This window comes from Lentzea sp. (assembly GCF_035525475.1).
Classification (GTDB): Bacteria; Actinomycetota; Actinomycetes; order Mycobacteriales; family Pseudonocardiaceae; genus Lentzea.
In genome coordinates, this window is sequence record NZ_DATLEC010000210.1 from 1 (window position 1) to 43,346 (window position 43,346).

Below are 43,346 nucleotides of genomic sequence, written 5' to 3' on the forward strand. Positions count from 1 at the left end.
GCAAGCATGGGATTGGTTTTGATTCACCAGGGCGGTCTGGTCGTGGGGGACCGGCCTTCCATGGAATTCCTGGAGAGGGTGCTCAGTGGGCTTCGCAGGCTCTAGTCCCCAGGGCGCCGAGGGCGCACGGAAGCCGACGACGTCCGCCAAGATCGTGGTGGCGGGTGGCTTCGGTGTGGGCAAGACGACGTTCGTCGGCTCGGTGTCCGAGATCGTCCCGTTGACCACCGAGGCGGTGATGACCGAGGCCAGCGCGGGGGTGGACGACCTCTCCGCCACGCCGAACAAGGTCACCACGACGGTCGCGATGGACTTCGGCCGCGTGTCGCTCGACAGCGACCTGATCCTGTACCTCTTCGGTACACCGGGTCAGCACCGCTTCTGGTTCATGTGGGACGACCTCGTGCGTGGTGCCATCGGCGCCATCGTGCTGGTCGACACCCGCAGGCTCGCGGACGCGTTCGCCTCGATCGACTTCTTCGACGACCGGCAGCTGCCGTACGTCGTCGGCGTCAACTGCTTCGACGGCCTCCTGCACCACAGGCTGGAGGACGTGCGCGAGGCGTTGACGATCGACGAATCGGTGCCGATCGTGACGTGCGACGCGCGGAACCGTCAGTCCACGAAGCAGACGCTCATCACACTGGTCGAGCACGCCATGCGCCAGTGGATGTCCGTCCGCGCGGGCTGACCTCTCGCCGGGCACAGCTGCAGACGTACGACGAGGCGAGCGCCACCTTCCGGGTGCGGCGCTCGCCTCGTCGTCGCGTTCCGGCCCGGTTGGTCCCGGCGCCGCGGTGATCCGGGCTCCTGTCACAGGGGCCCGACACCGGTACGCCTCGACGACAGGCCCGTCAGGCCTCGTCGTCCACCAACGCGGCGGACGTGACGCGGTGGAGCGGGAACCTCAGCACCTCGCCGTAGCTGTGGTCGTAGCCCTCCAGCACGCCCCCGCCGACCACGTGCGGCTCGATCACGCGCTGCGCCGCCGTGCCGTGGGAGTCGACGAAGCCGACCAGCACCCTGCGCCGCGCCCGTGCGGCCTGCTGCAGCAGCGACAGGGTCGCCGACGGACCGGCGCCGAGATGGCCGGGAACGGCGATCCGTTCACCCCGTGGCGTCGCCGCGGCACGGTCTCCCGCCCGCACCAGCCTGACGAACTCGCCCAGCCGCTCCTCGGCGAGCACGGCCGGTGACGCCGGTTTGCGCGCCGACCGCTGCCTCGGCGTGGTCCTGCGCCCGCCCGGCCGCAGGTCGAGGACCTGGCCGTCGGGACCCTCCGCGGCGGGGGAGAAGCCGGCGGACCGCAGCCCGTCCAGCACGTCCGCCAGCGGCAACGGGCTCACGAGCACCGTCGGCGCGATCCGGCGCAGCTCCAGCCGGGTGGCCTCCGGGTGCGCGAGGACCTCGCTGACCAGCACCTGGTCGTCGCAGCGCAGGAACGAGCCCGCGGCGCCACCGCGCAGCCGGCCGTGGCGCCGGGCGGCGTCGTCGATCAGGTACGTCAACGACTGCGGCACCGGCGTGCGCGAGCGCGTCTTGAAGAGTTCGTGCAGGTCGTCGGCGGTGCGGCCGGAGTCGAGCGCACGACGGACCGTGGCCTCGCCGATCCGGTAGACGGTCGCGCTGCCCGCCGACTCGACGTCCGCGACCAGGGCCATCTCGTCCGCGAGGTCCGGTTCGAGCCTGCCGGGGGCGACGACGGTGAGGTCGGCCTGCACCAGCACGTGGTCGAGCAGTGCCGGCAGCGCCTCGCCGAGGGTCTTGGCGGCGTGGCCGGGGCCCTCGTCGAGCAGCACGCGGCCGGCGCTGGTGATCCCGCCGAGGGCGAGCACGCCCACCGCGGTGCCCTCCTCGACGGTCCAGCGCACCAGCTCGTCGCGTTGCCTGCCACCGCGGCGCGGCGCCCGCCAGCCGAGCAACGCGGCCAGGTCGGCCGGGTTCGTGATCGTGGTGCCCTTGGGGAACGCGGCGAGCGTCTCCAGGACCCAGCGGCGGTCGCGCGGCGCCTGGACGCGGCGGATCTCGTCCGTGAGGGGGGTGAAGAGCCTGTCCTTCTCGTCGCGGCGGCCGACCAGCGCGGGCAGCCTCGGCAGCTCCAGCCAGGCGTGCGCGACCGTCGCCCAGCGGACCTCGGCGGTCGCGGCGAGCCACACGTCGGCCTTGGTCGTCGGCACCCACTCGGGCTCGGCGGCCTCGGTGTTCGCGGCCAGGTCCGCGCCGACGACGAGCTCGATCAGCAGGGCGGCGCGCTGTTCGTCGACGTTCAGGTCCTTGGCGGCCTTGCGCAGCTCGCGCACGCCCAGGCCGCCCGTGCGCAGCACCGGTGGCGGTTCCGCGGACCAGCTCGCGATCAGGTTCTCGACGTGCCGGACGAGCTCCAGGGCCTCGCCGCCGCCCGTGGCGTCGATGCTGCTCTGCTGCAGGACGGTGGTCTTCGGCCTGGGCTCGGTGACCTGGATCGGGCCCAGCGGGCGCGCGCCGCGCAGGTCGAACGCGATCTCCCGCGGCAGCTCGACGGTGCCGGGGTCGCGCCGCAGCAGCAGACCGCGGGCGAGCAGCCGTTGGACGGGCGTCTCGGCCTTCTCCAGCGGCACGACGCGGGAGGCGTCCTTGGTGTCGCCGATCGGCGGTCCGGCGGCGAGCTTGCGCAGGACGCGCTCCTCGCCCTCGGAGAGGCCGCTGAGGTCGTAGGTCTGCCCCGTCCCGCGGCCCAGGCCGCCGGGGAACGAGCCGAACGCCTCGCGCGTGACCGGCGGGACCGACAGCTCGTCGTCGCCCCACGCGAGCGCGAGCGACCTCAGCCTCGCCACGGCCTGCCGGAGCGGCTTGGGCTTCACGTCGGGCCCGAGCAGCCCGGCGAGTGTGGCCAACGCCACGGGCTCGGCGTCCGCACCCTGGACGACCAGGCCTTCGAGCACCGCGAGCGTGAACGTGTCGAGGTCCTCGCAGGCGCGCGCGATCGACGCCCTGGTGCCGACCCGTGTCGCGAGCACGGACATATCGGCAGGTGGGGGCGTTGCCAGGTCAGGACGCGCGCGCAGCAGTGCGACGAGTGCGTCGTCGTCCTGGGCGCGCAGCCAGTCGGCGAGAGTGGTGCCGGACATTCTCACCACGGTATATGGGTCGGCCCTCATCCCATCGTCGCCCGGAGGAGAAAACCAGGTCTGTCACACTTGTCGCGTCATCGGCACCACCGAGGAGGAGAACGTGGCGAAAGGACGCCCTGGACGGGTCGACCCGCACTGGCCGGAGGGCCCCGACGGCGGCCACCCCGTCACTGAACTGACCAGTGACGTGCAGGGTGCGCTCTCCCCGTTCGGCACGGTGACGTTCCCGCTGCCGGTCGAGGACCTCGGCTACACGCACCCGGTGACCGAGATCAACAAGTCCGAGCTGTCCTGATCGGACTGTCAGGGCGGTCTTAAGACTGCCGAGTCGCGTGAGTACCGCAATGGGCCCGGGGATAGGCTCACTTCCCGCTTGAGCAGCACTGCGTGGGAGGAAGACGATGCCGGTCCCCGGCCCTGGTTACTCGATCACCGTTCGTCTGGAGGCGCCGCCGTCAGCGAGCGCCGCGGGTGACCTCACCTCGGCCGTCGGCCGCGCGGGCGGAGTGATCACGGCGTTCGACGTCGTGGAGTCGCACAACGACCGCGTCGTCATCGACCTCACGTGCAACGCGCTCTCCGCGAACCACGCCAAGGACATCACCGACACGCTGGAGACGCTGCCCGGCATCGTCGTCCGCAAGGTGTCGGACCGCACGTTCCTCGTGCACCTCGGCGGCAAGATCGAGATCGCGTCGAAGGTGCCGCTGCGCAACCGAGACGACCTCTCCCGCGCCTACACGCCGGGTGTCGCGCGGGTCTGCGAGGCGATCGCCAAGAACCCGGACGACGCGCGCCGCCTGACGATCAAGCGCAACACCGTCGCGGTCGTCACCGACGGCTCCGCCGTGCTCGGTCTCGGCAACCTCGGCCCCGCCGCCGCCCTGCCCGTGATGGAGGGCAAGGCCGCGCTGTTCAAGAAGTTCGCGGGCGTCGACGCCTGGCCGGTCTGCCTGGACACCCAGGACACCGAGGAGATCATCCGCGCGGTCGAGCTCATCGCCCCCGTGTACGGCGGCATCAACCTCGAGGACATCTCCGCGCCGCGCTGCTTCGAGATCGAGGCCCGCCTGCGCGAGAAGCTCGACATCCCGGTCTTCCACGACGACCAGCACGGCACGGCGATCGTCGTCGTCGCGGCCCTGCGCAACGCTTTGCGCGTCGTGAACAAGGACATCAAGGACTGCCGCATCACGGTCTGCGGCGTCGGCGCGGCCGGTTCCGCGATCATCCGCCTGCTGCAGGCCCAGACGCCGGGCGACATCATCGCCGTCGACGTCGACGGCATCGTGCACCGCGACCGCCCCGGCCTGGACTCGAACCTGAAGTCCATCGCCGCGTCCACGAACAAGGACAACCAGTCCGGCCGCCTGCACGACGCGCTGGTCGGCTCCGACGTGTTCATCGGCGTCTCGGCCCCCAACCTCTTCGGCGCCGACCAGGTCGCCACGATGGCCAAGGACGCCATCGTGTTCGCCCTGGCCAACCCGGACCCGGAGATCGACCCGATGGAGGCCCAGCAGCACGCCGCCGTCGTGGCGACCGGCCGTTCGGACTTCCCGAACCAGATCAACAACGTGCTGGCGTTCCCCGGCGTGTTCCGCGGCCTGCTGGACGCGCACGCCAGGACCATCACCGACGCGATGCTGCTGGCCGCCGCCGCCGCCATCGCCGACGTGGTGGACGGAGACCGCCTGAACGCGTCGTTCATCGTCCCGTCGGTCTTCGACAACACCGTGGCCCCCGCGGTGGCCGAGGCGGTCCGCAAGGCCGCGACCGCGTAGCGCACCACGTGCCCGTGGGCGGGCCTACGATCGCGGTATGACCAAGCAGTTCACCCACCTGGACTCCCAAGGCGCGGCCCGCATGGTCGACGTCTCCGGCAAGGAGCAGACCACCCGCACGGCGGTTGCCACCGGGGTCCTGCACACGACAGCCGAGGTGGTCGCGCTGCTGGGCTCCGACGGCCTGCCCAAGGGCGACGCACTGGCGACGTCCCGCATCGCCGGCATCATGGCGGCGAAGCGCACCTCGGAGCTCGTGCCGCTGTGCCACCCGATCGCCCTGTCGTCGGTGGTGGTGGACCTGGCCCTGGCAGAGGACTCGGTCCTGATCACGGCCACCGTCCGCACCACCGACCGCACGGGCGTCGAGATGGAGGCGCTGACCGCCGTCTCGGTGGCCGGCCTGACCCTGCACGACATGGTGAAGTCGGTCGACCCGGCCGCCTCCCTGGACGCGGTGCGGGTGGAGCGCAAGGAAGGCGGCAAGTCCGGACTGTGGGTGCGCCCGTGAAGGCAGTGGTGATCACGGCTTCCCACCGCGCCTCGGCCGGGGTCTACTCCGATCGCAGCGGTCCGATCATCGTCTCCTGGCTTGGTGAGCGCGGGTTCTCGGTCTCTGATCCGGTCGTCGTGCCGGATGGGGAACCGGTTCGCGAGGCCCTGGTCTCGGCGGTGGCGTCCGGTGCCGATCTGGCTCTGACCACCGGTGGTACCGGTATCAGCCCTACCGACCGCACGCCTGAGATGACTCGGGCGGTGCTGGACTTCGAGATCCCCGGGCTGGCCGACGTCATCAGGATGTCCGGGTGGCCGCGGGTTCCCGGTTCTGTGTTGTCGCGTGGTGTGGCCGGGGTGGCTGGGCGGACGTTGATCGTCAACCTGCCAGGGTCCACCGGTGGGGTCCGGGACGGGCTGGACGTGCTTTCGTCCGTGTTGGAGCATGCGCTCGACCAACTGCGTGGAGGTGACCACAGGTGAGCGTGGTGCTGCGGGCCCTTGTCACCGAGGAGCCGTTGTCGGTGTCTGAGCACGCTGATCTGGTGGCTTCCGACCGGGCCGGGGCTGTTGTCACCTTCTCCGGGGTGGTGCGGGATCACGACGGTGGGCGGTCGGTGCTGGAGTTGGAGTACCACTCGCACCCGTCCGCTTCGGATGTCGTGGCTGAGGTTGTCGCCTCGTTGGCTTCCAAGTACACCGGGGTGCACGGGATTGCTGTCTCGCACCGGGTCGGGCCGTTGAAGATCGGGGATGTGGCGCTGGCCTGCGCGGTGGCTGCTGAGCACCGGGGGGAGGCATTTTCTTTGTGTGCCGACCTGGTGGACGAGGTCAAGGCTCGGTTGCCTGTGTGGAAGCGGCAGGTTTTCTCGGACGGTGCTGACGAGTGGGTCAACTGTCCCTGAGGGTCACCTTGGGCCGTGGTTTGTTGCGGTTCCAGCGTGGTCGTGCAGACCTGGACGACGCTGCGGGGTTCATCCGCTTCGCGTCGATAGCGATCGGGGCTTGACTTCGGGGCCTTTGCGAGGCGCTTCATCGGGCGGACAAGGCCGGACGCTCCGCACCCGCCCGCTCCCGGCAAGGTAGCACCTCGCACCCAAGTCAAGCCCCAATCGCAAAAGCGTTGGAGTACACCGCTTCCCAGCGGTTCACAGGGCTGTCCGGCTCGCTTCGCATCGCGGTTTCGGGTGTGCCTTGGCTTCGCCGTTGGCCTGCGCGGCAGGGTGGCGGCTCGTTTTCCGTTGCTCCTGCGCGTTCCCGTGCGTGTTGCCCGTGCCCGGAATGCAAGCAGGGACCTCACCGCCGGGGGGTGCGGCGAGGTCCCTGGTCGTGCATCAGTCCACTGTTGCGGGACTGCGGTTCGTGCGGCCGGTCCAGATCAGATCTGGATCTTGTGGCCAGGGAAGATCAGGTCGGGGTTCGTGATGAAGCCCTTGTTCTTCTCCACGATGGCCTGGTAGCCGCCCTCGACCTTGTTGGCCTCGGCGATCTTGGACAGCGTGTCGCCGGCCTTGATCTCGTAGTTGCCGTTCGGGTTCGAGGTCGAGCCCGCCACCACTACGACCGGGGCCTGCTGCACCGGCGCGGCGGCCGTGCGCTGCTGCTGCGGCTGCACCTTGCGCTGCGGCTGCTGCTGCTGCGGGGCCGGGGCGGTCTTGCCCTTGTAGGCGCCGAGCTTGGCGCTGCAGGCCGGCCACGCGCCGGGGCCCTGCGACTGGAGCACGCGCTCCGCTACCGCGATCTGCTGCTCACGGGACGCGTTGGCCGGGTTGCCGACGCCGCCGTGGCCGTTCCACGTCTGTTGCGTGAACTGAAGGCCGCCGTAGAAGCCGTTGCCGGTGTTGGCGGCCCAGTTGCCGCTGGCCTCGCACTGCGCGAGTGCGTCCCAGTCCATTCCAGGGGCGGCGCCGGCGGTGCCAACGGCCATGCCCAGAGGGGCGCCGGCGATGATGCCGACAGCCGCGACCTTGGCGATAGTGCGAGCGGCGGAGCCCTGCTTGCCGTGCTTGCCCTGCTTGCCTCGGTTGAAAGCCATGTGCCTCTCGGTCCACCCGCATCTGCGGGCAGGAACTCGGGTTCGGGGCCCGGTACGTCCCTGCGTCCCAGTCCGGCGGTTTCTCTCGCTCGGGGTGTGTTCCGGAGAACCCTCGGACTGGGTTCGATGCGTGGTCCTCCGGTCGTGCTCGTGACTGGTCGGGGCCAGCCGAGAAGCGACCGTACGTAACCGAAAGCGGGCTCGCCAAATGTTTGGCTACGTGACCCGTATCACTGTAACGTTCCGCCAAGTTGGTTGGAGACGGTGAAACCGCAGCTCAAAGGTGTCGTTACCGGTTCGTTTCCATCTTGAGATCGGCCGAGATCTATCACGGAAAGTGAGGCGTGGCTCACGCTTGTTCGGCCGATCGTGGACGTGTCGAACGGCTTCGACCGGCCTTCGCCGGCATGTGCGAAACCCTGGTCGCCGCAGTGGTCGTGTGGCCATGATGTGGAGATGTGAAAATCGACGCGCTGCGGCAGGCGCTGGCCGCCAAGCCCGGTCAGGCCGTGGCGTTCGGCGAGCTGATCGACGCGGTCTGGGGTGACGAGCGGCCCGCGAACCCGAAGCAGGCGTTGCGCAACCTCGTGCAGCGGCTGCGCGCCACCGAGCAGGTCATCACCGAGCCCGGTGGCTACCGGCTCGTCCTGCGCAAGCCGGGGCCGCACCAGCTGCCCGCCGACCTGCCGGACTTCGTCGGCAGGACCGGGGAGATCGCCGCCGCGCTCGGCAGCACCGCGCCGGTGCTCGCCATCACCGGGCCGCCGGGTGTCGGCAAGACCTCGCTCGCCGTCCACGTCGCGCACCGGCTGAGCGAGCGCTTTCCCGACGGGCAGCTGTACGTGAACCTCCACGCGTTCGACAGCGCCACCGCGATGACGCCGCACCAGGCGCTGCACCGGTTCCTGCGCGCGCTCGGGGCCGAGGAGGTCCCGGTCGACCTCGACGCGCAGGTCGAGCTGTTCCGGCGGATGACGGCGGACCGCGCCGTGCTCGTGGTGGTCGACAACGCCACCGGCGACCTGGTCGGGCCGCTGCTGCCGTCGGGGGAGAGGTGCCGGGTGCTCGTCACCAGCCGGACGGACCTGGCAGAGCACGAGCAGATCCGGCTGGCCGTGTTCGCGGACGACGAGGCGCAGGAGCTCCTCGCGCGGATGCGGATCACCGGGTCGCCGGACGACCGCGCGGAGCTGGTGCGGCTCTGCGCGAACCTCCCGCTGGCGCTGAGGATCGCGGCCGCGAACGTGGCGGCCGGGCACATCAGCGACTACCTCGCCGACCTCCGCGGCGACGATCGGCTGGACGCGCTGGAGATCGAGGGCGACGCGGCCGTCAACGCCGCGTTCGACCTGTCGTACAAGGCGCAACCCCTCGAGGCGCAACGGTTGTTCCGATTGCTCGGCCTGATTCCCGGCCAGGACTTCGGTGCCGAGGCCGCCACCGCGCTGCTGGGCGAGTGCGCGGACGAGCCGCTGCGCCTGCTCGTGGCCGCGAACCTGGTGCACGGCAACGGGAACAGGTACAGCCTGCACGACCTGCTCCGCATGTACGCGGTCCACCTGACGCAGGACCCGAGCCCGCGCAGGCGCCTCTTCGACTACTACCTCCTCAACGCCGAGGCGGCCGCCCGCGTGCTCAACCGCGAGTTCTTCCGGATGGACCTGCCGGAGCTGGCGGAGGACCTCCCGAGGCACGACCCGGACTCCGAGGCTGCGGCCGTCGCGTGGCTCGACGCCGAGCGGGCCAACATCGTCGCCGCCGTCCAGCAGGCCGGTGCCGACCCGGTCGCCTGGTTGCTCACCGACATGCTGCGCGGCCACTTCCACTTCCAGGCCCACCACGTCGACTGGTTCGCCGCGGCCAGGGCCGGCCTGGCCGCGGCCCGGCAGGCGGGCGCGCGGGTGCCGACGGCCGTCATGCACGGCAGCCTCGGCCTCGCCCACTGGAGCACCGGCACCCTCGCCGACGCCGTCGAGGAGTTCGGCAAGGCCCTCGACGTCCTGCGGGTCCACCGCGACGACCGGGTGATGACGTCGCTGCTGATCAACAGCGGCATCGTCAACTGGGAGCTGGGCCGCCTGCGCGCCGCCGCGCGGCTGCTCGGCGAGGCGTTGGAGATGTCACCGGACAACCCGGCGGTCCTGTTCAACCTCGGCGGCGTGTACCTGGACCTCGGGCCGCTCTCGATCTCGGTCGCGCACGTCACGAGGGCCTTGGAGATCGCGGAGGAGCAGGACCTGCTGGTCGGCCGCATCCTCGCGCTGAACGCGATCGTGGAGGTGCGCCAGCTCCTCGGCGACTACGACCTGGCCGAGGAGTACCTGGCCAAGGCGGACGACCTGCGCGCCGTCGCCCCGCACGGCCTGGTCCGCCGCATCCCCGGCCTGGACTCGCACGCCGCCCTCTCCTTCGTGCGCGGACGCACCGAGGAGGCCCTGGAGTTCGCCCTCGACGCGCTGCGGCACGCCCAGGAGGCGAACAGCTCCAAGGACGAGTGCGACGGCTACGACACGCTCGGCGAGATCTACCGCGCGCTGGGCGACGTCGACAAGGCCATGAGCGCGCACGACGAGGCGTTGGGCATCAGCCTGAAGAACGGCTACCTGCGCGGTGAGGTCAACGCGCTGGCGGGCCTCGCCGCCGACCACCACGCGGCGGGGGAACCGGGCGAGGCGCTGAGGATCGCCCTGCGCGCCCGCGAACGGGCCAGGGAGGGGGAGATGCGGGTCCGCGGTGTCCGGGTGCTCGCGGTGCTGGCCCGCGTGCAGCGGTCGATGGGCGACCACGCCGCCGCGGACGAGGCCACCCGGTCAGGGCTGAACCTGGCCGCCGAGACGGAGTGCCGCTTCTGGGAGCGGGACCTGCTCGCTCAGCCGCCCGCGAACGGCGGCAGCACGTCCAGCTGAGACCCGGCGGGCACGCGCACCGACGTGTCGCGCACCGCCACGCCGTCGAGCAGGAAGCTCGACGCCGCGAGGACCTTGCCGAGCCGGTCGCCGTGCCGGTCCGCGATGGTGCTGACCACGAGCGCCACGGTCGGCTCCGCGGTGTCGAGGAGCAGGTCCTCCTCGGCCACCCCGGCCGCGGCTCGCGCGCCCGCGAAGTAGCGGACCTGGACCGCGGTCGTCACGGGAGAGACCACTGTCATCCTCCGATCGCGCTCATGGGGCGGTCGGGCTGCGAGAAGCCCGCCTCGTTGATGCCGTGCCCCGCGGCCTTGGCCCACATCGTGGCGCGCCAGGCGTCGGCGATAGCGGCGTCGGGAGAACCGTCGCGCAGCAGCGCGCGCAGGTCGGTCTCGCCCTGGCTGAACAGGCAGTTGCGGATCTGGCCGTCCGAGGTGAGCCGGGTGCGGTCGCAGGCGGCGCAGAACGGCCTGGTCACCGATGCGATCACGCCCACGACGGCCGGACCGCCGTCGACCAGCCAGCGTTCGGCGGGGGCGCCGCCGCGCGGGACCTCGGACGGGGTCAGCGTGAACCCGGACGAGAGCTTCGTGAGGATCTCATCGGCCGTGACCATGTCGGTGCGCGTCCAGCCGTGCTGTGCGTCGAGCGGCATCTGCTCGATGAACCGCAGCTGGTAGCCGTTCTCGACGCAGAACCGCAGCAGCGGGACGGCCTCGTCCTCGTTCATGCCGCGCATCAGCACGGAGTTGACCTTCACCGGCTTCAGCCCGGCCTCGCGGGCGGCGTCGAGGCCGTCCAGCACGTCCGTGATGCGGTCGCGCCTGGTCAGGGTGGCGAACCGGTCGGGGTCGAGGGTGTCGAGCGAGATGTTGATCCGGTCGAGGCCCGCGTCCTTCAACGACCGCGCCCGCCGGGCGAGCCCGATGCCGTTCGAGGTCATCGACATGCGCGGACGGGGTTCCAGCTCGGCCGTCGCGGCGATGACCTGCTCCAGGCCGCGCCGCAGCAGCGGCTCGCCGCCGGTGAACCGGATGTCCGTCACGCCCAGGTCGACCACGGCGATCCGCATCAGCCGGATCAGCTCGGCGTCGGTCAGCAGCTCGTCCTTCCGCAGCCAGTCGAGGCCCTCGGCGGGCATGCAGTAGGTGCACCGGAGGTTGCAGCGGTCGGTGAGCGAGACCCGGAGGTCCTTCGCCACCCTGCCGAACCTGTCGACGAGCAGTGGCGTGTCCGGACGCGCGGACGCGTCGGGAGTGCCACGCACGATGGGTAGTCCCAGGTCCACTGCTGTCACCCTGTCCAGCTTAATGACCAACCCCTTGCAGATGACTCCACGCACGAGGTTTCTCACGTTCCGCCCGTTTGGAGCACCCTCACGAGGAATTGTCTTAGTGGCTAAGATGTTCGACATGAGACCGGAAGTGCTGGAGAGGTTCACCTGGTACATGCGGGAGCAGAGCGCTCAGACCGTCATGTTCCACACGAAGGTCGCCGGGCAGATGGGCCTGTCCGCGACCGACGAGAAGTGCCTCGATCTCGCCATGCGGGCGGAGGGGCCGGTCACCGCCGGCCGGATCGCCGAGCTGTCCGGCCTCTCCACCGGTGCCGTCACGGGCGTCATCGACCGCCTGGAACGTGCCGGTTACGTCCGGCGTGTCCGCGACCCGCACGACCGACGCAAGGTGTTGGTCGAGGTCGCGGTGGGTGACCTCGAGAAGTTCGGGCAGATCTTCGAGGTCGCGCGGCAGAGCATGATCGAGGTGCTCGGGCACTTCGACGACGACGAGCTCGAGGTGATCGAGCGTTATCTCAAGCTCCAGATCGCGACGTTTCGCAAGCGCGTGATCGATACTTAGACCCATGTGGCACTACTTGATGGACATGGACGGCGTCCTCGTGCACGAGGAGCACCTCATCCCCGGCGCCGACGAGTTCGTGGCGGAGCTGCGCGCTTCGGAGACCCCGTTCCTCGTGCTCACGAACAACTCCATCTACACGCCACGCGACCTGCGGGCACGCCTGCAGCGCACCGGCCTGGACATCCCGGAGTCGTCCATCTGGACGTCCGCGCTGGCCACGGCCAAGTTCCTCGACTCGCAGCGCCCGAACGGCTCGGCGTTCGTGATCGGCGAGGCCGGCCTCACGACCGCGCTGCACGAGATCGGCTACGTGCTGACCGACCGCGACCCGGACTACGTGGTGCTCGGCGAGACCCGCACCTACAGCTTCACCGCGATCACCAAGGCCATCCGGCTGGTCGAGGAGGGCGCGAAGTTCATCGCGACCAACCCCGACGCCACCGGCCCGTCGCGTGAGGGCTCGCTGCCCGCCACCGGCGCCGTGGCGGCGTTGATCGAGCGCGCCACCGGCCGTGCGCCCTACTACGTCGGCAAGCCGAACCCGTTGATGATGCGCTCGGCCCTGCGCGCTCTCGGCTCGCACTCCGAGCAGGCGCTGATGATCGGCGACCGCATGGACACCGACGTGCGGTCGGGCCTGGAGGCGGGCCTGTCGACCATCCTCGTGCTGTCCGGGGTCTTCACCGCCGAGACCGCCGAGATGTTCCCGTACCGCCCGACGCGCGTGCTCAAGTCGATCGCCGAGCTCGTCGGTCACTCTGCGGACCCGTTCGGCGACTGGACTGACCACTGACGCGGGAGGCTGCATCACCTATCGTCGCGGAGGTGGACACGGATCGACGCCCGATGCACGTCGTAGGTGACGTGCACGGACATCTCGCTGAGCTGACCAGGGCCCTGCACGTCGCGGAGCTGTGCGACGAGGACGGGCACTGGACGGGCGGTGAGGCGGAGCTGTGGTTCCTCGGCGACTTCGTCGACCGCGGCCCCGACGGCGTCGGTGTGATCGATCTGGTCATGCGGCTCGGCCAGGAGGCGGCCGAGACCGGTGGCTCGGTCAACTCGTTGATCGGCAACCACGAGGTCCTGCTGCTCGGCATGTACCGGTTCGGCGACGAGCAGGTGCCGGACAGCCTCGGGCCGCGGTCGTTCGCGCGCAGCTGGCTGCTCAACGGCGGGCTGCGCAGCGACCAGGACCGGCTGACCGACGCCCACGTCGAGTGGCTGACGACGAGGCCCGTCCTGACGCTGCGCGACGACCACCTGATGATGCACTCCGACACGGTGGCCTACCTCGAATGGGGGTCCTCGATCGAGGAGGTCAACGAGGCCGTCCGCACGGTGCTCAAGGGCGACGACCTCGTCGACTGGTGGGAGTGCTGGCGCAAGATGACGACGCGCTACGCGTTCCGCGGTCCGCAGGGGCCTGAAATCGCGGACGAGCTGCTCGCGACCCTCGGCGGCACCAAGGTCGTGCACGGCCACAGCGTCATCGCCGACCAGCTCGGGGTGCCGCCGGACCAGATCGACGGGCCCCTGGTGTACGCCGACGGCAAGGTGCTGGCGATCGACGCGGGCCTCTACAGCGGCGGTCCGTGCCTGGTCGTCCCCTTGCCATACGCCGGAGCCTGACTACCGTCTGGCGGATGAACGCCAGCTACTCCTCGGGCACCTCCGCCGCCCCGCTGCTGGGCGACACGATCCACGCGAACTTCGCGGCGACCGTCGCGCGCTTCGGCGACCGCGAGGCACTCGTCGACAGGGCCACCGACCGCCGGTGGACCTACGCGGAGCTCGCGGAGGAGGTCGACCGCGTCGCCGCCGGGCTGCACTCGCTCGGCGTGCGCAAGGGCGACCGGGTCGGGATCTGGGCGCCGAACTGCGCCGAGTGGGTGTTCGTGCAGTACGCGACGGCCCGGATCGGCGCGATCCTGGTCAACGTCAACCCGGCGTACCGGGTGCACGAGCTGGAGTACGTGCTGAACCAGGCCGGCATCCACACGCTGGTGTCCGCGCGGTCGTTCAGGACCTCGGACTACGCCGCCATGATCGACGAGGTCCGGCCGCGGTGTGATGCGGTGAAGAACGTCGTCTTCGTCGACGACCCGCAGTGGACCGGCGACGAACTGCCGGACGTCGAGCTGGACCGCGACGACCCGATCAACATCCAGTACACGTCCGGCACCACGGGCTTCCCCAAGGGCGCGACGCTCTCGCACCACAACATCCTCAACCACGGCTACTTCGTCGGCGAGCTGGTCGACTACACCGAGAACGACCGCATCTGCGTGGTGCCGCCGTTCTACCACTGCTTCGGCATGGTCATGGGCAACCTCGCGGCCACCAGCCACGGCGCGTGCGTCGTGATCCCCGCGCCGGCGTTCGACCCGGCGAAATCCCTTGCGGCCGTGCAAGAAGAGACGTGCACGTCGCTCTACGGCGTGCCGACGATGTTCATCGCGATGCTCGACCTGATCGACGGCTACGACCTGTCGTCGTTGCGCACCGGCATCATGGCGGGCTCGCCGTGCCCGGTCGAGGTGATGAAGCAGGTCGTCGACCGCATGGGCATGAGCGAGGTCTCGATCTGCTACGGCATGACCGAAACCTCCCCTGTGTCAACGCAAACGCGCGTCGACGACTCGCTCGACCGTCGCGTCGGGACGGTCGGCCGCGTCGGGCCGCACCTGGAGGTGAAGATCGTCGACCCGGAGACCGGCCTCACGGTCCCGCGCGGCGAGCCGGGGGAGCTGTGCACGCGCGGCTACTCCGTCATGCTCGGCTACTGGGACGAACCGGAGAAGACCGCGGAGGCGGTGGACCCCGCGGGCTGGATGCACACCGGCGACCTCGCGGTGATGGATGACGACGACTACGTGAACATCACCGGCCGCATCAAGGACATGGTCATCCGCGGCGGAGAGAACATCTACCCGCGCGAGATCGAGGAGTTCCTCTACACGCACCCGGACGTGCTCGACGCGCAGGTGGTCGGCGTGCCCGACGCCCGGTACGGCGAGGAGCTCATGGCCTGGGTGCGCATGCGCGAGGGCGCGGCGCCGCTGACCGCGGAGGCCGTCCGCGAGTTCTGCGGCGGGAAGCTCGCCCACTACAAGATCCCGCGGTACGTGCACGTCGTCGAGGAGTTCCCGATGACGGTCACCGGCAAGATCCGCAAGGTGGAGATGCGGGCGAAGTCGGTGGAGCTGCTCGGCCTCGACGACAGCGCCCGGCACGCCTGATGCGGCTCAGGGCAGGTCGACGATCTCCTTGCCCAGCGGCACCAGCGAGACCTTCACCAGCTTGAAGTTCGCGACGCCCAGCGGGATGCCGATGATCGTGACGCAGAGCGCGATGCCCGTGACGATGTGACCGATCGCGAGCCACAGGCCGGCGACGACGATCCAGATGACGTTGCCGAGCAGGGACCCGGTACCCGCGCCCGGCTTCTCGACGACCTCGCGGCCGAACGGCCAGAGCGCGTAGTTGGCGATGCGGAACGACGCGACGCCCCACGGGATCGTGATGACCAGGATGCAGCAGACCAGCCCGGCGACCGCGTAGCCCACGGCCATCCAGAAGCCGGCGAGCACCAGCCAGATCACGTTCAGGAGGAGGCGCATGCCTCCAATCTAAGCTGATCGCATGAAGTGGGGTGTGATCGCTACAGGCGGCATCGCGCAGACCGTGACCGCTGACATGCTGAAGGTCCCGGACGTCGAGGTGCTCGCCGTGTCCTCGCGCGACGTCACGAGGGCGCAAGCGTTTGCCGACAGGTTCGGGATCAAGCGCGCGTACGGCGACTACCGCGAGCTGCTGCGCGACCAGGACGTCGAGATCGTCTACGTCGCCACGCCGCACGCCCAGCACCACGAGGTCACGCTCGCGGCGCTCGACGCCGGCAAGCACGTGCTGTGCGAGAAGCCCATCGGCCTCTCGGTCGCGCAGGCCGAGGAGATGGTCGAGCGGGCCGCCCTCCGCGAGCGGTTCCTGATGGAGGGCATGTGGACGCGGTTCAACCCGTTGATCCGCAAGGTCCACCAGGCCGTCCGCGACGGTGAGATCGGTGAGGTGCGGACCGTTCGCGCGCACTTCGGCTTCCGGCACGCGTTCGACGCAGGCGACCGGCTGTGGGCCAGGGAGGCGGGCGGTGGATCGCTGCTCGACCTCGGCGTCTACCCGATCGCGTTCGCGCACCAGATCCTCGGCCCGCCCACGCACATCGCCGCGCACGGCGGCCTCGCACCGTCCGGAGTGGACACCGATGCCTCGGTCCTGCTCGGGTACGAGAACGGCGCGCAGGCCCTGCTGAGCAGCTCGCTGGTCTCCGACCTCGGGTGTGCGGCCTCGATCTCCGGCACCGAGGGCTCGATCGAGATCCCCGAGTCGATGTACAACCCCACCAGGGTGGTCGTCAACGGCGTCGAGCACACGACCGAGGACATGGGGTACCGGCACCAGATCCACGAGGTCGAGATCCGGGTCGGCCAGGGCGGGTTCGAGCACTCCGACATGCCGTGGTCCGCGACGCTCGACGTCATGCGGATCATGGAGGAGGTCCTGAGCCGGCTCGGCGTCTCCTACGACAGGTAGGCCGGCACCGCGGCCCACGCGACGTACGAGCACCCGAACCAGTGGGTGCTCGTACGTCGCGGACACCTCCACCCCTTGCTGCCACCCTATGGCGACAATCGGGTGATCAGGCCTCCAGTGTGGCCTTCGCGACCCCGACGACGGCGTCCATCGCGCTGTCCAGGTCGCCGCTCGGCATCAGCAGGTGGCTCAGCGCGAGCCGCACCGTCGTCTCCGCCGTCAGCCGCACGTGCCTGCCGGGGAAGTGGGCGCTGAGGTGCTGCTCGACGACCTCGGTCGCGTGGAACAGGATCGGGTGGCCGCGGATCGTGATGAACGGCAGCAGGTCCTCGGCGTCCTGCCCGGTCAGCACGGCCGAGACCAGCCGGTCCTTCTCGGTCTGCTCGAAGGTGAAGCGGAACGCCGACCGCATCGCCGTCCACGGGTCGGGGTCCTCCTTGAGCCGTGTCACGATCCCGGTGAGGTACTCCTCCGTCTTGTGCGCCGCGACGGCCTGGACGAGTCCCTCCTTGTTGCCGAACTCGTTGTAGACGGTCTGCCTGCTCACCCCTGCGCGGCCGGCGACCTCGATCATGCGCAGCCCGTGGAACCCACGAGTGGCCAGGAGGTCGGCGGCCGCCTCCAGCAAGAGCTCAGTGATGTCGCTCACCCACCCAGCTTTACACGATTATGTTTCCTGTAAAGACGTAAAGTCGGGTTCCGTGCCGTTCACCGTTGGCTTCGACCTGGACATGACCCTCATCGACCCCAGACCCGGCATGGCCGCCGTCATGAACGAGGTGGGCCGGCGCACCGGGTACGACCTCGACGGTGAGCACTTCGCGGCGAACCTCGGCCCGCCCCTCGACATGATCTACCGCGACATGGGCGTGTCCGAGGAGGACGTCCCCGACCTGATCGCGCTCTTCCGCTCGCTCTACCCGGACGTCGTGATCCCGGCTACGGTCGCGCTGCCCGGCGCGGCGGCGGCGTTGCGGTGCGTGCGGGAGCTGGGCGGTCAGACGATGGTCGTGACCGGCAAGTACCGCAAGAACGCCGCGCTGCACCTGGAAGCTCTCGCCTGGGAGGTCGACCACCTCTACGGGGAGCTGTGGTCGACGGGCAAGGCCGAGTCGCTCAAGCTGCACGGTGCCGCGGTCTACGTGGGAGACCACGTCGGCGACATGAACGGGGCGGCGGCGGCCGGGGCGCTGGGCGTCGGCGTGGCCACCGGGCCCTGCTCACGGGCGGAGCTGGCCGAGGCGGGTGCCGCCGTCGTGCTGGAGGACCTGCGCGAGTTCCCGGACTGGCTCAGGACCTCTTCTGGCGTGATCGCCTGACCACCGCGATGATCCCGAGCGCCAGCCCGACGGCCGGCAGGTAGGTGGCGGCGACGTTCAGCCACACCGGCAGGTCGCTGTGGCCGGTGGCGAACAGCACGAAGACCGCGGCGATCGCCAGCACGCCCACGGCGAACAGGCCGACGGCCAGCGGCAACAGCCTCGGAGCGGTCATGGCCCCAGGGTAGTGCGGATCGATCGCGCTAACGGAGGTGCCCTCCGCCTGCTCTTCTGGCTACTCTGGTGGGACGCGTCCTGGGTACGCCCCCGGGGCGCGTTCGTTGTGCAAGAGCAAGGGAATGGTGAGCGCGGTGCCGACCGGCAAGGTCAAGTGGTACGACACGGAGAAGGGCTTCGGGTTCGTCACCCAGGACGGTGGCGAGGACGTCTACGTCCGCAAGTCCGCGTTGCCTCCTGGCGTCACCGGGTTGAAGGCCGGCCAGCGCATCGAGTTCGGCATGGCGGAGGGCCGCCGCGGGCCGCAGGCGCTGTCCGTGCGCCTGGTCGACCCCGCGCCGTCCGTCGTCGAGGCCCGCCGCCGTCCCGCGGAGGAGCTGCACGGCCTGGTCGACGACATGATCAAGCTGCTGGAGAACAAGGTGCAGCCCGACCTGCGCCGCGGCCGCTACCCGTCGGACAAGAAGAACATGAAGCTCATCGCCGAGATCGTCAGGGCGGTGGCGCGGGACCTCGATCCGTAAAAGGATCGGCGTCATGTCTGACGCGGATCGGATCGTCGAGTTCGTCTACGAGGTCGGCCAGCTCAAACGCCTGCCCAGAGCGGGGTGGCTCTTCGCCGGGGTGCAGAACCCCGAGACGGTGGCCGCCCACTCGTTCCGGGTGGGCGTCCTGGCGTACGCGATCGCCGTGCAGGAGGGCGCGAACGCCGACCGCGCCGCGACCCTGGGGCTCTTCCACGACGTGCCGGAGGCGCGCATCGGCGACATCCCGTACGTCGGCAAGCTCTACCTCGACGTGCGGATGCCGCCGGAGGACGTCGCCAGGGACCAGGTCCAGCACCTGCCCACACCGCTGGCCGCGCACATCGAGGCGCTGGTCGCCGAGCACGAGTCGGCGAAGACCAGCTACGACTTCACGCCGGAGGCGCGCTGCTCGCGTGACGCGGACAAGCTCGAGCTGCTGCTGCAGGCCAGGGAGTACCAGGCCGCGGGCGTCTCGAAGATGGAGCGCTTCATCCAGACCATGCAGGGCTCGGTGGTCACCGACACCGGCAAGGCGCTGATGGACAGCGCCCTGCGGATCGCACCCAGCGAGTGGTGGGAGGCGTTCGGCCGACGTTAGTCGGTGACCTCGACGGCCCAGTAGCCGCGCAGCAGCGGCTGACCGGTCTCCAGGACCGCCGCGGCGGCCTCGTGGATCTCGATGCCCATCAGCTGGTCGGTCTTGTTCGGCAGGGCGAGGGTGTAGGTGAAGTTCTCGCCCTTGCCCAGCAGGCCGGTGCCGGTGGTCTGCTCCCTGCCCGCGGAGTCGCGGTAGAGGAAGACGGCCTCCCAGATGCCGTCGGCGAGCTGACCGTCCACCGAGATCTGCACGACCTTGCCCGCGGGGACCCTGAGCTGCGCGGGCTGGGACTGCTCGGCGCAGTTGTCGCCGTTGACGTCGCAGTAGACCGCGGGCTCCACCCGGATCGCCTTGCCGTTCGCGTAGAACGTGACCTCGGGGTGGTGGCGGGGCAACGAGCACCCCGTCAGCACGAGAACGCTGGCAGCCATCACGCAAGCAAGTCGACGCACGTCAGGCAGCCTACGGGGTGGCAGGAGCGGGCCTGCGGACGAGTCTCGCCACGACCAGGTGCAGCGACGTGCCGTTGCGGTACATCCACGTCTGCGTGAGGCCGAGCGCGAGCAACGCGGACAGCACGACGAAGCCGATCCAGAACGTCGGGGGCAGCAGCACGCCCAGCGCGCCGCCGAAGACCCACGCGAGCTGCAGGATCGTCTCGGAGCGGCCGAACGCCGACGCGCGCGACTCCTCCGGCAGGTCGTCCTGGATCACCGCGTCCAGGCTGATCTTGGCCAGCGACGACGCCGTGGCGCCGAGCAGGCCGACGACCGCGGCGGTGACCAGGCCCGGCAGCACGGCGGCCACGACCGTCGCGGCGAGCGCCGTGCCGACGCAGGCGAGGACCACCTCGTCGGGCTTGGCGAACTGCTGGCGGGCGCCGATCGCGTTGCCGAGGAAGCTGCCGACGCCGGCCGCGGCCGCGATCACGCCGAGGAGCAGCAGCTGCCGCACCGCGTCGCCCTCGGTCTGCGCGCGGACCACGAAGGCGGCGAACAGCGTCAGGAACCCCGTCAGCATGCGGATGGAACCGTTGCCCCACAACGAGACCACGACGTGCCGCGACACCCGGTGCCTGGCGGGCCTCTCCCTCAGCGTCGCCGGGACCTCGCCCTCGGTCACCTCGACCCAGGACGGGATCTTCATGCAGAACCACGCGTTCGCCAGGCACAGCACCGCCGTGAACCACAGCGCGCCCGGCGAGCCGAACAGGTTCGCGAAGCCCGCGGCGACCGCGCCGAACACCCCGCCCGCCGCCAGCCCGAAGACGGTCATGCGGGCGTTGGTCTTGGACAGCGTGATCTCCGGCGGCAGCACGCGCGGGGTGATCGCGGACTTGAGCACGGTGAAGGACTTGGACAGGACCATGCTGCCCAGCGCCGCCGGGTACAGCAGCCAGTTGTCGAAGTTCAGCGCCATCACGACCGACAGCACGACCCGCAGCACGCACGACGCTGCCAGTGCGAGCCGCCGTCCGCGCTGGACCTTGTCCAGCAGCGGGCCGATCACCGGCGCGACCAGCGCGAACGGCGCGACCGTGATCAGCAGGTAGAGCGCGACCTTGGTCTTGGACTCGGCGGACGCGGCCGAGAAGAACAACGTGTTCGCCAGCGCCACGGCCATCGCGGCGTCGGCGGCGTAGTTCATCATCACCGCGTAGGTGACCGACGTCATACCGGACTTGCCGGCGCCGTCGGCACGGGCCGCGCGCCGGAACGCCGCGACCGCCTGCTGCGAGAGCTGCTTGCTGCGGAACCACGCGACGCGCGTGACCGTGAGCTTGCGCGGCGGCTTCGGCGTCGGAGTCGTCTGCTGGTCTTGGTTGGGCAGTGGACGGGTCTGCTGCGGCCGGCGGGGCGGAGGCTGGAACCCCTGTTCGGACGTGGTCTCGCGGCGCTCCCGCGGCCGGTACTCGTCGTCCTGCCACGGGTAGCGCTTCGGAGCCGGTTCGTCACTCCACCCGCGGTCGCCCGTCACACGTCAATCCTGCCCCATCCCGTTGAACCTCACTCGGAAGATGGTCGGCCAGTTCTTGCCTGTGACCAGGAACTCGTCGGTTCCGGGGATGTGCGCGATGCCGTTGAGCACGTCCACGTCGCCGGAGGGCTTGAGCGAGGCGAGGTCGTAGGTGTTCGTCACCTTGCCGGTGGACGGGTCGATGCGGACGATCTGGTCGGTCTTCCACACGTTCGACCAGATCTTGCCGCCGACGCACTCCAGCTCGTTGAGCTCGGTCAGAGGCTGGCCGCCGCGCGTGACCTGCACGCTTCCGGTCTCCTGGAACGTCCTGGGGTCGCGGAAGGTGAGCTTCGCGGTGCCGTCGCTCATGACGAGCCGCCCGCCGTCGTCGCAGATGCCCCAGCCCTCGCCCTCGTAGCTCACGCGGCGGAGCTCGTTCAGCGTCCTGCGGTCCCGTTCGATCGCGACGCCGTTGCGCCAGGTGATCTGCCAGATGGTGTCGCCGACGACCGTGATGCCCTCGCCGAAGAAGTCGGGGGGCAGGTCGACCTGCTTCTGCACGCTCCCGCTCGACGGATCGAGCGCCCGCATCGTCGACTGACCCTCCAGGCCGGTCCCCTCGTAGAGGACGCCGTCGACGAGTTCCAACCCCTGGGTGAACGCACTTGCATCGTGCGGGATCTTTTGCAGGACTTCTACCTGCGGTTTTGTTTCCTGCTGCGTTGAGCAGGCGGCCATGACCGCGACGAGGACCAGCCAGGAGGGTGAGCGCACCCGACCGAGGGTGGCACGAGTTTTCGTCCCGGCGAAGACCTGCGGCACAATTCAACCGTGACCGCGACAGAGATGCTCCTCGACGCCGTTGATCTCGCCCGCGCCGCCGCCGAGGAAGAGGCAGGTGTGGAACGCGTCGGCGCTCACGTCGGCGTGCACGGTGAGGACGAGTACTCCGTCACGCACCTGTTCGAGGCCGAGCACGCGGGCTACCGCGGCTGGAACTGGGCCGTGACCGTCGCCCACGCGGGCGAGGGCACCCCGGTGTCGGTCAGCGAGGTCGTGCTGCTGCCGGGCCAGGACGCGCTCGTCGCGCCCGAGTGGGTGCCGTGGAGCGAACGCGTCCGTGCCGGCGACCTCGGTGTCGGCGACCTCATGCCACCCCGGGAGGACGACCCGCGCCTGGTCGAGGCCTACGTGCAGTCCGACGACCCCGCGATCGAGGAGGTGGCGCTGGAGATCGGCTTCGGCCGCACCCGCGTCCTGTCCCGCGAGGGCCGCCTCGACGCCGCGGACCGCTGGGCGAACTCCGACTTCGGCCCCCACTCCGACATGGCCCGCAGCGCCCCCGCGCACTGCGGCACGTGCGGCTTCTACACCCGCGTCACCGGTGCGTTCGGCGCGGCGTTCGGCGTGTGCGCGAACGAGATCGCGCCCGCCGACGGCCACGTCGTGCACGTCGAGTACGGCTGCGGCGCGCACTCGCAGGTCGAGGTCGACATCAGCCCGATGGTGCCCGTCGCCGACCTGGTCTACGACGACGCGCAGCTGGACGTCTCGGAGTGACCGACCCGTTCGGGACCGAGGCCCTGCGCACCTCGGTCCTCTCAGCCTGGCGCGGTTCGCCCACCCGCTTCCGCGAGGACGCGAACGCCGAGGAGGACCTGCGCCTCGGCGGCTACCGCGACCGGCTGCTCGTCGAGCTCGCCCAGAACGCGGCGGACGCGGCCGGAGCCGAGCCCGGTGTGCTGCGGATCAGCCTCGTCGACGGTGAGCTGCGCGCGGCCAACACGGGCGCTCCGCTGACGCAGGCCGGTGTCGCCGCGCTGGCGTCGCTGCGGGCCTCCGCCAAGGAGTCCGGTGTCGGCCAGTTCGGCGTCGGTTTCGCGGCCGTGCTGGCCGTGACCGACGAACCGCGGGTCGTCTCCACGTCGGGTGGCGTGCAGTTCTCCGCCGCCCGGACCCGTGCCGAGGTGCCGGAGCTGGCCTCCGAGCGCGGTGGTGACGTGCCGGTGCTGCGGCTGGTGTGGCCGTGTGCCGAAGAGGTGCCCGAGGGCTTCACGACCGAGGTCCGGCTACCGCTGAAGGTCGACCTCTCGCTGGACGACCTCGCCGCCGAGGTCCCCGACCTGCTGCTGGCGCTGCCGGGTCTGCGCCGCGTCGAGGTGGGCTCCCAGTCGTGGGAGCGCTTCGTCACCGCGGACGGCGTGGTCACCGTCGGCTCGTCGCGCTGGCTGGTCGAGCGCGAGGTCGGCGAGCTGCCCGCCGAGCTGGTCCAGGGCGTCGAGCAACGTCCTCAGTGGACCGTCTCGTGGGCGTACCCGCTGGACGCGCCCCTGGGTGAGGACGTGCTGCACGCGCCGACCCCGACCGACGAGCGGCTGTCGCTGCCCGCGCGGTTGATCGCCACCCTGCCGGTCGAGCCGTCTCGCCGCCGGATCCTGCCGGGGGCCGCCGCGTGGGCGGTGCTGGACGCCGCCGCCGCGCTGTACCCCGCCCTGGTCTCGCGGGTTCCCGCCGTGGAGCGGACGGCCCTGGTGCCGTTGCCCGGCTTCCCGCTGTCCGAAGTGGACGACCGCCTGCGGACCGCGGTGCTGCGGTCGTTGCGCGCGGCCGAGTGGCTGCCGCTGGCCTCCGGCGAGTGGATCGCTCCTTCCCGGGCCCGTGTGCTGGACGTCGGGTCCGAGGAGCTCGTCGACCTGGTCGAGGACGCCCTGCCCGGCCTGCTGGACGCCGAGCTGTCCGCGCCGGTGCACGCGAAGGCGTTGGCGGCGCTGGAGGTTCCGCGCGTGTCGACCGCCGAGGTCGTTGCCGCACTGGCCGAGGTCTCCGGTGATCCCGGCTGGTGGCGTGAGGTGTACGCCGCCTTCGAGCCGCTCGCCGAGGTGGATCCGGACGTTCGTGAAGCCTTGCAGTCGTTGCCCGTGCCGTTGGCCGACGGTCGGACCGTCACCGGGCCTCGTACGACTTTGATCGCCGATGAGCCGTTGCCCGGGTTGCGGGTCGTGCATCCGGATGCCGTGCATCCGTTGCTGGTTCGGCTCGGGGCTGTCGAGGCCGGGGCTTCCGAGCTGCTGGCTGATCCGCAGCTGCGCGAGAACGTGGCGCGGTCTGTGGAGGATGCCGAGGCCGGGCTCGATGGTGAGGATCTGATCGAGACCGTTCTTCGGCTGGTTGATCGGGCTGGGGTGCGTTCTGGGGAAGAGCCTTGGCTTGGGGCCCTGGCTCTGCCTGATGCTTCCGGGGAGTGGCATCGGGCCGATGAGCTGTTGATGCCCGACTCGCCGTTGGTCGGTGTCGTCGAGGCTGACGCTTTTCCGCTGTTGTCCAAGGAGGTTGTCGAGTCCTACCCGCGTGCCGCTCTGGTGGCTGTCGGGGTGGTGGACGGGTTCTCGTTGGTGGTCGACGACGAGCCTGCTGGTCCTGATCACGACCTTGCCGATGAGTCCGCCTGGTGGGGTTCTGGGCTTGACGAGCCTTCTCGTGTGGTCGCTGTCCGGGATCTGGATCTGGTGGCTGACTGGCCGGCTGCTTTGCGGTTGCTCGCTTCTGATCCTGTCACCTGGCGGGCTGTTGTCGAGCCTGACGGGTACACCGGGTGGTGGATCGCCCGGCATGCTTCGCTGGCTGGGAAGGCTCCTCGGGAGTACCGGTTGGCTGAGGCTTCGCTGCTCGACGGGTTGTTCGACGTCGTTCCGGATTCGGGGCTGCCTGAGCATGTTCTCCGGGCTGCCGGGGTTCGGTCTCGGTTGGAGATCCTGGACGATGATGACGCCGAGTTCGTTCTTGAACGGCTGGGGGATCCGGATCGGGTCATCGCTGATGCTGTGGTCTTGCGGGCTTACTCGGCTTTGCCCGAGGGGGACTTCGCTCCGCCGGAGCGGGTTCGGGTTTTGAGCGGGTCGGTTGTCGAGGCCGATGACGTTGTTGTGCTCGACCACCCGTGGCTGCTCGGCGTCGTGCCTGCTTCTCGGGTTCTGCTCGCCGACGGCTCTGAGGAACTGGCCGACCTGCTGGACCTGGCGCTGGCGTCGGAGGAGTTCGACGGGTCGCCTGATCATGTTGGTGAGGTTGTGCAGTGGCAGGACCTGGCGGCCGTGCGGATGGCGTGCGAACTGCTCGAGGTGCCGCTGCCCGGCGGCGTCGTCGTGGTGCACGAGTCGCTGGTCGTCGATGGGCAGCGGGTTGAGTGGTGGATGGCTGATGGGGTGCCTCATGCCTCTGACACGCCTGAGGGGCTTGCGCGGGCGTTGGCTTGGGTGACGGAGCGGTGGGAGGACCGGCACACGTTCGCCGCGCTGATCACCGAACCGACGGCGGCGACCCTGCTGGGCTGACAGCTCGGCCGCGCCCTGACGACTCAGGCCGCCACGTCCACCGTTTCCCCGGGCTCCGCGACGGCCTGCCGGCGTGTCTTGCGCAACCGTGGCCTCGCGATGTCCCCACGTCGCGTCAGGATGATCCACGCTGTCAGCGTCACCACCGTCGACACCGCTCCGCCGATGATGATCGGTGCTCGGCCGTTGATTTCTCCCAGCCAGCCCATCAGTGGGCCGCCCACCGGGTTGCCGCCCAGGAAGACCAGCATGTAGATGCCCATCACCCTGCCGCGCATCTCTGGTTCCACGGCCAGTTGGATGGTGGTGTTCGCTGTGGTCGTGAAGGTCATCATCGCTATGCCCACCGGGATCATCATCAGGCCGGTGAGGATCATCGTGGGCATCGTGCCGGAGATGATTTCCAGGATGCCGAAGATGATTCCTGAGCCGATGAACACGCTCATTCTCGGTGTTTTTCGCTTTGCTGCCCAGGCTGCTCCGGCCAAGGTGCCCACGGCGATGAGCGTGGACAGCAGGCCGTAGGCGTCTGCGTCGCCTCCGAAGACGTTGCGGGCCATGATTGCCAGGGTCATGTAGAAGTTCATGCCGAAGGTGGCGATGAAGAAGACCAGGAGCATGACCGTCAGCAGGTCCGGGCGGCTGCGGACGTAGCGGAGGCCCGAGAGCAGCTGGCCCTTTTCGCGGGGAAGGGGGTCGGAGCGTTGCAGCTGGGTCGTTCGCATCAGCCAGATGCCGCCCACCACGCCCACGAAGCTGATGGCGTTCGCCAGGAAGACCCAGCCCGTGCCTATGGCGACGATCGTGACGCCTGCTATCGCCGGGCCGATGATGCGGGCCAGGTTGAACATCATCGAGTTGACGGCCACGGCGTTGGTCAGCTGGTCGCGGCCGACCATTTCCACTACGAAGGACTGGCGGACTGGGGTTTCCACTGCCGAGAAGGCGCCTAACAGCAGGCACAGCAGGTAGACGTGCCAGAGTTCCACTACGCCTGTCACGTCCAGCAGGCCCAGTGCCAGGGCGCAGACGCCCAGTGCGGATTCCAGCCAGAGCAGCAGTTTGCGCTTGTCCATGCGGTCCGCCAGGACGCCGCCCCACATCGAGAGCAGCAGGACCGGGAGGAACTGCAGTGACGCGGCTATGCCCAGGGCCATGGGGGAGCCGTTCGACAGCTCCAGGACCAGCCAGTCCTGGGCCACGCGCTGCATCCACACGCCTACCAGCGAGATGATCTGGCCTGAGGCGTAGAGGCGATAGTTGTATATGCCTAACGAACCGAACATTCCGGTACGACGAGGTGGCGAAGTGTCTGCTCCACTACCCGCGTAACCCGACACGTCCTTACTGCCCCGCCATCCTGTCGATGATTTCCGCTGCGCGCGAGAGCAGTTCCCGGTCGTCGTGGGTCAGTTCCGCGAGTCGCTTGTCCAGCCACGCTTCGCGGGCCGTGATCTCGTCCTGCAGGTACGACGAGCCTTCATCGGTCAGCTCGACGATGGCTTGACGGCCGTCGGTGGGGTGCGGGCTGCGCGTGGCGAAGCCGAACTCCTCCAGGGCTGCTATCACCCTTGTCATCGACGGCGGCTGCACGCCTTCCTTCGACGCCAGCTCTCCTGGCGTCAGCGGTCCGCACTTGTGCAGTGTGGACAGCGCGGACACCTGCGTGAGCGACACCGCCGAGTTGGTGCGCTGTGCCCGCAGGCGACGGTTGAGACGGACGACGGCGAGCCTCAGCCTGCTCGCCAGTCCGTGCTGATCGTGCGCCACGTAGTTAGCATACCTCACGAAATAGTTTCCTGCCGAAAGGTCAGGTCAGCAGGGCCTGGATCGGGGCCAGCGCGAAGTAGACGACGAAAGCGGCCGCCACGATCCACATCAGGGGGTGGACGGCCCGCGCCTTGCCGGTCAGGGCCTTCAACAGGACGTAGCTGACGAAGCCCGCGCCGATGCCGTTCGCGATCGAGTAGGTGAACGGCATGACGACGATCGTGAGGAACGCGGGCAGCGCGATGGTGAAGTCGGTGAAGTCGATGTCGCGGATCTGCATCATCATCAACGCGCCGACGATCACCAGCGCCGGTGCGGCCGCCTCGATCGGCACGACCTCGTAGAGCGGAGTGAAGAACATCGCCAGGAGGAAGAGGATGCCGGTCACGACGTTGGCCAGGCCCGTGCGCGCGCCCTCCGCGATGCCGGAGGCCGACTCGATGTAGACGGTGTTCGACGAGCTCGACGCGGCGCCGCCGGCCACGGCTCCCAGGCCGTCGACGAACAGGGCCTTGCTGACGTTCGGCAGCTGGCCGTCCTCGTCGATGAGGTCCGCCTCCTTGCCGAGGCCGGTCATGGTGCCGACGGTGTCGAAGAAGTCGGTCAGGACCAGCGTGAAGACGATCAACGCCGCGGTCAGGGCCGGGAGCCGCGTCCAGGCGCCGAACGACACGTCGCCGAGCAGCGACAGGTCCGGCACGCCGAAGACCTGGTCGGGCAGCGCGGGGTAGCCGAGGTTCCAGCCCTTGGCGTTGACGCCCGCGGACGGGCCTGCCTTGACGATCGCCTCGAGGACGATGGCGAAGATCGCCGTCGCGACGATGCCGATGAGGATCGCGCCCTTGACCTTCCGAGCGAACAGCACGCCCGTGACCACGAGTCCGACGACGAACACCAGCGTCGGCCAGCTCGCGATCGACCCGTTGATGCCGAGCCCGACCGGGACGGTGGTGTTCGCGGCGTCCGGCAGGCGGCGGACGAACCCGGCGTCGACCAGGCCGATGAAGGTGATGAAGAGGCCGATGCCGACCGCGATCGCGGCCTTGAGCTCGTTCGGCACGGCGTTGAAGACCGCGGTCCGCACGCCCGTGACGACCAGCAGGAGCACGACAAGGCCGTTGACCAGGACGAGGCCCATCGCCTCCGGCCACGAGACCTTGGCGGCGACCGAGACCGCGACGAACGAGTTGATGCCCAGGCCCGTGGCCAGCGCGAACGGGTAGTTCGCGATCAGTCCGAAGAGGATCGTCATCACGCCGGCGACCAGCGCCGTCACGGCGGCGACCTGGCCGACGGGGAGGATGTCGCCCAGCACGTCGGGGTGCGCGCCGGGACCCGTCGGCGCGAAGCTGCCGATGATCAGCGGGTTCAGCACGACGATGTAGGCCATCGTGAAGAACGTCACGACACCGCCGCGCACTTCACGCGACACGGTGGACCCGCGTTCGGAAATCTTGAAGAACCCGTCCAGCATCTGCTCTCCTTACCGATGTGTCCGAACGCGACTCCGCCCCGCACCCGCCGCCGTTGCCGCACCGGCTGGCCGATCCCGTGCCGGTCGTGCTGGGTGGTACCGCGCTGTGGTTCCTCGGTTTTCTGGTCGTTCTCGTGGCCGACCGCTCGAACAGCACGCTGCTCTGGACGACTCTGTCCGGCGGTCTGCTCGGGATCATCGGATACGGAGTGTTCTACTGGCAACGCCGGGCCGCGAGGCGAGGGTCACGCACCGCTCAGCAGGGCCTCGACGACGCGTAGCCGAGCATGGTCCTGGTTGCCGACTGGGTGCGGCTGCTGATCGTCTGCGCGCTCTTCACCGGGGCGGCCTGCGCGATCACGTGGTTCACCGGCCTCACCACCCCGAAACCGTTCCTCAAGGCGGCGGTCCGCGCCGTCCTGCAACTCGCGGCCGTCTCCGCCGTGATCACGTTCGTCCTGAGCCACCTCGGCCTCACCGGCGCCTTCCTCGTCCTGATGGCCGTCGTCGCCACCGCGACCTCGGCGAGGCGCACCGGAGCCGGCAGGGGCGGCGTCTGGGTGGCGGTGGCGATCCTGATCGGCACGGTGCCCGCGCTCGGCCTGCTGATCGTCATCGGCCTGCTGCCGGTCCGGGGCATCGCCCTGATCCCGGTCGGCGGCATCCTGATCGGCGGTGCCATGACCGCCACCACGCTCTCCGCGCGACGAGCGCTCGACACGCTCCAGGACCGCAAGGGCGAGTACGAGGCCGCGCTCGCGCTGGGCTTCGTGGAACCCACGGCGGTCCGCCTGATCATCCGCCAGCCCGCCGCGGAGGCGCTGGTGCCTCCACTCGACCAGACGCGGACCGTCGGCCTGGTCACCCTGCCGGGCGCGTTCGTCGGGATGCTGCTCGGAGGTGCTCCGGTCTGGCAGGCGGGGGCGCTCCAGATCGTGGTGCTCCTGGCGCTGCTGGCCGTCGAGGCCGCCGCCGTCTCCACCGTCGTCGAACTGGTCGCGAGGGGTTTGATCAGGAGGACTTCCCCAGATATCGAAGTTAGGCTAACCTAAGTCTCGTCGCTTCGTGGTGGGAGCGGCAGTCAGTTCGGGAACGGACGAGGCCCCCGCTCCGGGCAGAGCGGGGGCCTCGTCGTGTCCGGCGGGCGCTTGTCGGAGCATCCTCTGCCGGAGTCGCGGGAACCGGGTCAGGGCCGCGACCTTCACGTGGGCGGCGTGGTGCTTGCTGTGGTGCAACTCGTAAACCAGTTGCGGAGTGTCGTAACTTCGAAGCGTGTCCGCGCTGACAGCCAGGAACATTTCGCTGTCGTTCGGTCCGAGGACCGTGATCTCGGAGGTTGATCTCGATGTTTCACCTGGTGACCGCGTCGGCCTGATCGCGCCCAACGGCGTCGGCAAGTCCACGTTGCTCCGCCTGCTGGCCGGTGAGCTGCTGCCGGAGACCGGATCGGTCTCACGCTCCGGGACGGTCGCGCACCTGACCCAGGAGACCCACCACCGCTCCGGCGAGTCGTTGCGCGACCACCTCGCGCGCCGCACCGGCGTCGCCGAGGCCGAGCGGTGGCTGCAGGAGGCCGCGGAGGCGCTCGGCGAGGGTGGCGGGCAGGACTACCCGGAGGCGTTCGACCACTGGACCGCGATCGGTGCCGGTGACTTCGACGAACGCGCGGACGCCGTCTGCGACCGGCTCGGCCTGCCCGCCGACCTGCTCGACGGACGTGCGTCCGACGAGCTGTCCGGTGGGCAGCAGGCGCGGCTGCGGCTCGCGGCGGTGCTGCTGACGCGAGCGGACGTGCTGCTGCTCGACGAGCCGACGAACGACCTCGACACCAGCGGTCTCGACCTCCTGGAGTCCCACGTCGCCGGATATCCGGGCGCGATCGTCATGGTGAGTCACGACCGGGAGTTCCTGGCGCGCACCACGACCGCGATCGCCGAGCTCGACGAGTTCTCGCACCGGATCACCGTGTTCGGCGGAGGCTGGGAGGCCTACGCCGAGGAGAAGGCGAACGCGGGCCGTCGCGCGCAGGAGGAGTACGACGCGTACGCGGCCAAGCGCGACTCGCTGACGCAGCGCAGCCGGCAGGTCAAGGAGTGGTCGCGGCAGGGCGTGCACCGGGCGGGCAGTGCCAAGGCGCGCAGGGACGAGCCGGACAAGAACGTCCGCGCGGGCCGCACGCAGTCGGCGGAGAACCTCAGCGCGAAAGCGTCCGTTGTGGACCGTCAGCTGGCCAGGCTGGAGGAGGTCGAGGAGCCGCGCGAGGCGTGGCAGCTGCGGCTGACCCTGCCGTCGGCCGGGCGGGGCAGCTCCGTCGCGTTCACGTTGCGGCAGGCCGTGGTCAGCCGTGGCGACGTGACTCTCGGGCCGGCCGACCTCACGATCGGCGCGGGCGAGCGGTGGCGGATCAGCGGTCCGAACGGCTCCGGCAAGTCGACGTTGCTCGGCGCGCTGCTCGGGCGCATCCCGCTGGTCTCGGGCGAACGCTCGATCGGGCCGGGCGTCGTGGTCGGCGAGGTCGACCAGCTGCGGGCCGAGTTCGCCTCGGACACGTCGGCGTTGCGGATCGTGGCCGATGCGACCGGGCTGCAGGACGTCGAGGTGCGCACGTTGCTGGCGAAGTTCCGGCTCGGCGCGGACACCGTGCTGCGCCCGGCCCGCGAGCTCTCGCCGGGGGAACGGACGCGCGCGGGGCTCGCGTTGCTCCAGGCGCGCGGCACGACTTGTTTGGTCCTGGACGAACCCACGAATCATCTGGATCTGCCGGCGATCGAACAGCTGGAACAGGCGCTGGAGAACTACGAAGGAACGTTGTTGCTGGTCACGCACGATCGGAGGCTCGCTTCCGCCGTGCGGGTGGATCACGAGATCAACGTCGGTGACCTCCTCACGTTTCCTCACGTGAAGGGTGGAAGATATGAGTCATGACCACCGAGGAGGACTGGCCGGTCGAACAGACCTGGTCACTGCGCAACACCCACTGGCACGCCTACGTGGAGCACACGTCGCTCGACCACGCCTCTCCTCGGCAGGTCCGGCTCGAGCGCACCCCTGAGGAAGTGCTCACCTCACCCGCGGAGGTGGCGGCGTGGCTGGAGGTCAACCTCCGCAGCGCCACCCGTCCGGAGGAGACAGGCAAGAAGCGCGTGAAGGACGAGCGCGACTTCACCGACTCGAACCGCGTGCACGCGTCGCTCGCCTCGCGCGGCGAGTCGATCTACACGGGCGTGAAGGGAGAGCTGACGCTGGCGGTCGAGGCCGTGACGCCCGACGAGTGCCGGATCTCGCACGACGGTGCCGACGTGGCGCCGCTGAAGTCCGGACGCCGCCGCTAGGGCGTCGGCGATGAGGAGGCCGGCGGCGCCGTTGACGCCGGCCTGCCCGAGTCGTCCGGGAGAAGTCGCGTCTCAGCCGACGTGCCAGGTGTGCACGGGTTCGCCCGCGTGCATGAGCTCCATGTACCGCTTGAGCATCCCCGACAGGGCCGCGTCCCTCGACAGGCCGCGATCCTCCAGCAGTGCAACGGTTTCCCGTTGCCACGACGATCCCGTGCGCCGCGCGAGGCAGCGCTGTTCGATCACGCCGAGGTAGCGCTCGCGGGCCTCGTCGGAGACGCCGCAGTCGCGCAGGCCGTCGTGCGCCATCGGCAGGAGCCGGCGCAGCACCAGCTCGTCCGGCGGGATCCAGCCGATTCCCGGCCAGTACAACTGCGCGTTCATGCCGTGCCGTGCACCGGTGTAGAGGTTCTCCTCCGCCGCCTGGAACGACATCTGAGTCCACAGTGGACGTTCTTGGGAGGCGAGCGCTCGCTGGGCGCCGTAGAAGAAGGCCGCGTTGGCCATCGTGTCGAGCACCGTCGGCCCGGCGGGCAGGACGCGGTTCTCGACGCGCAGGTGCGGCACGCCGTCCACCACGTCGTAGACGGGCCTGTTCCAGCGCCAGATCGTGCCGTTGTGCAGGCGCAGCTCCGAAAGACGAGGCGCGCCACCGGCTTCGAGCACCTCCAACGGGTCCTCGTCGTCGGTTTCGGGCAGCAGGCTGGGGAAGTAGCGCACGTTCTCCTCGAACAGGTCGAAGATCGACGTGATCCAGCGTTCACCGAACCACACGCGCGGCCGGACGCCCTGGTTCTTCAGCTCGTCCGGGCGGGTGTCGGTGGCCTGCTCGAACAACGGGATGCGCGTCTCGTGCCAGAGCGCCTTCCCCAGCAGGAAGGCGGAGTTCGCGGCGATGGCGACCTGGACCCCCGCCAGGCACTGCGCGGCGTTCCAGTGGGAGGCGAAGTGCGTGGGCTCGACCTGCAGGTGCAGCTGCACCGACGTGCACGCGGCCTCGGGGAGGATCGACTCCGCGTAGCTCAGGAGCTTCTCCGGCCCCTTGCCCGGCATCGCAGAGCCTTCCATGCGCAGCACCATCTCCTCGCCGCGGGCGGCGAAGATGGTGTCGTTGAGCAGTGCGTACCGCGGGCTCTCGGAGAGCCACCTGCGGTCGAAGTGCCGCTCCCGCAACGTGGGCAGCAGGCCGATCATGGCGAGGTTGGCGCCGACGTCGTGGGCCTTGGAGTCGGCGTAGTCGAGCGAGGCGCGCAGTTCCTCTTCCAGGCCAAGCATCTCACCCCCCGCCAGCTCGCGCGGCGGGACGTTGATCTCCAGGTTCTGCTGTCCCAGTTCGAGCGTGTAGGAGGGGTCGTCGATCTTCTCGAGCACCTCCGAGTTCGCCATCGCCGGACGCATCGCGTCGTCGACGAGGTTGAGCTCGATCTCGAGTCCCATCTGCCGACGGGGAAAGGAGAAGGTGTCTTCGGCCAGCATCGTGGCCAGTGCGTCGAGACTCCGCTGCATCTTCTCGCGATAACGCTGGCGATCGTCTCTGGTGAACGTGCGGCTGGACACTTCGCTTCCCATGCCGCTACCCCTTCGCTCGGCGCCGGTGGGCGCGGGCAGGCGGAACGCTCAACGTGACACAGGCGAAACATCCTTTCCATCGCCCAAATCGGTGCTCTCCGTCACCTTGATGTGACAACCAGCGATCATCCGCTGGTCGGACGCGTGCGGCTCCGCCCTTCGGACTACCCGCCTGTTCCCCGCCACCGGGGTGCGAAACTTCCGGCGTGGCGAAGGTGATCGAGATCGACGACCCGGCGGACGCGCGGCTGGACGACTTCCGCGACCTCTCGACGGCCGACCGCAGGCCCGACCGCCCGGGAGGGCGCGGTCTCGTGATCGCCGAGGGTGTCGTGGTCGTGGAACGTCTGCTGGCTTCGCCGTACCCGGTGCGCGGGCTGCTCGGGGTGCGGCGGAGGATCGAGGCGCTGGACCTTTCTGACCTGGACGTTCCCGCTTACGTGACCTCAGCGGAGGTTATGGCGTCGGTCGTGGGGTTCCACTTGAACCGGGGTGTACTGGCCGCGGCCGGCAGGGCCCCCGCGGTGCCGTTCGAGGAGCTGGCCGACCGCTCCACGCGTCTGGCCGTGCTGGAAGGCGTGGGCGACCACGAGAACCTGGGCTCGATCTTCCGCAACGCCGCCGCCCTGGGCGTCGACGGAGTGGTCCTGGGCCCCGGCTGCAGCGACCCGCTGTACCGGCGCAGCGTGCGCGTCTCGATGGGCCACGTCCTGCGCGTGCCGTTCGCTACCACGGAAGAGTGGCCCGCAGCGCTGAACATCCTGCGGCACAAGGGGTTCACAGTTGCCGCTCTGACCCCGCGCCCCACCGCCCTGCATCTCGCAGACGCCAATCTGCGAGGCCGCCGAGTGGCAGTCCTCCTGGGCTCGGAGGGCCCGGGCCTGACCGACGAGGCGATCGACGCGGCAGACCTGGCCGTGCGAATCCCGATGTCGTCCGGCGTCGACTCGCTCAACGTAGCCACAGCAGGCGCCGTGGCGTTCTACGCCCTGCTCTAGAGCAACGTGAGGATCAACGACAGCCAGGCCACCACCACACCGGTGACCACGCCGTAAGCAACCCACCGCCACACCGGCACGTTGCGCCCGAGCCACACGCTGGGCGCGAGCCCACCGACCACCAGCACGTTCGCCACGAGCGCCAGCCACGGACTGGTCTCCCCCAGCCCCAACGACAACGACACCACGGTCACAGCGACGATCGCGGCGGTGATGAAGCTGACCGTGAGCCCGGTACCCCAAGGCGTGGGCTCCAGCTCCGCTTCCTCCTGCGCGAGGTCCTCGACCTGCACCTTGACCGCCACCTCAGGCGCGTCGACGCTGATCAGCTCCCCGCTGACCGGGTCGGTGTACTGAACAGGCGCGTTCATGACGGCCGCGATCCTGCCCGCGAGCTGCTTGCCGCGCCGAGCGACCAGCGCACTGGCCACCCCGTCGGCAGGCGTCTCGGTGCGCACCACGGCATCGGCGACCTGGGCCCACTCGTGCAACGCCTCGGCAAGATCAGCACCAAGGGGCAGGCTGTGCGGGTCGACCTCGCGCTCACCGGACTCGTCCTCCCCGGCGAGCACGGCGCGGCCGTCCCGGACTCGCAACTCCACGAACCCCTCCTAGGTCTCCCGAGTCTCGCGGAGAACCTATCGGACCGGGGAAGATCGGGACATCGGCTTGCCTCGTGGACCAACGCGAAGCAACCACCACCAAGCACACCTGCGGGGTACGCCCGAGGGCGATGCGAAGCGAGCCGGACAGCCTTGTGAACCGCCGGTGAGCGGTGTGGCCCAATCGCTATCGACGCGAAGCGGCGATGAACCCCACGCGTCGACACTGCCTGCGCGCCCAAGCACGCAAGGCGACCATTCGCACGGCCGGTGACCCCTCCGCTGGAACCCGCACCCAACGTCGTGAGGTCGCGTTCGCGCCAGATCCCCATTGGCGCGAACGCGACCACAGGCCTACGCGAGCGAGTCGCGCCAGGCCGTGTGCAGGGCGGCGAACCGGCCCCGCTCACCGATCAGCTCCTCAGGGGAGCCGTCCTCCACCACAATGCCACCATCGAGCACCAGCACGCGGTCCGCGATCAGGACCGTCGACAGGCGGTGGGCGATGATGAACGCCGTCCGGTCGGCCAGCACTGTCTCCAGCGCTGCCTGCACGGCGCGTTCGGTGGGCACGTCCAGTGACGATGTTGCCTCATCCAGGACCAGCACGGCGGGATCTGCGAGAAACGCCCGTGCGAACGCCACCATCTGCCGCTGCCCCGCGGACAGGCGCCCGCCTCGCTTGCGGACGTCGGTGTCGTACCCGTCGGGCAGTGCGCGGATGAACTCGTGCGCCCCCACCTCGGCCGCCGCGGCCTCGACCTCGGCACGCGACGCCGACGGGCGGCCCAGCGCGATGTTGTCGGCCACGGAGCCGGAGAACAGGAAGTTCTCCTGCGTCACCATCACCACGGCCCGGCGCAGGTCCTCGTCCGCCACCGACCGCAGGTCGACGCCGTCCAGCTGCACCGAGCCCGACGACGCGTCGTAGAACCGGGCCACGAGCTTCGCCAGCGTGGTCTTGCCGGCGCCGGTCGCGCCGACCAGCGCCACCGTCTGGCCCGCGGGCACGTCCAGCGAGAACCGGGGGAGCACCTGCCGGGACGTCCCGGGGTAGCGGAACTCGACCTCGGAGAAGCGGATCGCGCCCCGCGCGTGCGGCAGGGCCACCGGCGACTCCGGTTCCTGGACGGACGGCTGCTCCTCCAGCAGGCCGGAGATCTTCTCCAGCGCCGCCGTGGCCGAGGAGTACGAGTTCGCGAACATCGCCAGCTCGTCGAACGGGTCGTAGAAGCGGCGCAGGTACAGCGTGAACGCCGCCAGCACGCCCAGCTCCAGCGAGCCGCCCGTGACGCGGTAGGCGCCCCAGGCCAGCACCGCGGCCAGCGACACGTTGCCGATCACGCGGATCGTGGCGACGAACGCGGCCATCACGCCCAGCGCGTCGGTGTTCGCGTCGCGGAACTGGCCGTTGAAGCCCGTCATGATCTGCTCGTTGCGGGGCTGGCGGCGGAACGCCTGCACCGCGCGGATGCCGTTCATCGACTCCACGAACTGCACGATGATCTTCACGATCGCGCCGCGCGTTCCCCGGTACGCGTCCATCGAGCGGCGGCGGAACCAGCGCCAGATGACGTACGCCGGGATGAAGCCCGCGACCACGACCGTCGCCAGCGGGGCGTCGAGCCAGAACAGGATCACCGCGATGCCCGCCACGGACAACGCCGCGTTGAACAGGCTGTCGAGGCCCTCCTCCAGCAGGTCCTGCAACGCGTCGACGTCGCTCGTCAGCCGCGCGATGACCTTGCCGGACGTGTAGGACTCGTGGAAGCCCACCGACAGCCGCTGCGAGTGCCGGAAGATCCGCCCGCGCAGGTCCAGGAGCAGGTCCTGGCCCACGCGGCCGGAGACCCGCAGGAACGCCCAGCGCAGGAACGTCGTCAGCCCCGCGCAGACCGCGTAGCCGGCCACGCACCACACCAGGATCGACGCGCTGCCGCCGACCGCGGCCGGGATGCCCCTGTCGATCGCGGCGGCGATCAGCAGCGGCCCCGCGAGGTTCGCGAGGTTGCCGCCGACCACCGCGGCGATCGCCAGCGACGTGCGGCCGACGTGCGGGCGCAGCAACGAGCCCAGGAGCTTGCGCGAGCGCGCCTGCAGGCGCAGGCCCGTCTGGTGCGAGATCTCGTCGATCTCCTCGGCGGCGACGCCGCGCCACTCCTCTTCCTCAGCCACCGGCTGGGTCACCGCTGCCGAGCTCACGACGCCACCTCCTCTTCCACCTTGTCGTCGGCGTCCGCACTGGACAGCAGACGCCGGTACTCCTCGTTGTTGTCCAACAGCTCCCGGTGCGAGCCGAACGCGGCGATCCTGCCGTCGACGAGCATCGCGACGCGGTCGGCCAGCTGCACGGTCGACGGCCGGTGCGCCACGACCAGCGCCGTGACGCCGCGCAGCACCCGGCGCAGCGCCGCCTCCACCTCGGCCTCGGTGTGGACGTCCAGCGCCGACAGCGGGTCGTCCAGCACCAGCACGGCCGGCCTGCCGACGACGGCACGCGCGAGCGCCAGCCGTTGCCGCTGACCGCCGGACAGCGACAGGCCCTGCTCGCCGATGCGGGTCGCGAGTCCCCACGGCAGCTGGTCCACGAACTCCTCGGCCCTCGCCACCCGCAACGCCTCGCGCACCCGTTCCTCGTCGACGTCGGGCACGCCCAGCGCCACGTTCTCGGTGACCGACGCGGAGAACAGCACGGGTTCCTCGAACGCCGTGCCGACCACCGTCCGCAGGTCCTCCAGCGAGAGGTCCCGCACGTCGACGCCGTCGATCGTGATCCGGCCCGCCGTCACGTCGGCCAGCCGCGGCACCAGCGCGGTCAGCGTCGTCTTGCCGGAACCGGTCGCGCCGACCAGCGCCACGGTCTCGCCGGGCCGCAGGTCGAGGTCGATGCCCTTCAGCACCTCGCGGCCGTCCTCGAACGCGAACCGCACGCCCTCGAAGCGGACGTGCCCGCGCAGCGGCGCGGGCAGCGGCACGGGCGAGTCGGGGCTGGTGATCGTCACGGGGGAGTCGATGACCTCCCAGTAGCGCTCCAGCGCGGAGGCGGCCTGGTTCGTCTCGGCCAGCAGCCAGCCGATGGAGTCGGTCGGCCAGCGCAGGTAGGCGCTCACCGCGACCGCCGCGACGAGCGTGCCGACCGTCATCGTGCCGTCCACGATGCCGATCGCGCCGACGCCGAGCATGCCCGCGATCGACAGCTCCGGGAACACGATCAGCACCGACCACAGCGCGGCCAGGATCGAGATCTTGTTCAGCTCGGTCGACCGCAGCTCCCGCGCCTGCGCCAGGAACCGCTTCGACAGCTCAGGCCCGCGCCCGAACGCCTTGAGCACCCGGATGCCGAGCGCCGACTCCTCGACCGTGGTCGTCAGGTCGCCCGACTGGTCCTGCGCCCTGCGTGCGACGACCTTGAACCTCGACTCGAAGAAGAACGAGATGATGATCAACGGCAGCGCGCCGCACAGCGACACGACCACGAGCCACGGCGAGAGCGCGGCGATGATCCCCAGCCCGATCAGCACGACCAGGGTGTTCACGATCAGGAAGATGACCGCGAACGCCACGAACCGGCGCACGGTCGTGAGGTCGTTGGTCGCACGGGACAGCAGCTGGCCGGACTGCCACCGGTCGTGGAACGACACCGGCAGCCGCTGCAGCCGCTGGTACAGGTCGAACCGCATGCGCGCCTCGACCTCCGCCGCCGGTCTGGCGACGACCTTGCGCCGGATGTAGAACAACGCCGCCTCGCTGAGCCCGAGCGCCAGCACGCCCAGGATCAGCCACGGCAGGACCGCGGTCTCCCCGTTCTGGATCGGACCGTCGACGATGCGCTGCGTGAGCAGCGGGATGCCGAGACCGCACAGCATCGCGAGCATCGTCGCCGCCAGCACGACAGCCATCCGTGCGCGGTGCGGCCGCACGTACGGCCACAACCTCCGCAAGGTCCTGATTGTCGAGTTACGTTGATCGCCCACGCGACGAGCCCCCTCCAGGTCACCTCCAAACTACGAAGGAAGACCCGTGCTCAGCATCCGGTTTTTCTCCTCCGGAGCGTGCTGCCTCGACTTAGGTCGAGGTCAAGGGCACGATTACGACCATGACGCGGTATCTGCGGACCGAGCAGACGATGGCGTTTCCACACGGACGGCTCATCGCCACCCGTGACGGGGCGAGCTACGTGCTGGCCCCCGACGGCTGGGACCACCTGCCGGGCCCGAGACCGCGGCACGCCACGTCCGTCTCCCGCGAGGAGGCCGAGGACTGGTGCGAGAGCGAGGGCTGGGACCTGAACCTGCTGGACGAGGTCCCTACGCCTTCCGGAAGGTGACCAGTGCGACGAGCCCGTAGGCGACGGCCGCGAGCAACGCCTCGGCGTGGTGCCGGTTCGTGAACCACGCCGTCGCGGGCTCGTGCACCTTGAAGTAGAGCCCGATCCCCAGCACGACCGGTCCGAGCACGATGATCGGCCACACCGGCCGCACCCCGAAGACCCACAGGATCGGCCCGGCCAGCACAAGAGACGACACCAGCGCGAGCGGCAACCCGATCAGCACGAGCAGCAGGAACGTCGACATCGACGTGCTGTCGAGCCACGACTTCAGGAAGCCCGACTCGTACGCCCAGGTCCAGCCGAGCACGAGTCCTGCTCCGACGGCCGTCGACAGCACGACCCGGAACAGCAGCCGGCGGCCCGCCTTACCCGTCTTGCCCGCGGTGCTCTGTTCGGTCACGCCTGCCACGGTAACGAGCGGGCGCCACGAGGGCCAAGGCGCGGTCCCCCAGGACCGCCCACCACGGTCCGAACCCCGTGACCACACCGGCCAGTGCGAACGCCGCCGTGAGGACCGCCGCGGGGATCGGGAGGAGGACGAGGAGCTCCCGGTCGCTGCCCCAGTGGATGCTCGCGGCCACCGCCTCCAGCGCGACGACCAGCAGCACGCCGGGAACCACCACCGACCACGGCCGGGGCTGCCTGACCATCTTGAGCAGCCAGACGTGCAGCAACGCCACCACCACCAGGCCGCCCACCGGCACCGTGGGCAGCAGCACGTCGACGATGCCAGCGGCACGCTCCTCGCACTCGATGTCGTCCCAGGGCCGCAGGCTCGCCGCGAGGCAGGGGTGGGTGACCCCGGACACGAACAGGAGGAAGATCGCCACGGCGCCGCCCAGACCGGCGAAGACCGCGAGAACCGCACGAGCGGACGCGTTCACGCCGTCCTCCCGCGGCCGATGCACAGCGCGGCCACCGCGAAGGCGAGGCTCGCGGCGACCACCGTCGCCGCCGAGATGACCGGTCCGCGTTCCGCCTGGTACAGGTCGAGATACGTGTACGTCACGTGGTAGACCGCCACGACCAGCAGGATCCACAACGCACCGCCCACCCCCGTCACCCACCAGCCGTGCCGTTGCCGCAGGAACCGGAAACCGGCGAGCACGGCGGCTCCGGCCACGAAGATCCAGAGCACGAGGTTCGGCGGGACCAGCACGAGGAACCCGCCGCACCCGGCACGGCCGGGACCGCCGTTGCAGTACCGCACCGCCACACCGGAGGTGGACAGGAACCCGGCGCCCGCCACCGCTCCGGCGACGGCTCCGACGACAGTGCGCAACAACATGGGTGAAGAACTACCGGATCAGGGCCCGCACCAGGTCGGTCTTCACGAACCCTCCACAGCACCTTCACCGCGGGCCGACGTGAGCACGGCGATCAGCGCGAACAGCGCCGCGAACACCAGAAACCCCGTCCACGGCACCGCGAGCAGGAGCACCATCGCCACCACGGCCATGAGGGTCGCGGGCACGGCCACCAGCCATGCCCGCGACTCGCCCAGCGAACGCAGCGCGATCCCGGCCAGGACCGCCGCCACCACCGCGAAGACCGGTACGGCCGTCACGAAGGTGCCGAGACAGCCCCAGTCGTCGAACGTGCAGACGGTCCCGGAGGAGATGAGCTCGAACATTCCCCACCAGGCCAGCCCGAGGAGTGCACCCACTCCGGCAGCCAGCGCGACACGACGTCCCACGGCGTCAGCGCCTCACTCAGCGGTTCGACCGCACGCCGAGTAAAACGTCCTCCCACGACGGGACGATGGGGTGGTTCTTCTTCCCCCGCTTCGGAGGAGGGTCCTTGCGGACCGGCTTCTCCGCGGCGGGCTCCTGCTCCTTGACCGGCGGTGCGGCGGGGACAGGTGCGGGCTCCGGTTCCGGCTGCTTCTCCTGGACCGGGACCTGCACCGGCTTCTCCGCCGCGACGGGCGCCGGCGCGGGCGGCGGTGCCTGGGCGGGAACCGGCACGGGTGCCGGCTCCTCGAGCACGGGCACGGTCGCGGGAAGGACCGGGGTCGCCTCCAGCGCCTGCCGCGCGAGCTGCGTCACCGGGCGCACCGTGCGGAGCGTCCGGTTCGGGTTCGGGTCCATCAGGTCGACCGCGACGTCGTCGAGCGCCGTCACCGTGCCGCCCTGCGCGCCAGGGTGGAACGCCCAGTGCGCGCGGTTGTCCGAACGCCCGGTCATCCAGTGCAGCTGCACGATCCAGCGGCCGTCGTCACCGCGCCACGAGTCCCACTTGGTGTCGGACAGGTCGTGGCCGCGCAGGCCGAACGAGTGCGCGACGACCTCACCGAGCGTCTGCACGTCCGGGCCGTCCTCGCGGACCGGGTGCGCGCGCTGGGCCAGGTCGGCCGTGCGCGAGCGCTCCAGGAGCACGGGGTAGGCGAAGCGCTCGATGCGGTTCGCCGGCATGCCGGAGGCCTCCGCGACCTGCTCGATGGACTCGCCGGAGCGGATGCGGGCCTGGATCTCCCGCGGCCGCATCTGGGCCTCACCGGACTCGATCTGCATCTGGCCGAGGCGCGCGAGATCACCGCGCAGGGCCGCCCGCAGGCGCTCGTCAGCGGGGAGCGTGAAGCGCTCGCCGCGGTTTTCGGGGTCCTCGAGGATGACGGACTTGCCGTCCTCGTCGAGCCCGATGACTCGCAGCGCTCGCATCGTGGCCTCCCTGAATTCGCACCTCGCCAGCAGACAACGTTAGGACAACGAGCCGTCCGCGGGTGGGAGGCTCGCCGATATCTCTACGTGATCTTGCCAGTTCACGAGGCCTGTCGCACTCCCGTTTCCGGAAGGTTCACCTGGACCACCAGCCCGCCTCCCCCGTTCGGGCGAGCCCTCGCCGAGCCCTGGTGAGCCCTCGCGACGGACTGCACGATCGACAGTCCGAGGCCCGATCCGGCGGTCCCGGTGCGGTCGCGGAGCCGGCGGAAGGGCTCGAACAACCCGGGTACTGCCTGGGCAGGCACGGTGGGACCGGTGTTGGTGACGACGAGTTCTTGATCAAGCCGTACCGAGACGGAGCCGCCAGGGGTGTTGTAGAGGACGGCGTTGCGCAACAGGTTGCCGACGAGCTGGGCGAGTAGGACCGGATCGCCGTCCACCAGATACCTGCGAGTCTGAACTGCAAACGTGACGTTTTTCTCGGCGGCGAGAGCCGCGCACGACTCCACTTCGTCGTCGACGACCTCGTCGAGCCAGACGAGCTCACGCGTGGCGAGCCCGCGGTCACTGCGAGCGAGCAGCAACAGCCCGTCGATGAGCTTCTCGCTTCGCTCGTTCGTGTCGAGCAGGTGTGTTCCGAGGCGGCGCACCTCGTCGGACGCGTCCGGTGCGGCCAGCGCCACCTCGATCAACGTCCGCTGGACGGCCAGCGGTGTGCGCAGCTCGTGCGAGGCGTTCGCGACGAACCGCTTCTGGCTGTCGAACGACGAGGCGAGCCGGTCGAGCATGCCGTCGAAGGTGTCCGCGAGCTCCTTGAGCTCGTCCGGCGGCCCGTCCAGCTCGATGCGCTGGTCCAGGCGTTCCGCCTCCAGCCGGTGCGCGGTCGTGGTGATCGAGTGCAGCGGCGCCAGC

General features: G+C 69.9%; 46 protein-coding genes and 1 pseudogene. 24 read left to right on the forward strand and 23 right to left on the reverse strand.

The window, feature by feature from the left end:
- Both VM306_RS32285 and VM306_RS32290 read left to right on the forward strand, forming a co-directional pair.
- A pseudogene (locus tag VM306_RS32285) lies at positions 1-105 on the forward strand (DUF742 domain-containing protein); the annotation flags it as partial.
- Positions 86-691: a GTP-binding protein gene (locus VM306_RS32290; RefSeq protein ID WP_030470877.1), complete on the forward strand. Its 606-nt coding sequence runs from the start codon at positions 86-88 to the stop codon at positions 689-691. The pseudogene VM306_RS32285 and the gene VM306_RS32290, both read left to right, overlap by 20 nt.
- 163 nt (positions 692-854) lie before the next feature.
- Here VM306_RS32290 and VM306_RS32295 read toward each other — a convergent pair whose 3' ends face one another.
- Positions 855-3,107, reverse strand: coding sequence for a helicase-associated domain-containing protein (locus VM306_RS32295; RefSeq protein WP_325521572.1), 2,253 nt, complete (start codon positions 3,105-3,107; stop codon positions 855-857).
- Between the two features lie 103 nt (positions 3,108-3,210).
- Between VM306_RS32295 and VM306_RS32300 the strand changes: the two genes are divergently transcribed.
- The 5 genes from VM306_RS32300 to VM306_RS32320 all read left to right on the forward strand — a co-directional run bounded on the left by VM306_RS32300 (position 3,211) and on the right by VM306_RS32320 (position 6,294).
- A complete protein-coding gene (locus VM306_RS32300) occupies positions 3,211-3,405 on the forward strand; it encodes a hypothetical protein (protein WP_325521574.1) in 195 nt (64 codons plus the stop codon).
- 106 nt (positions 3,406-3,511) lie between these two features.
- Positions 3,512-4,894 (forward strand): NAD-dependent malic enzyme, encoded by a 1,383-nt coding sequence (locus VM306_RS32305; RefSeq protein ID WP_325521576.1) that lies wholly within the window; start codon positions 3,512-3,514, stop codon positions 4,892-4,894.
- A gap of 37 nt (positions 4,895-4,931) precedes the next feature.
- Positions 4,932-5,405 carry a cyclic pyranopterin monophosphate synthase MoaC gene (gene moaC / locus VM306_RS32310; RefSeq protein WP_325521578.1) on the forward strand — a complete coding sequence of 158 codons (474 nt, stop codon included), beginning with the start codon at positions 4,932-4,934 and terminating at the stop codon, positions 5,403-5,405.
- Complete coding sequence (locus VM306_RS32315; protein WP_325521580.1) at positions 5,402-5,872, forward strand: MogA/MoaB family molybdenum cofactor biosynthesis protein; 471 nt, start codon at positions 5,402-5,404, stop codon at positions 5,870-5,872. Before moaC ends, VM306_RS32315 begins: the two co-directional genes overlap by 4 nt.
- Positions 5,869-6,294: a molybdenum cofactor biosynthesis protein MoaE gene (locus tag VM306_RS32320; protein ID WP_325521582.1), complete on the forward strand. Its 426-nt coding sequence runs from the start codon at positions 5,869-5,871 to the stop codon at positions 6,292-6,294. Before VM306_RS32315 ends, VM306_RS32320 begins: the two co-directional genes overlap by 4 nt.
- A 473-nt stretch (positions 6,295-6,767) precedes the next feature.
- Here VM306_RS32320 and VM306_RS32325 read toward each other — a convergent pair whose 3' ends face one another.
- Positions 6,768-7,424, reverse strand: coding sequence for a transglycosylase family protein (locus VM306_RS32325; RefSeq protein ID WP_325521584.1), 657 nt, complete (start codon positions 7,422-7,424; stop codon positions 6,768-6,770).
- A 458-nt stretch (positions 7,425-7,882) separates the two neighbouring features.
- Here VM306_RS32325 and VM306_RS32330 point away from each other — a divergent pair, with 458 nt between their 5' ends.
- Positions 7,883-10,330, forward strand: a complete 2,448-nt coding sequence (locus tag VM306_RS32330; protein WP_325521586.1) for an ATP-binding protein — start codon at positions 7,883-7,885, stop codon at positions 10,328-10,330.
- Here VM306_RS32330 and VM306_RS32335 read toward each other — a convergent pair.
- Together VM306_RS32335 and moaA are read right to left on the reverse strand one after the other, a co-directional pair.
- Complete coding sequence (locus VM306_RS32335) at positions 10,294-10,572, reverse strand: MoaD/ThiS family protein (RefSeq protein WP_325521588.1); 279 nt, start codon at positions 10,570-10,572, stop codon at positions 10,294-10,296. The two genes, VM306_RS32330 and VM306_RS32335, sit on opposite strands and share 37 nt — an antisense overlap.
- The gene (gene moaA, locus VM306_RS32340; RefSeq protein ID WP_414672474.1) at positions 10,569-11,627 is read right to left on the reverse strand and encodes a GTP 3',8-cyclase MoaA; all 1,059 of its coding nucleotides are present in this window, start codon (positions 11,625-11,627) and stop codon (positions 10,569-10,571) included. Before moaA ends, VM306_RS32335 begins: the two co-directional genes overlap by 4 nt.
- A gap of 115 nt (positions 11,628-11,742) precedes the next feature.
- Here moaA and VM306_RS32345 point away from each other — a divergent pair, with 115 nt between their 5' ends.
- The 4 genes from VM306_RS32345 to VM306_RS32360 are packed head-to-tail and all read left to right on the forward strand — an operon-like array spanning position 11,743 to position 15,434.
- On the forward strand, positions 11,743-12,189 hold the full coding sequence (locus VM306_RS32345; RefSeq protein WP_325521590.1) for a MarR family winged helix-turn-helix transcriptional regulator: 447 nt from the start codon (positions 11,743-11,745) through the stop codon (positions 12,187-12,189).
- Positions 12,190-12,193: 4 nt separating this feature from the next.
- A complete protein-coding gene (locus tag VM306_RS32350; protein ID WP_325521592.1) occupies positions 12,194-12,985 on the forward strand; it encodes an HAD-IIA family hydrolase in 792 nt (263 codons plus the stop codon).
- A 53-nt stretch (positions 12,986-13,038) separates the two neighbouring features.
- Entirely contained in the window at positions 13,039-13,824 is a 786-nt protein-coding gene (locus VM306_RS32355; RefSeq protein ID WP_325521653.1) for a metallophosphoesterase, read from the forward strand.
- A 14-nt stretch (positions 13,825-13,838) separates the two neighbouring features.
- Positions 13,839-15,434, forward strand: coding sequence for an AMP-binding protein (locus tag VM306_RS32360; protein WP_325521594.1), 1,596 nt, complete (start codon positions 13,839-13,841; stop codon positions 15,432-15,434).
- A gap of 6 nt (positions 15,435-15,440) precedes the next feature.
- On the opposite strand, the gene VM306_RS32365 is transcribed toward VM306_RS32360, so the two are convergent.
- Positions 15,441-15,815: a YccF domain-containing protein gene (locus VM306_RS32365; RefSeq protein WP_325521596.1), complete on the reverse strand. Its 375-nt coding sequence runs from the start codon at positions 15,813-15,815 to the stop codon at positions 15,441-15,443.
- Positions 15,816-15,837: 22 nt separating this feature from the next.
- Here VM306_RS32365 and VM306_RS32370 point away from each other — a divergent pair, with 22 nt between their 5' ends.
- Positions 15,838-16,785 (forward strand): Gfo/Idh/MocA family oxidoreductase, encoded by a 948-nt coding sequence (locus VM306_RS32370; RefSeq protein ID WP_325521598.1) that lies wholly within the window; start codon positions 15,838-15,840, stop codon positions 16,783-16,785.
- Between the two features lie 106 nt (positions 16,786-16,891).
- On the opposite strand, the gene VM306_RS32375 is transcribed toward VM306_RS32370, so the two are convergent.
- Entirely contained in the window at positions 16,892-17,434 is a 543-nt protein-coding gene (locus tag VM306_RS32375; protein ID WP_325521600.1) for a TetR/AcrR family transcriptional regulator, read from the reverse strand.
- A 52-nt stretch (positions 17,435-17,486) separates the two neighbouring features.
- On the opposite strand from VM306_RS32375, the gene VM306_RS32380 reads away from it, so the two are divergent.
- Positions 17,487-18,104, forward strand: a complete 618-nt coding sequence (locus VM306_RS32380; protein ID WP_325521602.1) for an HAD family hydrolase — start codon at positions 17,487-17,489, stop codon at positions 18,102-18,104.
- On the opposite strand, the gene VM306_RS32385 is transcribed toward VM306_RS32380, so the two are convergent.
- Positions 18,076-18,279: a hypothetical protein gene (locus VM306_RS32385; protein ID WP_325521604.1), complete on the reverse strand. Its 204-nt coding sequence runs from the start codon at positions 18,277-18,279 to the stop codon at positions 18,076-18,078. The two genes, VM306_RS32380 and VM306_RS32385, sit on opposite strands and share 29 nt — an antisense overlap.
- 136 nt (positions 18,280-18,415) lie before the next feature.
- Here VM306_RS32385 and VM306_RS32390 point away from each other — a divergent pair, with 136 nt between their 5' ends.
- Positions 18,416-18,805, forward strand: coding sequence for a cold-shock protein (locus VM306_RS32390; protein ID WP_325521606.1), 390 nt, complete (start codon positions 18,416-18,418; stop codon positions 18,803-18,805).
- 13 nt (positions 18,806-18,818) lie between these two features.
- Positions 18,819-19,406 carry an HD family hydrolase gene (locus VM306_RS32395; RefSeq protein ID WP_325521608.1) on the forward strand — a complete coding sequence of 196 codons (588 nt, stop codon included), beginning with the start codon at positions 18,819-18,821 and terminating at the stop codon, positions 19,404-19,406.
- Here the strand turns inward: VM306_RS32395 and VM306_RS32400 are convergent.
- The 3 genes from VM306_RS32400 to VM306_RS32410 are packed head-to-tail and all read right to left on the reverse strand — an operon-like array spanning position 19,403 to position 22,103.
- On the reverse strand, positions 19,403-19,858 hold the full coding sequence (locus VM306_RS32400; protein ID WP_325521610.1) for a DUF2771 family protein: 456 nt from the start codon (positions 19,856-19,858) through the stop codon (positions 19,403-19,405). The genes VM306_RS32395 and VM306_RS32400 overlap by 4 nt on opposite strands.
- A 10-nt stretch (positions 19,859-19,868) precedes the next feature.
- Positions 19,869-21,383, reverse strand: a complete 1,515-nt coding sequence (locus tag VM306_RS32405) for an MFS transporter (protein WP_325521612.1) — start codon at positions 21,381-21,383, stop codon at positions 19,869-19,871.
- Positions 21,384-21,386: 3 nt separating this feature from the next.
- A complete protein-coding gene (locus VM306_RS32410) occupies positions 21,387-22,103 on the reverse strand; it encodes a glutaminyl-peptide cyclotransferase (protein WP_325521655.1) in 717 nt (238 codons plus the stop codon).
- 93 nt (positions 22,104-22,196) lie between these two features.
- Here VM306_RS32410 and VM306_RS32415 point away from each other — a divergent pair, with 93 nt between their 5' ends.
- Together VM306_RS32415 and VM306_RS32420 are read left to right on the forward strand one after the other, a co-directional pair.
- Complete coding sequence (locus VM306_RS32415; RefSeq protein ID WP_325521614.1) at positions 22,197-22,925, forward strand: DUF3027 domain-containing protein; 729 nt, start codon at positions 22,197-22,199, stop codon at positions 22,923-22,925.
- Positions 22,922-25,696 (forward strand): sacsin N-terminal ATP-binding-like domain-containing protein, encoded by a 2,775-nt coding sequence (locus VM306_RS32420; protein WP_325521616.1) that lies wholly within the window; start codon positions 22,922-22,924, stop codon positions 25,694-25,696. Before VM306_RS32415 ends, VM306_RS32420 begins: the two co-directional genes overlap by 4 nt.
- A gap of 23 nt (positions 25,697-25,719) precedes the next feature.
- Here VM306_RS32420 and VM306_RS32425 read toward each other — a convergent pair whose 3' ends face one another.
- From VM306_RS32425 to VM306_RS32435, 3 genes are all read right to left on the reverse strand, one after another.
- On the reverse strand, positions 25,720-26,907 hold the full coding sequence (locus tag VM306_RS32425; protein ID WP_325521657.1) for an MFS transporter: 1,188 nt from the start codon (positions 26,905-26,907) through the stop codon (positions 25,720-25,722).
- A 133-nt stretch (positions 26,908-27,040) separates the two neighbouring features.
- Positions 27,041-27,466: a MarR family transcriptional regulator gene (locus VM306_RS32430; RefSeq protein ID WP_325521617.1), complete on the reverse strand. Its 426-nt coding sequence runs from the start codon at positions 27,464-27,466 to the stop codon at positions 27,041-27,043.
- Positions 27,467-27,506: 40 nt separating this feature from the next.
- Complete coding sequence (locus VM306_RS32435) at positions 27,507-28,940, reverse strand: NCS2 family permease (protein WP_325521620.1); 1,434 nt, start codon at positions 28,938-28,940, stop codon at positions 27,507-27,509.
- A 17-nt stretch (positions 28,941-28,957) separates the two neighbouring features.
- On the opposite strand from VM306_RS32435, the gene VM306_RS32440 reads away from it, so the two are divergent.
- The 4 genes from VM306_RS32440 to VM306_RS32455 all read left to right on the forward strand — a co-directional run bounded on the left by VM306_RS32440 (position 28,958) and on the right by VM306_RS32455 (position 32,272).
- On the forward strand, positions 28,958-29,221 hold the full coding sequence (locus VM306_RS32440; RefSeq protein ID WP_325521622.1) for a DUF2530 domain-containing protein: 264 nt from the start codon (positions 28,958-28,960) through the stop codon (positions 29,219-29,221).
- Between the two features lie 6 nt (positions 29,222-29,227).
- Positions 29,228-29,992: an ABC transporter permease gene (locus VM306_RS32445; protein ID WP_325521624.1), complete on the forward strand. Its 765-nt coding sequence runs from the start codon at positions 29,228-29,230 to the stop codon at positions 29,990-29,992.
- Between the two features lie 220 nt (positions 29,993-30,212).
- On the forward strand, positions 30,213-31,865 hold the full coding sequence (locus VM306_RS32450; RefSeq protein WP_325521626.1) for an ABC-F family ATP-binding cassette domain-containing protein: 1,653 nt from the start codon (positions 30,213-30,215) through the stop codon (positions 31,863-31,865).
- The gene (locus VM306_RS32455) at positions 31,862-32,272 is read left to right on the forward strand and encodes a hypothetical protein (RefSeq protein WP_325521628.1); all 411 of its coding nucleotides are present in this window, start codon (positions 31,862-31,864) and stop codon (positions 32,270-32,272) included. Before VM306_RS32450 ends, VM306_RS32455 begins: the two co-directional genes overlap by 4 nt.
- A 72-nt stretch (positions 32,273-32,344) precedes the next feature.
- Here VM306_RS32455 and VM306_RS32460 read toward each other — a convergent pair whose 3' ends face one another.
- Complete coding sequence (locus VM306_RS32460) at positions 32,345-33,841, reverse strand: glutamate--cysteine ligase (protein WP_325521630.1); 1,497 nt, start codon at positions 33,839-33,841, stop codon at positions 32,345-32,347.
- 206 nt (positions 33,842-34,047) lie between these two features.
- On the opposite strand from VM306_RS32460, the gene VM306_RS32465 reads away from it, so the two are divergent.
- Positions 34,048-34,839 (forward strand): RNA methyltransferase, encoded by a 792-nt coding sequence (locus VM306_RS32465; protein WP_325521632.1) that lies wholly within the window; start codon positions 34,048-34,050, stop codon positions 34,837-34,839.
- Here the strand turns inward: VM306_RS32465 and VM306_RS32470 are convergent.
- From VM306_RS32470 to VM306_RS32480, 3 genes are all read right to left on the reverse strand, one after another.
- Complete coding sequence (locus VM306_RS32470) at positions 34,836-35,441, reverse strand: DUF2537 domain-containing protein (RefSeq protein WP_325521634.1); 606 nt, start codon at positions 35,439-35,441, stop codon at positions 34,836-34,838. The genes VM306_RS32465 and VM306_RS32470 overlap by 4 nt on opposite strands.
- Before the next feature lie 354 nt (positions 35,442-35,795).
- On the reverse strand, positions 35,796-37,643 hold the full coding sequence (locus VM306_RS32475; protein WP_325521635.1) for an ABC transporter ATP-binding protein: 1,848 nt from the start codon (positions 37,641-37,643) through the stop codon (positions 35,796-35,798).
- The gene (locus VM306_RS32480; protein WP_325521637.1) at positions 37,640-39,382 is read right to left on the reverse strand and encodes an ABC transporter ATP-binding protein; all 1,743 of its coding nucleotides are present in this window, start codon (positions 39,380-39,382) and stop codon (positions 37,640-37,642) included. Before VM306_RS32480 ends, VM306_RS32475 begins: the two co-directional genes overlap by 4 nt.
- 155 nt (positions 39,383-39,537) lie before the next feature.
- On the opposite strand from VM306_RS32480, the gene VM306_RS32485 reads away from it, so the two are divergent.
- A complete protein-coding gene (locus VM306_RS32485; RefSeq protein ID WP_325521638.1) occupies positions 39,538-39,768 on the forward strand; it encodes a hypothetical protein in 231 nt (76 codons plus the stop codon).
- On the opposite strand, the gene VM306_RS32490 is transcribed toward VM306_RS32485, so the two are convergent.
- The 6 genes from VM306_RS32490 to VM306_RS32515 form a co-directional block, all read right to left on the reverse strand.
- Entirely contained in the window at positions 39,749-40,171 is a 423-nt protein-coding gene (locus VM306_RS32490) for a hypothetical protein (RefSeq protein WP_325521640.1), read from the reverse strand. The two genes, VM306_RS32485 and VM306_RS32490, sit on opposite strands and share 20 nt — an antisense overlap.
- Positions 40,137-40,655, reverse strand: a complete 519-nt coding sequence (locus tag VM306_RS32495) for a hypothetical protein (protein ID WP_325521641.1) — start codon at positions 40,653-40,655, stop codon at positions 40,137-40,139. The genes VM306_RS32490 and VM306_RS32495 overlap by 35 nt, the downstream gene beginning before the upstream one ends.
- A complete protein-coding gene (locus VM306_RS32500) occupies positions 40,652-41,059 on the reverse strand; it encodes a hypothetical protein (protein ID WP_325521643.1) in 408 nt (135 codons plus the stop codon). The genes VM306_RS32495 and VM306_RS32500 overlap by 4 nt, the downstream gene beginning before the upstream one ends.
- Before the next feature lie 42 nt (positions 41,060-41,101).
- On the reverse strand, positions 41,102-41,467 hold the full coding sequence (locus tag VM306_RS32505) for a hypothetical protein (RefSeq protein WP_325521645.1): 366 nt from the start codon (positions 41,465-41,467) through the stop codon (positions 41,102-41,104).
- A gap of 16 nt (positions 41,468-41,483) precedes the next feature.
- Complete coding sequence (gene sepH, locus VM306_RS32510) at positions 41,484-42,431, reverse strand: septation protein SepH (protein ID WP_325521647.1); 948 nt, start codon at positions 42,429-42,431, stop codon at positions 41,484-41,486.
- A 101-nt stretch (positions 42,432-42,532) separates the two neighbouring features.
- Positions 42,533-43,346 (reverse strand): HAMP domain-containing sensor histidine kinase (locus tag VM306_RS32515; RefSeq protein WP_325521649.1); only part of this gene is annotated, 814 nt, incomplete at its 5' end.

What these genes read in the sequence shown, in the direction of transcription:
- VM306_RS32295 (WP_325521572.1), bottom strand. Translation starts at nt 3,107, where the DNA reads ATGTCCGGCACCACTCTCGCCGACTGGCTGCGCGCCCAGGACGACGAC.
- VM306_RS32305 (WP_325521576.1), top strand. Translation starts at nt 3,512, where the DNA reads ATGCCGGTCCCCGGCCCTGGTTACTCGATCACCGTTCGTCTGGAGGCG.
- moaC (WP_325521578.1), top strand. Translation starts at nt 4,932, where the DNA reads ATGACCAAGCAGTTCACCCACCTGGACTCCCAAGGCGCGGCCCGCATG.
- VM306_RS32325 (WP_325521584.1), bottom strand. Translation starts at nt 7,424, where the DNA reads ATGGCTTTCAACCGAGGCAAGCAGGGCAAGCACGGCAAGCAGGGCTCC.
- VM306_RS32335 (WP_325521588.1), bottom strand. Translation starts at nt 10,572, where the DNA reads ATGACAGTGGTCTCTCCCGTGACGACCGCGGTCCAGGTCCGCTACTTC.
- VM306_RS32345 (WP_325521590.1), top strand. Translation starts at nt 11,743, where the DNA reads ATGAGACCGGAAGTGCTGGAGAGGTTCACCTGGTACATGCGGGAGCAG.
- VM306_RS32350 (WP_325521592.1), top strand. Translation starts at nt 12,194, where the DNA reads ATGTGGCACTACTTGATGGACATGGACGGCGTCCTCGTGCACGAGGAG.
- VM306_RS32355 (WP_325521653.1), top strand. Translation starts at nt 13,039, where the DNA reads ATGCACGTCGTAGGTGACGTGCACGGACATCTCGCTGAGCTGACCAGG.
- VM306_RS32360 (WP_325521594.1), top strand. Translation starts at nt 13,839, where the DNA reads ATGAACGCCAGCTACTCCTCGGGCACCTCCGCCGCCCCGCTGCTGGGC.
- VM306_RS32365 (WP_325521596.1), bottom strand. Translation starts at nt 15,815, where the DNA reads ATGCGCCTCCTCCTGAACGTGATCTGGCTGGTGCTCGCCGGCTTCTGG.
- VM306_RS32370 (WP_325521598.1), top strand. Translation starts at nt 15,838, where the DNA reads ATGAAGTGGGGTGTGATCGCTACAGGCGGCATCGCGCAGACCGTGACC.
- VM306_RS32385 (WP_325521604.1), bottom strand. Translation starts at nt 18,279, where the DNA reads ATGACCGCTCCGAGGCTGTTGCCGCTGGCCGTCGGCCTGTTCGCCGTG.
- VM306_RS32395 (WP_325521608.1), top strand. Translation starts at nt 18,819, where the DNA reads ATGTCTGACGCGGATCGGATCGTCGAGTTCGTCTACGAGGTCGGCCAG.
- VM306_RS32410 (WP_325521655.1), bottom strand. Translation starts at nt 22,103, where the DNA reads ATGGCCGCCTGCTCAACGCAGCAGGAAACAAAACCGCAGGTAGAAGTC.
- VM306_RS32425 (WP_325521657.1), bottom strand. Translation starts at nt 26,907, where the DNA reads ATGCAGCGCGTGGCCCAGGACTGGCTGGTCCTGGAGCTGTCGAACGGC.
- VM306_RS32435 (WP_325521620.1), bottom strand. Translation starts at nt 28,940, where the DNA reads ATGCTGGACGGGTTCTTCAAGATTTCCGAACGCGGGTCCACCGTGTCG.
- VM306_RS32445 (WP_325521624.1), top strand. Translation starts at nt 29,228, where the DNA reads ATGGTCCTGGTTGCCGACTGGGTGCGGCTGCTGATCGTCTGCGCGCTC.
- VM306_RS32455 (WP_325521628.1), top strand. Translation starts at nt 31,862, where the DNA reads ATGACCACCGAGGAGGACTGGCCGGTCGAACAGACCTGGTCACTGCGC.
- VM306_RS32460 (WP_325521630.1), bottom strand. Translation starts at nt 33,841, where the DNA reads ATGGGAAGCGAAGTGTCCAGCCGCACGTTCACCAGAGACGATCGCCAG.
- VM306_RS32485 (WP_325521638.1), top strand. Translation starts at nt 39,538, where the DNA reads ATGACGCGGTATCTGCGGACCGAGCAGACGATGGCGTTTCCACACGGA.
- VM306_RS32500 (WP_325521643.1), bottom strand. Translation starts at nt 41,059, where the DNA reads ATGTTGTTGCGCACTGTCGTCGGAGCCGTCGCCGGAGCGGTGGCGGGC.
- sepH (WP_325521647.1), bottom strand. Translation starts at nt 42,431, where the DNA reads ATGCGAGCGCTGCGAGTCATCGGGCTCGACGAGGACGGCAAGTCCGTC.